Here is a 57,671-nt window from a genome sequence, read left to right on the forward strand (position 1 = left end):
GCCGTGCAGCAGTCCCGGTGGGTCTCCCGCGCGGTGCTGATCGGCGACCGGCGTCCCCACCCGGTGGCGCTGCTGACGCTGGACGCGGAGGAGATCGGGGCCTGGGCGGTGCGCGAGGGCGTGGACCTCGGCGGGCGGCCGGCCCGGCACCCGGCGGTGCGGGCGCTGTGCGCGGAGGCGGTGGAGGCGGCGAACGCGCAGGTGTCCCGGCCGGCCCGGATTCGGGCCTTCGGGATTCTCGACGGAGATTTCACAGTGGCGGACGGGACGCTGACGCCGACCCTCAAAGTCCGGCGGTCCGTGATCGCCGAACGCTATGCGATCGAAATCAATGCACTGTACGACAGAAAGTGAAAGAAAGTGGTCAACAAGAAGTCGCTAAGGGAGGGTTAACGATCAGCGACGGGTGGGTGAAAGGCAGGAGCCCTGCCCCTCCGCCGCAGCGGGGGAGCAGGGCTCCTTGGGTACAGCGCGTCGACCGCGATCGGTCGAGCCGTCGCACCGGAAGGATCCGAGGATCAGACCGGGGTGACGTTCTCCGCCTGCGGGCCCTTCGGGCCCTGCGTGACGTCAAAGTTGACCTGCTGGTTCTCCTCGAGGGAGCGGAAGCCAGAGGCGTTGATCGCGGAGTAGTGGACGAAGACGTCGGGGCCCCCGCCGTCCTGGGCGATGAAGCCAAAGCCCTTTTCAGCGTTGAACCACTTCACGGTTCCGGTAGCCATAAAGCCCTCCTTGGGCCCAAAGGGTTGCCCTGCTCCAGAACCTGCGAGAAGTCTGAAAACTACAAAAGCCTGCGGGTCACATGCTCCGCAGGCTCTGTACTGCAAGGGAAACCAAACTGCAACTTGCGGCGAGCCTAGCACGCGAGGGTTCTCGCGCGGAAGGAGTTGAAGATCACGCTGTCGGATGGTTTTCCCGGTGTTCCTGACGGAAAAGATCCCCAGTCGGGCACCCCCGGGGCGCACCCCCGCCCCCGCCGGCCCGGCCGCCCGGGGCTAGCCTCCGGATGTGGACATTTCTGCCTCGGCCGTAGAGACCGACCCCGAAGCCGGCACCCCCCAGCGCAGCCGTCCGCGCGTGGGTCACATCCAGTTCCTGAACTGCCTGCCCCTCTACTGGGGCCTCGCGCGCACCGGCACCCTGCTGGACCTGGACCTGACCAAGGACACTCCGGAGAAGCTCAGCCGGCAGCTGATCGAGGGCGAGTTGGACATCGCCCCGGTCACCCTCGTCGAGTTCCTGCGCAACGCGGACGACCTGGTCGCCCTGCGGGACATCGCCGTGGGCTGCGACGGCCCGGTCATGTCCTGCGTGATCGTCTCGCAGGTCCCCCTGGACCGGCTGGACGGCGCCCGCGTCGCGCTGGGCTCCACCTCCCGCACCTCCGTGCGCCTGGCGCAGCTGCTGCTGGCCGAGCGGTACGGCGTGCAGCCGGACTACTACACCTGCCCGCCGGACCTGGGCCTGATGATGCGCGAGGCGGACGCCGCGGTGCTGATCGGGGACGCCGCCCTGCGGGCCTCCCTGCACGACGCCCCGCGGCTGGGCCTGGAGGTCCACGACCTCGGGCAGATGTGGAAGGACTGGACGGGGCTGCCGTTCGTCTTCGCGGTGTGGGCCGTGCGCCGGGACTACCTGGCCCGCGAGCCGCAGATCGTCGCCAAGGTCCACGAGGCCTTCCTGGCCTCCCGGGACGTCTCCCTGGAGGAGGTGGCGAAGGTGGCCGAGCAGGCGGCGCGCTGGGAGGCCTTCGACGCCGGGCTGCTGGAGCGCTACTTCACGACGCTGGACTTCCGCTTCGGCCCCGACCAGCTCGCGGGCGTCACCGAGTTCGCCCGCCGCACGGGCCCGACGACGGGCTTCCCGGCCGACGTGCGGGTGGAACTGCTGGAGCCCTGACCCCCCGGAGGGGATCAGGGCTCCCGGAACAAGCAGTCAGCCCGGAGGCTACGGGGCGACGGGGCCCACCATGTGCTCACTGATCCACTGCATGCTGCCGTCGTTCATGCCCTGGATGTAGGTCTTGGCGTTGTGCTTGCCGCCCTCGATCTTCTGCAGGCGCGTGTGGATCGGGCCCTTGTTGCCGTAGGTCGCGATGAACCTGTCCACGTGCGGGATGACGCTGGCCTCCTTCGTCCCGTACTGGAACGCGAGGTAGACGTCGGTCCCGGGCTTGTTCGCGGCGATCAGGTTCTTCGCGAGGACCTCGGGGTTGTTCTCGGCCTTCTCCTTCTCGTGGCCCTTCCACAGCGGGGAGTCCGGGACGATGTCCGGGCCGGAGGCGATCACGGCCTTGAACTTGTCCGGGTGCTTCAGGACGGCCTTCAGGCCGGAGAAGGCGCCGGAGGAGGAGCCCATGAACGCCCAGCCGTCGCGCGACTTCACCGTGCGGAAGTTGGCCTTGATCAGGTCCGGGACGTCCTCGGTCAGCCAGGTGCCCATCTTCGGCTGGCCCGGGATGTCACTGCCGTCCCAGTAGAGGCCGCCGTCGTCCGGCTTCGGGTTGAGGACCGGCATGGCCAGGATGAACGGCTTGCCCTTGCCCTCGTTGTACCACTTGGTGACCGACGACTCGAGGTGCAGGCCCCCGTCGTCCATCCAGTAGTTGTTCGGGAAGCCGGGGCCGCCGGGGAGCGCGACGAGGACCGGGAAGCCGTGGTCCTTGAACTTCGGGTCGTTGTACGCCTTGGGCGCCCAGACCCACACCTTGCCCTTGAAGCCGGACTTCTTGCCGTCCAGGGTCGTCACGGCGACCTGGGTGCCGTCGGAGAGGGTGCTGGTGTTCTTGAACTCGGCCTTGGGGCCCGTCGGCATCAGGACCTTGGAGTCCGCCTTCTGCGGGCCGTTCGCGCCGCCGGCCTGGCCGCCGCCGGGCTGGTCCTGGCCGAAGCTGACCGGCTTGCCCTTGTCCGAGAACGGGCCGAACTTGAAGTAGTTCATGATGCCGGCGGCTATCAGGCCGACCACGGCTATGGACGCCACGATGATCGTCCATCGTTTGGCGCGGGATGCGCGCTGGTGGCCCTGGGACTGGTAGGCCCCGTGTGGTGAGTACGTCATCGCGTCGCTCCGGACGTTGCTGCTGCCCCGAAGGACATGACGGTTTGTTCCGTCCTGGTGGATGGGGAAACCGCCCTGGGGGGTTCCTGGGACACCCCGTGAATTGAGTCATAGGCCGAAAAACCGGGGCCCCAGGCCCCCGCCGGGGGAGGCGAAAGGCCCGATGGAACCCTTGCTGCCGGAAGATCCGCAGGTCATCGGTGCGTACCGGCTGCTGGGCCGGCTCGGGGCGGGCGGCATGGGCCGGGTCTACCTGGGCCGCAGCGCCGGCGGCCGGACCGTCGCGGTCAAGGCCGTTCATCCCCATTTTGCCCTGGATGAGCAGTTTCGCGCGCGTTTCCGGCGCGAGGTCGAGGCCGCGCGCAGCGTGGGCGGGGCGTGGACGGCTCCCGTGCTGGACGCGGACCCGGACGCCGCGGTGCCCTGGGTGGCGACCGGCTACGTGGCCGGCCCCTCCCTCACCGAGGCCGTCCTGGCCGGTGGTCCCCAGCCCGGGCGGACCGTGCGGGCCCTCGGGGCGGGGCTCGCGGAGGCCCTGGCCGCCGTCCACGCGCTCGGCCTCGTCCACCGCGACGTCAAGCCGTCCAACGTGCTGCTCACCCTCGACGGGCCCCGGCTGATCGACTTCGGCATCGCCCGGGCCACGGACGGCACGGCGTCGCTGACCGCCACGGGCGTCTCGGTCGGCTCGCCCGGCTACATGGCCCCGGAACAGATCCTCGGCCACGGGGTGACGGGGGCGGCCGACGTCTTCTCCCTGGGAGCGGTGCTCGCCTACGCGGCGACGGGCGAACCGCCCTTCGCCGGGGACGGCGCGGCGGTGCTGCTCTACAAGGTCGTCCACGAGGCGCCGGTCCTCGGCCCGGGCCTCACCGGGGACCTGCGCTCCCTGGTCGGTGAATGCCTGGCCAAGGATCCGGCGGCCCGTCCGGCCCCCGAGGAGGTCGCCCGCCGGCTGGCCCCGGAGGGCGCCGGCGCCCTGGTGGGCGCGGGCTGGCTGCCCGGGCCCGTGGTGGAGCGCGTGAGCCGGCGGGCGGTGGAGCTGCTGGACCTGGAAGGGGGAGCGCCCACGGCCCTGGACGCGGGCCCGCTCCGGACGGACGCCACCCCGTCCCCCGCCGGCGCCGCCCCGCCTCCCGTGGACGCCGTGCCGCTCCCGTGGGGCGCGGGGCAGCCTCCGCTGGGCGCGCCGCCCGCGACGGAGGGCGCGGAGCCCGCCCGGAGAGCCGGTGACCGGCGGCGCAGAACGAGGGCCGTGCTCGTCGCGGTCGGCGCCCTCCTGGTCGCGGCGGCCGTCGCCGCGATGCTCGGCCTCGGCCTCCTGCGGGGCGGGAACGGCGACGACGGCGGGTCCGGCACCACCACCGGCGCCGGGGGCGGCCGGGCGAAGTCCGTGCCCGAGCAGTTCCTCGGCACCTGGACCGGGCAGGTCGTCCAGAGCGACGGCACCCCCAACGGCACCATGACCGCCGTCATCGCCGACGGCGCCCCCGGCGCCTACGTCGTCCGCACCACCTACTCCGCGCTCAACGTCCTGGAGTGCCGCAGCAAGGGCAAGCTGCTCACCGCCGTCCCCACCCGGCTCACCCTGGAGGAGGCCACCGACGGCACGCCGTCGCTCGGGTGCACGGGCGAGACCGCACGGATCACGTTCTCCCTGGCCGCCGACGGCAAGCTCATGTACACGTCCGAGGACACCAAGGGCGGCAGCCCCCACGCAACCCTCACCCGCCGGGACGGATGAGGGCTGGCGTAGGCTGACGGTCGTGTCAAACCCCCTCCGAAGGGACGCCCCGGTGAGCGAGAAGGCCGACCTCACGACCATTGATGTCACAGCCGTCCTCGACCGCGCCGCCGCCGGTGGCCGCATCACTCCCGAGGAGGCGCTGGAGCTCTACCGCTCCGCACCGCTGCACGCGCTCGGCGCGGCGGCCGACGCGGCGCGCCGCAAGCGCTACGCGGGCACCGAGCACATCGCGACGTACATCATCGAGCGCAACATCAACTACACGAACTCGTGCGTCACCGCGTGCAAGTTCTGCGCCTTCTACGCCCCGCCGAAGAGCGACAAGGTCTGGACGCGCCCCCTCGACGACATCCTGCGCCGCTGCGCGGAGACCGTGGAGCTCGGTGGCACGCAGATCATGTTCCAGGGCGGCCACCACCCGGACTACGGCGTGGAGTACTACGAGGAGCACTTCTCCGCCATCAAGAAGGAGTTCCCGCAGCTGGTGATCCACTCCCTCGGCGCGTCCGAGGTGGAGCACATGGCGCGGATCTCCGGGGTGAGCGCGGAGGAGGCCATCCGCCGCATCCACGCCGCCGGCCTGGACTCCTTCGCGGGTGCCGGCGCCGAACTCCTGCCCGCCCGGCCCCGCAAGGCCATCGCGCCGCTGAAGGAGTCCGGCGAGCGCTGGCTGGAGATCATGGAGCTCGCCCACACCCTGGGCGTCGAGTCGACCTCCACCATGCTGATGGGCACCGGCGAGACCAACGCCGAGCGGATCGAGCACATCCGGATGATCCGTGACGTGCAGGACCGCACGGGCGGCTTCCGCGCCTTCATCCCGTACACCTACCAGCCGCAGAACAACGTGCTGAAGGGCCGTACGCAGGCGACCGTCTTCGAGTACCTGCGGATGATCGCCATCGCGCGGCTGTTCCTCGACAACGTCGCCCACATCCAGGGCTCCTGGCTGACCGTCGGCAAGGAGGCGGGCCAGCTCGCGCTGCACTACGGCGCGGACGACCTGGGCTCGGTGATGCTGGAGGAGAACGTCGTCTCCTCGGCCGGTGCCAAGCACCGCTCCAACCGCATGGAGCTCATCGACCTCATCCGCAAGGCGGGCCGCGTCCCGGCGCAGCGCGCCACCACGTACGAGCACCTGCTCGTGCACGACGACCCGGCGAACGACCCGGTCGACGACCGCGTCGTCTCGCACCTGTCGTCGACGGCGATCGAGGGCGGCACGGCCCACCCCGAGCTGAAGCTCATCGACGCGAGCTGACGCCCGAGCCGTGCTGAGGATGCCGTGCTGACGATCCACACCGCCGGCCTGCTGCTGACCGCCGCCCCCGGCGCCGTTCCGGTGCCCGGCGGCGCCGTCGCGGTGGACGGCGGCAGGATCGCGGCGGCCGGCCCGTACGAGGAGGTGGCCGCGGCCTGCCCGGGGGCGCGCGTGCGGCGCTGGCCGGGCGTGCTGACGCCCGGTCTGCGCCAGTGGCACGCGGCGTGGCTGCTGGGGAACGCCTATTTCCCGGATCCGCGCGAGTACGACGAGCTGGGGGACCGCCCGCTCACAGGCGAGCGGCTCGCGGCGCTGGAGATGACCGAGACCCGCCGGGCGGGCAGCGTCCGGCGGGGGCTGCAGCAGATGCTGCGGCACGGCACCACGGCGGTGGCCGCGATGGGCCGCTTCGAGGACCCGGTGGTGGCGACCGCGGTCGCCCGGTCGGGGATGAGGGTCGTATCGGCGCGCCTCGCGCCGGGGATCCTGACCGGCGGTCCGGACCTCGATCCCCTGAGGGAGGGCCGGGACCTGCCGGGTTCCGTCGAGGCGCCGCTGGCCGCCGGTGGTCCGGCCGACCTCGCCGCCTTCGACGTGCCGGACGAGGCGGCGCTCCTGGCGGCGGGCGCGGGGTCGTGCGTGGCGACGGTGCTGGGCGGCCGGCTGGTGTACCGGAGGCGCTGAGCGGAGGCGCTGAGCGGAGGCCGTGCGCCCCCCGCCGCCGCCCGCCGGGCCCGCGCACCGGCGTCAACGAGCCGTATGGAGGGCGTCCGCGCACGTCAGGGGCCCGTCAAGGCGGAAGGCCGAGGTCCGTTCCGCGGGGCAGGATGGGCAGTGCGGGGACGGCCGCTACGGACGTCCCGCGGTGCCACTGTGGAGGGCCCTGGCAACGGTTCGTCAGGCCGGGCCGCAAGGGCGCGCAACGCCGGGCGGGGGGTCCGGCGGTCCCGGGGAGCGGGGGCTCCCGGGACGAGCGCAGTCGGCACCGCAGGGCGGCCGGTCCTTCCCGGGCGCGCCGTCCCCGTCCAACCCTCTGCGTCCCCTCCCGCCCCGGGGGTGAACAATGGGGACGTGACCCGAGCATCCCTGGACAAGCAGCCGCACGAAGTCGCCGCGATGTTCGACGACGTGGCGGCCAAATACGACCTCACCAACGACGTGCTCTCGCTCGGCCAGGCCCGTCTGTGGCGCAAGGCCGTCGCCCGGGCCGTCGACGCCCGCCCGGGGGAGAAGGTCCTGGACCTCGCGGCCGGGACGGGCACCTCCTCGCTGCCGTTCACCATGGCCGGCGCCTACGTCGTGCCGTGCGACTTCTCGGTCGGCATGCTGCGCGAGGGCAAGAAGCGCAACCCCTGGATGCCGCTGACCGCGGGCGACGCCACCCGGCTGCCCTTCGCGGACGGGGTGTTCGACGCCGTCACGATCTCCTTCGGGCTGCGCAACGTGCAGGACACCGGCGCCGCGCTGCGCGAGATGCTGCGCGTGACCCGGCCCGGCGGCCGCGTGGTGATCTGCGAGTTCTCCACGCCCACGTGGGCGCCCTTCCGCACGGTCTACAGCGAGTACCTGATGCGGGCCCTGCCGCCGGTCGCGCGGGCCGTCAGCAGCAGCCCCGACGCGTACGTCTACCTCGCCGAGTCGATCCGCGCCTGGCCCAGCCAGCCGGAGCTCGCCGCGCTGCTGCAGGAGGCGGGCTGGTCGAAGGTCGCCTGGCGCAACCTCACGGGCGGCGTCGTCGCCCTGCACCGGGGCACCAAGCTCCCGGAGTGACGCGTCCGGAGCGGGCCGGGTCCGGGGCGCGGGCTGACGGATTGTCATGGGCAGGGCGTCCCGAGTCGATACGATCAAGCTACCCCCGCCCTCCGAACGACCCGCCCGAGCTCCGGAGCGCTCCATGACCTTGCCCTGCTGTCCCGCCTGCGGTTCCACGCTCCCCGCGGAAGCGCGCTTCTGCATGAAGTGCGGGCGGGAACGACCGCAGGAGCCGGAACCGGCCGCGGTGGGTGACGGCGGGGCGGAGGCCCCGCCGATACCGGGGCCGCCGGGTGCGGCGGCGGTACCGGCCCCGCCGGCCGCGCCGGCGGTACCGGACAAGCCCGGCGCGGCGCCGGTACCGGCCCCATTGGCTGCGGCGCCGGGTGTGGACGCGGCGCCGGGTGCGGCCCCGGCTCCGGCGGTCCCGGCTCCCGCGGCACCGGCCCCTGCGGCGCCGGTCCCCGGGGCCCCGACTCCCGTGGCCTCCGCTCCCGCGGATGCTGCTCCCGGGGCCTCCGCTTCAGAGGCCCCGGCTCCTGGGGCTTCGGCTCCCGTGGCCTCCGCCCCTGCGGTGCCTCCTCCCGCGACCCCGTTCCCTGGGTCCCCGGTCCCCGCGGCCTCCGCCCCCGTGGCCTCCGCTCCTGCGGCCCCGGCCCCCGGGTCCCCTGGTCCCGGGGCCTCCGCTCCTGCGGCGCCTGCTCCCGGGTCCCCGGTCCCCGCGGCCTCCGCCCCCGTGGCCTCCGCTCCTGCGGCGCCTGCTCCCGGGGCCCCGGCCCCCGCGGCCTCCGCCCCCGCGACCCCCGCCCTCGCCCCCGTGCCCCCCGTTCTTCCGCCGCCCCCCGCGCCCTGGACCGTGCCCGCCGCCGGTCCCGCCGCGCCTGCCGCTGCACCTGTGTACGCCGCCGGACCGGCGCCGGCACCGGTACCGGCGTCCGCGCCCGGGACGCCCCCCGGTGCCGCGCCCGGCCGTACCGCCCCGTCCTTGCCGCCCGCGCCGGAGGCGAACCCGCTCACCGTCATCGGCCCCACGCCCGAGTTCTTCGTGCTCCCCAAGGCCCGCCGCAAGCTCAACCTCGGCTGGGTGGCGGCGGCCGTGGCGGTCGTGGTGATCGGCGGGGCCGTGGGTGGCGGGATCCTGCTGACGCAGGGCAAGGACCACGGCAAGCGGGACGCCGCCCGCATCGAGGACACCGAGTCCGTGGAGCCGGCGCCGCCCACGACGGCGCCGGGCACCCCGCCGTCGCCGTCCGCCTCGCCCTCCGCGTCGCCCTCCGCCTCCGCCTCCGCGTCGGCGTCCCCGTCCGCCTCCGAGTCCGCCTCGGCCTCGCCGTCGCCGTCCGCGTCGTCGTCGGCGCCCGCGGCGGGCGGCCCTGCGCCCGCGGGGTACGAGAACGTGTCGGCCCCGGAGGGGTTCTCCCTCGCGGTGCCCCAGGGCTGGCGCCGTGAGGACAACGGGAGCGGCCAGATCGACTACGCGGGCCGCACCGGCAGCGAGTACCTGCGCATCGGCATCGTGCACGGCACCAAGCAGTCCGCCTACGACCACTTCCAGGACCTGGAGAAGGGCGTGGCCCAGCTGAACGGCTACAAGCGGGTCAAGATGGCGCGCAACACCTTCCAGGGCCGCCCGGGCGCCCTGTGGGAGTGGACCTGGGTGGAGAAGTCCTCGGGCCGCACCATGCACGGCTACAACCAGGCGTACGTGGACGGTTCGGGCACGGAGTACGCCATCATGTTCCGCGGCCGGGACGGCGGCGGGGACGCGTACCGCAAGCCCTTCGACACGGCGCTCGGCTCCTGGCGGGCCGGGTAGCGGGGCGCGCTCCGGCGCCCCCTGAACGGCCGGGTGGCCCCCGCCCGGCCGCCGCCGGGCGGCTCATAGACTCGGGTGACCAGTCCTCAGCCGAACGGGAGAGCCGACCGTGACCGATACCGAACACTCCGCGGATGTGATCGTCGTCGGGGCCGGCCCGGCCGGGTCGACCACCGCGTACTACCTCGCCAAGGCCGGACTGGACGTCCTCCTGCTGGAGAAGACGGCGTTCCCGCGCGAGAAGGTGTGCGGCGACGGGCTGACCCCCCGTGCCACCAAGCAGCTCGTGGCGATGGGCATCGACATCTCCGAAGAGGCGGGCTGGCTGCGCAACAAGGGCCTGCGCATCATCGGCGGCGGCGTCCGGCTGCAGCTCGACTGGCCGGATCTCGCCTCCTTCCCGGACTACGGACTGGTCCGCAAGCGCGACGACTTCGACGAGCAGCTGGCCCGCAACGCGGTGAAGGCCGGCGCGCGGATGTACGAGCGCTGCAACGTCGGCGCGCCCGTCATCGACGACCGCACGGGCCGGATCGTGGGCGTCGAGGCGAAGCTCGGCGAGGAGAAGACCCCGGTCACCTTCCGCGCCCCGCTCGTCGTCGCGGCCGACGGCAACTCCTCCCGGCTGTCGCTGGGCATGGGCCTGCACCGCCGCGAGGACCGCCCCATGGGCGTGGCCGTGCGCACCTACTTCACCTCCCCGCGCCACGACGACGACTACCTGGAGTCCTGGCTGGAGCTGTGGGACCGGCGCGGCCCGAAGGACCGGCTGCTGCCCGGCTACGGCTGGATCTTCGGCATGGGCGACGGCACGAGCAACGTCGGCCTCGGCGTGCTCAACACCTCCGACTCCTTCAAGGAGCTGGACTGGCGCGAGGTCCTCAAGGCCTGGTGCGCCTCGATGCCCGAGGACTGGGGCTACACCCCGGAGAACATGACGGGCCCCATCCGCGGGGCCGCCCTGCCCATGGCCTTCAATCGCCAGCCGCACTACACGCGCGGCCTGCTGCTGGTCGGCGACGCGGGCGGGCTGGTGAACCCGTTCAACGGCGAGGGCATCGCGTACGCCATGGAGTCCGGGCAGATCGCCGCGGACGTCATCGTCCAGGCCCACGCGCGCGCTTCGTACGCCCAGCGCGAGCTGGCCCTGCAGCGCTACCCGAAGGTCCTCAAGGACACCTACGGCGGCTACTACACGCTCGGCCGGGCCTTCGTGAAGCTCATCGGCAACCCGAAGGTGATGAAGATCGGCGCCCAGCACGGCCTGACGCACCCGCTGCTGATGAAGTTCACGCTGAAGATGCTGGCGAACCTGACGGACCCGCAGGGCGGGGACGCGATGGACCGCATCATCAACGGACTGAGCCGGGTCGCGCCGAAGGCGTGACGCACGGGCGCCGCACGGGCTTCCACCCTTCGGGTGGCTTCCGGGCGCCCCGGGCCGCCCGCTCCGGTCCGCTGATCACACCACCCCGTTGAGCAGCGCCTGTCCCAGCGGGGTGAGCGTGTGGTGCACGGAGGGGCCCGTGCGGGTGGTGCTGAGCAGGCCCGCCTCCCGCAGCACGGTCGCGTGCTCGCTCGCCGAGGCCGGGGAGATACCGGTGCGGCGGGCGAGCTGTGCGGTGCTGCCGCCCTCGGCCGCCGCGTCCAGCACGCGGGCGCGGGTGCGCCCGAGCAGTGCGGTGAGCCGCCCGAGTTCGCCCGGCGCGGCGGGGCGGGAGAGGACCGCCTGGTAGGCGGACAGTTCGAGGGCGACGGGGTAGCACAGGTCGATCGGCGCTTCGTCGTCCGCGCTGTGGGCGCGCGCCGTGGGGTGCGGCCAGAAGAACGAGGGCGTGAGCGTCAGGCCGCGCCCCGCCAGGTGCACGTCGTGGAATTCCCGGTGGAAGCCCTCGTTGTGCATGCAGGGCACGTGCAGCACGGGCGACTCCCAGCGCACGGTGGGGTGCAGGGTGGAGAGCAGGTGCTCGACGCCCTGTTCCGCGGCGGTGCGGATGCGGCGCGTGCGGTCGGCCTGCACGCAGGCGGTGACCTGCGACCAGTACGGCGCGAGGGCCGTCTCCCAGTACGAGCGGAAGGCCTGGTCGACGGTGCGGGCGGCCGGGCGGTCGGCGGTGTGCAGGTCGCCGAACCACTGCGGCACGGGGCGGTGGTCCAGCGCGCACTCCAGCTCGGCCGTCCAGACCTTCCGCGGCAGGGACCACACGGACTCCAGGCTCTCCGCAAGCGAGCCGGCCCCGTCCTCGGCGTGCAGGAACGCCTCGGGGAGGTACTCGCCCATGTTGGCCGGGGCGAGCTCCAGCAGGGGCCGCATGAGGGGGCTCAGGCCGCGCTGGGTGCGGTGCCGCCAGCCGTCCAGGGCGATCCCGCCCATCCACCGGTTCTGCAGCACGGGCAGGCTCAGCGCCGCCTCCGCCAGCGGATCGGGGCCGGGCACGAGGCGCACCCTGCCGAGATCTTCGGGGCCGAAGTGGATGCGTAGCACGGTGACCGAAGGTAGCGCCCCGGCGGTATCGGCCAACTGTCCAGATCTGGACAACTTTACGGGGGGCCCGGATTCGGTGTCCGCCGAAGGGCTTTGTCCCCGCGGTGACGGTGATTGCAGACTTCACATACCGGGACGGGCGCTTCTCATGCGGCTCGGAGCGTCCGCCCCGGTACCGGGGGAGGCACGGACGTCCTGGGGGCGACGGGGGTCGCAGGGTGTCCGTGCGGGCAGGCCGCGCCGCGGGCCGTGCGGGGGACACGGCCGCCGGCGGGCATGCCGAAGGGCCGCCGTCCCGAGCGGTGGGACGGCGGCCCTTCGCAGGTGTGCGAGCCGCTGGGCGGTCCGGCGTCAGAGGACGCGGACGGCACCCGTGGGCGGGGAGTAGCTCATGTCGCGCTCGACGATGCCCGTGCTCGGGTTCTGCGCGCCGATGAACTTGCCGCCGCCGATGTAGACGGCCACGTGGTACGCGCTGCCCGCGGAGCCCCAGTAGAGGATGTCGCCGACCTGCAGGTTCGAGGTCGACACCTGGGTGCCGGCCGTCGACTGGTCCTGCGAGACGCGCGGCAGGTCGATGCCGATCTGGCTGTAGGCGGCCATGACCAGGCCGGAGCAGTCGTAGGAGGACGGGCCGGTGGAGCCCATCACGTACGCCTTGCCGACCTGGGCCCGGAGGAAGGAGACCAGGGAGGCGGTGCTGCCGGTGGCGGTGCCGCTGCTCTTGGAGGGGGACGAGGCGGGGGCGTCGGCGTCCTCGGAGGTCTGGGCGGCGGACTTGCTGCTCAGGCTCTGGCGCTCGTTGGCGCGGGAGGCGCGGGCCTCTTCCTTCTCGCGCTTCTCCTTGGCCGCGGCGGCCTTGCGCTCGGCCTCCGCCTTGCGCTCGGCCTCGTCGGCGGCCTTCTTGGCGGCGGCCTCGACCTTGCTGGTGGCCTCGTCCTGCTGCGCGCGCTCCTGGTAGTCGAAGGCGGTCTGCTGGGTGGCCGCCGCGCTCTGCGCGATGGACGTGGCCAGGGCCGCGTTGACCGCGGGCATCTCGACGGTCGCCTCGACGGGCTTCTCGGCGGCGGTGGCGGAACCGGCGCCGGCCACGGCCAGGGTGCTGAGGACGCCACCGGCAACACCAGTGCGGACGACCCACGACTGGGTGGCCGTACGACGGGGCTTCCGGTGGCTGGTTATGTGCGCGTTGGGGGACATGGGACAACGGACTATCAGTCCGCGCAGGTTGAGTTCAATAAAGGTGACGTGCGTCACAATTGACGTGGACGCGCCCAGAATTCGGGCATTTGATCACGGGAACATCACGGCGCCCCGCGCCCTGCCGACCCCTATCAGCCGCCTCAGCATGGGGTTTTGGCCATCGGTCATGATCGGCGATGGTCATATCACCATCACGGCTCACGTGTCGAGGCTACCCGGCAAAACCGGCCCTAGACCCGTCCGGCGCGTGGCGCAGCTCACGTCCCGCCCGCCCCGTACGAGCTCTCGTGAACGGAGGCACCAGTCGTCGCCCGGCGCGGCCTCCGAGGCGATGCCGGGTCAGCGGACAGCGCTCCTATATCAGTTGAAGGCACCCGGTGCCAATTTGCGTGCGCGCGGCATCGCTTGATAATGCGACACCCTTCCGACCAGCTCTGGAGCATCCGATTGTCACCTCTGGTGATCACTCGGCCGCTTCGTGTATGAAGATCGCCGCTCATCCGACTTGATGATCGTTCGTCAGGTGGTGGAGATCACAAACGCGGGTGTGTACCCCGTGTCGCAGATCACAGACCGGCGGGCATAGGATGCAATCGACCCGGGCTTGTGAACTGCCTCACATATCGGTGATCTTCGCGGTGATCTCCGGTGGTCGTCACCGTGGGCGGTGCGCCCGACCGGGTCCGGTAAGCCGGCAGTCAGCGTCGACTGGAAGGAGCGAGGAGCGGTGAACGCCTACGCGCCCATCCTCGTACTGGGAGCCCTCGGGGCAGGCTTCGCGATCTTCTCCGTGGTCATGGCCTCGCTCATCGGGCCCAAGAGGTACAACCGCGCCAAGCTCGAGGCCTACGAGTGCGGTATCGAGCCCACCCCGCAGCCCGCGGGCGGCGGGCGCTTCCCGATCAAGTACTACCTGACGGCGATGCTCTTCATCGTCTTCGACATCGAGATCGTCTTCCTCTACCCCTGGGCCGTCACCTTCGACGCCCTGGGTCTGTTCGGGCTCGTGGAGATGCTGCTCTTCGTGCTCACCGTCTTCGTCGCCTACGCCTACGTCTGGCGCCGCGGCGGCCTGGAATGGGACTAGGGGGCACCACATGGGACTCGAGGAGAAGCTGCCCAGCGGCTTCGCGCTGACCACCGTCGAGCAGGCCGCCGGCTGGGTCCGCAAGTCGTCCGTCTTCCCGGCGACCTTCGGCCTGGCCTGCTGCGCCATCGAGATGATGACCACCGGCGCCGGCCGTTACGACCTGGCCCGCTTCGGCATGGAGGTCTTCCGCGGCTCGCCCCGCCAGGCCGATCTGATGATCGTCGCCGGCCGGGTCAGCCAGAAGATGGCCCCCGTCCTGCGCCAGGTCTACGACCAGATGCCCAACCCCAAGTGGGTGATCTCCATGGGCGTCTGCGCCTCCAGCGGTGGCATGTTCAACAACTACGCGATCGTCCAGGGCGTCGACCACATCGTGCCGGTCGACATCTATCTCCCCGGCTGCCCGCCGCGGCCCGAGATGCTCATGGACGCGATCTTGAAGCTGCACCGGAAGATCCAGGGCGAGAAGCTCGGGGTGCACCGCGAGGAGGCCGCCCGCGAGGCGGAGGAGGCGGCCCTCAAAGCCCTGCCGTTGATCGAGATGAAGGGGCTGCTGCGGTGAGCGAGCAGGAACGGGTCCCCCCCGAGCAGGTCCCCGCCCAGCGGGAGGAGACCGGCGAGGCCGTCCGCGTCCAGCGCGGCATGTTCGGCGCCCGCAACGGCGGCGACACCAGCGGCTACGGCGGCCTGGTGCGGACCGTACGGCTGCCCGGCGAGGCCACCCGCCCTTACGGGGGGTACTTCGACGAGGTGGCGGACGAGTTCGAGGGCGCCCTGGAGGAACAGGGCCTCCTTCCGGAGAACGTGATCGAGAAGACCGTCGTCGACCGCGGCGAGCTCACGTTCCACATCGCCCGCGAGCACCTGCCCCGCGCCGCCCGCACCCTCCGCGACGACCCCGCGCTCCGCTTCGAGCTGTGCACGGGCGTGAGCGGAGTGCACTTCCCCGGCGACAAGGGCCGCGAGCTGCACGCCGTCTACCACCTGCGCTCGATCACCCACAACCGGCTGATCCGGCTGGAGGTGAGCGCCCCCGACGCCGACCCGCACATCCCGTCGGTCGTCGACGTCTACCCCACCAACGACTGGCACGAGCGCGAGACCTACGACTTCTTCGGCATCGTCTTCGACGGCCACCCCGCGCTCACGCGGATCATGATGCCGGACGACTGGCAGGGCTTCCCGCAGCGCAAGGACTACCCCCTCGGCGGCGTTCCCGTCGAGTACAAGGGCGCCCGCATCCCGGCTCCGGACGAGCGGAGGTCGTACAGCTGATGAGCGCATCACAAGCAAGCCCGCGCGAGACGACGGAAGGCACCGTCTACACGGTCACCGGCGGCGACTGGGACGAACTCGCGGCCACCGCCCAGCAGGCCGACGACGAGCGCATCATCGTCAACATGGGTCCGCAGCACCCCTCCACCCACGGAGTGCTCCGGCTGATCCTGGAGATCGACGGCGAGACCGTCACCGAGGCCCGCTGCGGCATCGGCTATCTGCACACCGGCATCGAGAAGAACCTCGAATACCGGACCTGGACCCAGGGCACCACCTTCGTCACGCGCATGGATTACCTGACGCCGTTCTTCAACGAGACGGCGTACTGCCTCGGCGTGGAGAAGCTCCTGGGCATCGAGGAGCAGATCCCCGACCGCGCGTCGGTCATCCGCGTGCTCCTGATGGAGCTGAACCGAATCTCCTCCCACCTGGTGTGCATCGCCACCGGCGGCATGGAGCTCGGCGCCACCACGATCATGATCTACGGCTTCCGGGACCGCGAGCTCGTCCTCGACATCTACGAGCTGATCACCGGCCTGCGCATGAACCACGCCTACGTCCGCCCCGGCGGCCTCGCGCAGGACCTGCCGCCCGGCGCCGTGGACCAGGTGCGCGAGTTCGTGAAGAAGATGCGCAAGAACCTGCCGGAGTACGACAAGCTCGCCACCGGCAACCCCATCTTCAAGGGCCGCCTGCAGGACGTCGGCCACCTCGACCTCGCCGGCTGCATGGCCCTCGGCGCGACCGGCCCCATCCTGCGCGCCACCGGCCTCCCGCACGACCTGCGCAAGTCCCAGCCCTACTGCGGCTACGACACCTACGACTTCGAGGTGCCGACCGCCGACACCTGCGACTCCTACGGGCGCTTCCTGATCCGCCTGGAGGAGATGCACCAGTCCCTGCGGATCATCGAGCAGTGCCTGGACCGGCTGGCCCCCGGCCCGGTCATGGTCGCGGACAAGAAGATCGCCTGGCCCGCCCAGCTGGCCCTGGGCCCCGACGGCCTCGGCAACTCCCTCGACCACATCAAGAAGATCATGGGCACCTCCATGGAGGCCCTGATCCACCACTTCAAACTGGTGACGGAGGGCTTCCGGGTCCCGCCCGGCCAGGTCTACGCCGCGGTCGAGTCGCCCAAGGGCGAGCTGGGCGTCCACGTCGTCAGCGACGGCGGCACCCGCCCCTACCGCGTCCACTTCCGCGACCCGTCCTTCACCAACCTGCAGTCCATGGCGGCGATGTGCGAGGGCGGCCAGGTGGCCGACGTGATCGTCGCGGTGGCCTCTATTGATCCCGTGATGGGAGGCGTCGACCGGTGACTCATGACGTACAGCTCGGGATGCCTCGGCTTCCCGCGCCCGACTATCCCGCCGACGTACGGGAGCGGCTCGCGGCCGACGCGCAGGAGGTGATCGCCCGCTACCCCGACAGCCGCAGCGCGCTGCTGCCGCTGTTGCACCTCGTGCAGGCCGAGGAGGGCCACGTCACCCGGACCGGCCTGCGGTTCTGCGCCGAGGTGCTCGGCCTGACCACCGCCGAGGTCACGGCGGTCGCCACCTTCTACACCATGTACCGGCGCGAGCCCGGCGGCGAGTACCAGGTGGGCGTGTGCACCAACACCCTGTGCGCCGTCATGGGCGGCGACGCCATCTTCGAGGGCCTGCGCCGCCACCTCGGCATCGGCAACGGCGACACCACCCCCGACGGCAAGATCACCCTTGAGCACGTCGAGTGCAACGCCGCCTGCGACTTCGCGCCCGTCGTGATGGTCAACTGGGAGTTCTTCGACAACCAGACGGTCGAGAGCGCCAAGGCCCTCGTGGACGACCTGCGCGCCGGCCGCGGCGCCGATCCGACCCGCGGCGCCCCGCTGTGCACCTTCCGGGAGACCTCCCGGATCCTCGCCGGCTTCCCCGACCCCCGCCCGGGCGCGGTCGAGGCGAGCGGCGGGGCGGGCCCGGCCTCCCTGGCGGGGCTCCGGCTGGCCAAGGGCGACAGCGCCGGCCCGGCCCGGGTGGGCCCGCCCCGCGGCGCCCCGCCCTCCCCCGGGCACCGGCAGCAGCCCGGCGAGCACCTCAGCTCCCATGACGCCCCGCAGAAGACATCCGCCTCGGACCCCGACCACCCCGCCGGACCCGTCACCGAGGAGGGGGAGGGATGACCATGGCACCAGCGATGGGGGAGACGAGCCCGGAAAAGCTGCTCGCTCCCGTGCTGAGCGCCTTCTGGGACGAGCCACGCTCCTGGACCCTGGAGACCTACCTGCGCCACGAGGGCTACCAGGGCGCGCGCAAGGCGCTCGCGATGGCCCCCGACGACGTCATCGGCTACGTCAAGGACTCGGGCCTGCGCGGCCGCGGCGGCGCGGGCTTCCCGACCGGGATGAAGTGGCAGTTCATCCCGCAGGGCGACGGCAAGCCGCACTACCTCGTGGTCAACGCGGACGAGTCCGAGCCCGGGGCCTGCAAGGACATCCCGCTGCTCTTCGCCGCCCCGCACACCCTCGTCGAGGGCATCGTGATCGCCTGCCACGCGATCCGCTCCGAGCGGGCCTTCATCTATCTGCGCGGAGAGGTCGTGCCGGTGCTGCGCCGGCTGCACGAGGCCGTGCGCGAGGCCTACGCCGCGGGCTACCTCGGCAAGAACGTCCTCGGCTCCGGGATGGACCTGGAGCTGACCGTGCACGCGGGTGCGGGCGCGTACATCTGCGGCGAGGAGACCGCCCTCCTCGACTCCCTGGAGGGGCGCCGCGGCCAGCCCCGGCTCCGGCCGCCCTTCCCCGCCGTCGCGGGCCTCTACGCCTGCCCCACCGTGGTGAACAACGTCGAGTCCATCGCGTCGGTTCCCGCGATCCTCAACAAGGGCAAGGAGTGGTTCCGCTCGATGGGCACCGACAAGTGCCCCGGATTCACGCTCTATTCGCTCTCGGGCCACGTCGCGAACCCCGGCCAGTACGAGGGGCCCATGGGCATCACGCTGCGGCAGCTGCTCGACATGAGCGGCGGCATGCGGCCGGGCCACCGGCTGAAGTTCTGGACGCCGGGCGGCTCCTCCAGCCCCATGTTCACCGCCGAACACCTCGACGTGCCGCTGGACTTCGACAGCGTGGGCGCCGCCGGCTCCCTGCTGGGCACCAAGTCGCTGCAGTGCTTCGACGAGACGACGTGCGTGGTGCGCGCGGTCACCCGCTGGACGGAGTTCTACGCGCACGAGTCGTGCGGCAAGTGCACCCCCTGCCGCGAGGGCACGTACTGGCTGGTCCAGCTGCTGCGCGACATCGAGGCCGGCAAGGGCCGCAAGTCCGACCTCGACAAGCTCGCCGACATCTCCGACAACATCAACGGCAAGTCCTTCTGCGCCCTCGGCGACGGCGCCGCGGCGCCCATCCTCTCCTCGCTGCAGCACTTCCGCGCGGAGTACGAGCAGCACATCACGGGCCGGGGCTGCCCCTTCGACCCGTCGAAGTCGACCCTGTGGGCCGACGGCCCGCAGAACTCCCACCTGGAGGTGAACGCGTGACGGTCACGACGTCTGCCCCCTCCGGAGGAGGGGGCGCGGAGCCGCCGCCGGAGGACCTCGTCTCCCTCACGATCGACGGCGCGGCGATCTCCGTCCCCAAGGGGACGCTGGTCATCCGTGCCGCGGAGCTGCTGGGCATCGAGATCCCCCGCTTCTGCGACCACCCGCTGCTCGACCCCGCCGGCGCCTGCCGGCAGTGCATCGTGGAGGTCGAGGGCCAGCGCAAGCCGATGGCCTCCTGCACCATCACGTGCACGGACGGCATGGTCGTCAGGACGCAGCTGACCTCGCCCGTCGCCGAGAAGGCGCAGCGCGGCGTGATGGAGCTGCTGCTGATCAACCACCCGCTGGACTGCCCCGTCTGCGACAAGGGCGGCGAGTGCCCCCTGCAGAACCAGGCGATGACGGCGGGGCAGGCCGACACCCGCTTCGAGGGCCGCAAGCGCACCTTCGAGAAGCCGGTGCCGATCTCCCCGCAGGTGCTGCTGGACCGCGAGCGGTGCGTGCTGTGCGCGCGCTGCACCCGTTTCTCCCAGCAGATCGCGGGCGACCCGATGATCGAGCTGCTGGAGCGCGGGGCGCTGCAGCAGGTCGGCACGGGCGAGGGCGCGCCCTTCGAGTCGTACTTCTCCGGCAACACCATCCAGATCTGCCCGGTGGGCGCGCTGACCTCGGCGGCGTACCGCTTCCGCTCGCGCCCCTTCGACCTGGTGTCGTCGCCGTCGGTGTGCGAGCACTGCGCGGGCGGCTGCGCGCTGCGGACGGACCACCGGCGCGGCAAGGTGATGCGCCGCCTCGCCGCCGACGACCCCGAGGTCAACGAGGAGTGGGTGTGCGACAAGGGCCGCTTCGCGTTCCGCTACGCGCAGCGCCCGGAGCGCTTCGTCCACCCGCTCGTGCGCAGCGCCGAGGGGGTGCTGGAGCCGGCGAGCTGGCCGGAGGCCCTGGAGGCCGCGGGGCGCGGGCTGGCGGCCGCGCGCGGCAGAGCGGGCATCCTGACGGGCGGCCGGCTGACGGTCGAGGACGCGTACGCGTACGCCAAGTTCGCACGGGTGGCGCTCGACACGCACGACGTGGACTTCCGGGCCCGGGTGCACAGCGGTGAGGAGGCGGACTTCCTCGCAGCCCGCGTCGCGGGCCGCGGCCGGGATCTCGACGGCAGCGGGCTGACGTACGCGGCGCTGGAGAAGGCCCCGGCGGTGCTGCTGGTGGGCTTCGAGGCGGAGGAGGAGGCGCCCGGCGTCTTCCTGCGGCTGCGCAAGGCCTGGCGCAAGCACGGGCAGCGCGTCTTCGCGCTCGCCACGCACGCCAGCCGCGGCCTGGAGAAGGCCGGCGGCACGCTGCTGCCCGCCGCGCCCGGCACCGAGACCGAGTGGCTGCGCGCGCTGGCCGACGCGGCGGGCCTGGACGCCCCGGGGCAGGCCGCGGCCGACGCCCTGCGCGCCGACGGGGCCGTGATCGTCGTCGGCGAGCGGCTCGCGGGCGTGCCCGGCGCGCTGTCGGCCGCCGTCGCGGCGGCCGCGACGACCGGGGCGCAGCTGGTGTGGATCCCGCGCCGGGCGGGGGAGCGGGGCGCGATCGAGGCGGGGGCCCTGCCGGGGCTGCTGCCCGGCGGCCGCCCGGCCACCGACCCGCGCGCGCGCGAGGAGACCGCGGCCGCCTGGGGCGTGTCCGACCTGCCGCGCAGCCCCGGCCGGGACACCGGCCAGATCGTGGAGGCGGCGGCCAGGGGCGAGCTGGGCGCCCTGCTGGTGGGCGGCGTCGAGGTCGCGGACCTGCCCGATCCGGCACGCGCGCGTGAAGCGCTCGACGCCGTCGGCTTCCTGGTCAGCCTGGAGCAGCGGCCCAGCGAGGTGTCGGACCGGGCGGACGTCGTCCTGCCGGTGGCGGCCGTGGCGGAGAAGGCGGGCACGTTCCTCAACTGGGAGGGCCGGGCCCGCCCGTTCGAGGTGGCGATCAAGCCCGATCAGTTGCCGCGCCGCCACGTGCCGGCGGACGCCCGCGTGCTGCACATGCTGGCGGACGCCATGGGCATCGGGCTCGGCCTGCCGGACGTCGACGCCGTCCGCGCGGAGCTGCGCCGCCTCGGCCCCTGGGACGGGGCGCACGCCGCGGACCCGGTCGAGGCCGCCCGGCCGCTGCCGCAGCCGGCCGCGGGCGAGGCGGTGCTCGCGGGCCACCGGATGCTCCTGGACCAGGGGCGCCTGCAGGACGGTGACGACGCCCTCGCCGGCACGCGGCACGCGGCGTTCGCCCGGCTGTCGGCGGCGACCGCCGCGGAGGTGGGCGTGCGCGACGGCGAGCTGCTCGCGGTGACGGGCCAGGCCGGGACGGTGCGGCTGCCGCTGCACGTGACGGCCATGCCGGACCGCGTGGTGTGGCTGCCGCTGGACTCGGCCGGCGGTGGCGTCGCCGGGGACACCGGCGCGTGCCCCGGCGAGCTCGTACGGATCGGGGCGGATTCCGGTGAGGGCACCGGGACCGGGACACCGGAGGCGCGGTAGTGAACGCTGTGGAAGCTGTGCAGGCTCACCGGTTGACCGGGCTGGCCGCCGAGGACCTGTCGGTGTTCGGCCGGGACCCGTGGTGGCTGATCGTCGTCAAGGCGGTCTTCTGCTTCGCCTTCGTCATGCTGACCGTGCTGTTCTCGATCGTCTGGGAGCGCAAGGTCGTCGCGTGGATGCAGCTGCGCATCGGCCCCAACCGGCACGGCCCGTGGGGGATGCTGCAGTCCCTCGCGGACGGCATCAAGCTGATGCTGAAAGAGGACGTGATCGTCAAGCGGGCGGACAAGGCGGTCTATCTGCTCGCCCCGGTCGTGGCGGCGGTGCCCGCGTTCATGGCGATCGCCGTGATCCCCTTCGGCCCGGCCGGCAACGAGATCTCAATCTTCGGGCACCGCACCACGATGCAGCTGACGGACCTGCCGATCGGCGTGCTCTACATCCTCGCCACGGCCTCGGTGGGCATCTACGGCATCGTGCTCGCGGGCTGGTCGTCCGGCTCGACGTACCCGCTGCTCGGCGGCCTGCGCTCGTGCGCGCAGATGATCTCCTACGAGATCGCGATGGGCGTCTCCTTCGCGGCCGTCTTCCTCTACTCCGGGTCGATGTCGACCTCGGCGATCGTGGAGGCCCAGCACGACCGCTGGTACGTGCTGCTCCTGCCGGTGTCCTTCCTGGTCTACATCGTGGCGATGGTGGGGGAGACCAACCGGGCGCCGTTCGACCTGCCGGAGTCCGAGGGCGACCTGGTCGGCGGCTTCAACACCGAGTACTCCTCCATCAAGTTCGCGATGTTCATGCTGGCCGAGTACGTCAACATGGTCACCGTCTCGGCGGTGGCGGTGACGCTGTTCCTGGGCGGCTGGCGGGCCCCGTACCCGGTCTCGGCGTTCTGGGAGGGCGCGAACCACGGGTGGTGGCCGATGCTGTGGTTCGTGATCAAGCTGCAGCTGCTGCTGTTCTTCTTCATCTGGCTGCGCGGGACGCTGCCGCGGCTGCGCTACGACCAGTTCATGAAGCTGGGGTGGAAGGTCCTCATCCCGGTCTCGATGGTGTGGCTGATGCTCGTCGCCTCGGTGCGGGCCCTGCGGAACGAGAACTACGACTTCCAGCAGATCGTGCTGTACGTCGGCGGCGCCGTCGTCGCGGTCCTGCTGCTCTCCTTCGTGGCGGACATCTTCCGCAAGGGCGAGCGCGGCCAGGGCGACGGGGAGGCCGCGCCGGAGCGGGAGTTCGACCCGACGGGCGGCGGGTTCCCCGTGCCGCCGCTGCCCGGGCAGACCCTCCCGCCGGTGCCGCGCCGCAGGCCGCGCCGTGACGGAGAGCTCATTGTCAGTGGCGGGCCCGATACTGTGCGTGACGGAAAGGAGGGCTGACGGCGGTGGCTACCGAACCCGCGCGGGGCGATGATCCCCGCGACACCCCCCGCAATCCCGTGGCCGGCTTCGGCGTGACCTTCAAGGCCATGTTCAAGAAGCGGCTGACCGAGCAGTACCCGGAGTACAAGAAGCCCACGGCCCCCCGCTTCCACGGCCGCCACCAGCTCAACCGGCACCCGGACGGCCTGGAGAAGTGCATCGGCTGCGAGCTGTGCGCCTGGGCCTGCCCCGCCGACGCCATCTACGTGGAGGGCGCGGACAACAAGGACGAGGAGCGCTATTCGCCCGGCGAGCGCTACGGACGCGTCTACCAGATCAACTACCTCCGCTGCATCCTGTGCGGCCTGTGCGTCGAGGCGTGCCCGACCCGCGCCCTCACCATGACCAACGAGTACGAACTGGCCGACAACAGCCGCGAGTCGCTCATCTACACGAAGGAGGAGCTGCTCGCGGGCCTGGAGGAGGGCATGGTCGACAGCCCGCACGCCATCTTCCCCGGCATGACCGAACAGGACTACTACCGCGGCCTGGTGACGGAGGCCGCGCCCGGCACGGTCCGCCAGGTCGCGGTCACCAAAGGCGAGAAGCCCGACGAGGAAGGGGCCGACGCATGACCGCCTCTTCTCCGGTCGTCTCCTCCCTGGCCGCATCGGCCGCCTCCACCACCTCGACGGGTGAGGCGGTCCAGTTCTGGATCCTGGCGGTCGTCGCCGTCCTCGGGGCGCTGGGCGCCGTCCTCATGAAGAAGGCCGTGCACAGCGCCCTCTCGCTCGCCGGCACCATGATCGTCCTGGCGGTGTTCTACCTCGCCAACGGCGCCTACTTCCTGGGCGTCGTCCAGATCGTCGTCTACACCGGCGCGATCATGATGCTGTTCCTCTTCGTCGTCATGCTCGTGGGCGTCACCGCAGCCGACTCCCTCAAGGAGACCATCAAGGGCCAGCGGTGGCTCGCCGCGCTGTGCGTGCTCGGCTTCGGCATCCTCCTCATGGCCGGCATCGCCAACGCCTCCCTGAAGGAGTTCAGCGGCATCGGCCGGGCCAACGCCGGAGGCAATGTGGAGGGCCTCGCCGCCCTCCTCTTCACCAAGTACGTCTTCGCGTTCGAGATCACCGGCGCCCTGCTGATCACCGCGGCCGTCGGCGCGATGGTGCTCACCCACCGCGAGCGCACCGAGCGCGCCGCCACCCAGCGCGAGCTCGCCGAGCGGCGCGTCCGCGAGGGCAAGCAGATCACCCCGCTGCCCGCCCCCGGCGTCTACGCCCGGCACAACGCCGTCGACATCCCGGGCCTCCTCCCCGACGGCACCACGTCCGACCTCACCGTCAGCCCCACCCTGCGGGCCCGCGGCCAGGTCCGTGACGTCTCCGGCGAGGCCCTGGAGGACCTGGCGGCCCTGGAACAGCGCTCGGGCGACTGGCAGGAGCGCGGCCGCAGCGAGGACTCAGGCGCGAAGGGGGCGAGCAAGTGAACCCGGTCAACTACCTCTATCTGGCGGCCCTCCTGTTCACCATCGGGGCGGCCGGCGTGCTCATCCGGCGGAACGCGATCGTCATCTTCATGTGCGTCGAGCTGATGCTGAACGCCTGCAACCTGGCGTTCGTCACCTTCTCCCGGCTGCACGGCAATCTCGACGGCCAGATCATCGCCTTCTTCACGATGGTCGTGGCCGCGGCCGAGGTCGTGGTGGGCCTCGCCATCATCGTGACGATCTTCCGCTCCCGGCACTCGGCCTCGGTGGACGACGCCGGCCTGCTGAAGCTGTAAGGGGACGCTGACGTGGAGAACCTCATCGGATTGCTCGTCGTGGCACCGCTGCTGGGCGCGGCCGTGCTGCTGTGCGGCGGGCGCAGGCTCGACCGCGGCGGGCCCTGGATCGGCACGCTGTTCGCGGCGGTGTCCCTCGCGATCGGCGTGGTGCTCTTCGCCGCGCTGCTCGGCCGCGACGCCGACGACCGCACGCTGGACGCCACGGCCTTCAGCTGGGTGCCCGTCGGCGGCTTCCGCGCGGACGTCGGCTTCCACCTCGACCAGCTGTCGATGACCTTCGTCCTGCTGATCACGGGCGTGGGCACGCTCATCCACCTCTACTCGGTGGGCTACATGGCGCACGACGAGCGGCGGCGGCGCTTCTTCGGCTATCTCAACCTCTTCCTGGCCGCGATGCTCCTGCTCGTCGTCGCGGACAACTACCTCCTGCTGTACGTGGGCTGGGAGGGCGTCGGCCTCGCCTCGTACCTGCTGATCGGCTTCTGGCAGCACAAGCCGAGCGCGGCCACCGCCGCCAAGAAGGCCTTCCTCGTCAACCGCGTCGGCGACATGGGCCTGTCCGTCGCGATCATGCTGATGTTCACCACGTTCGGCACCTTCGCGTTCGGCCCCGTCCTGGAGCGGGCCACGGAGGCCGGCGAGGGCAAGCTGACGGCCGTCGGGCTGATGCTGCTGCTCGCCGCCTGCGGCAAGTCCGCCCAGGTGCCGCTGCAGTCCTGGCTCGGGGACGCGATGGAGGGCCCGACGCCGGTCTCGGCCCTCATCCACGCGGCCACGATGGTGACCGCCGGCGTCTATCTGATCACCCGCTCCGGCGCGATCTTCAACGCGGCGCCGGACGCACAGACCGCGGTGGTCACGGTCGGCGCGGTCACGCTCCTCTTCGGTGCGATCGTCGGTTGCGCGAAGGACGACATCAAGAAGGCCCTGGCCGGCTCCACCATGTCCCAGATCGGGTACATGATCCTGGCCGCCGGGCTGGGTCCGGTCGGCTACGTCTTCGCGATCATGCACCTGGTGACGCACGGCTTCTTCAAGGCCGGGCTCTTCCTCGGCGCCGGCTCCGTCATGCACGGCATGAACGACGAGGTCGACATGCGCCGCTACGGCGGCCTGCGGAAGTACATGCCGGTCACGTTCGTCACCTTCGGCCTCGGCTACCTCGCCATCATCGGCTTCCCCGGGCTCTCCGGCTTCTTCTCCAAGGACAAGATCATCGAGGCCGCCTTCGCCAAGGGCGGCACCGAGGGCTGGATCCTGGGCGGCGCGGCCCTGCTGGGCGCGGCCATCACCGCGTACTACATGACGAGGGTGATGCTGCTGACCTTCTTCGGCGAGAAGCGCTGGCAGCCGGACGAGCGCGGCGAGCTCCCGCACCCGCACGAGTCGCCGCGGACGATGACCATCCCGATGATCGTGCTCGCCTTCGGATCGGTCTTCGCCGGCGGCCTGTTCAGCATCGACGACACCTTCCTGAAGTGGCTGGAGCCGGTCACCGGGCACGCCGAGGGACACTCGCCCGTCAGCGCCCTGACCGTCACCGCGGCCACCATGGTCGTGCTCGTGATCGGCGTCGCGCTCGCCTGGGCGCAGTACGGGCGCAGGCCCGTCCCCGTCACGGCCCCCCGCGGCAGCCTGCTCACCCGGGCCGCCCGGCGCGACCTCCTGCAGGACGACTTCAACCACGTGGTGCTGGTCCGCGGAGGCGAGCACCTCACCCGCAGCCTGGTCTACGTCGACCACACCCTGGTCGACGGCGTCGTCAACGGCACCGCCGCCTCCGTGGGCGGCCTGTCGGGCCGGATGCGCAAGCTGCAGAACGGCTACGCCCGTTCGTACGCGGTCTCGATGTTCGGCGGTGCGGCGGTGCTCATCGCCGCCACCCTGCTGATGAGGGCGGTTTAGCCATGTCCTTTCCCCTGCTGACGCTCACGGCCGCGGTCCCCGCGGTCGGCGCGGTCGCCACCGCGGCCGTGCCGGCCGGGCGCCGCACCGCCGCCAAGTGGCTCGCGCTCGCCTTCTCGCTCGCGACGCTCGTCCTGGCGGCCGTGCAGCTCGTGCGCTTCGACCCCGACGCGAAGGGGCCCTTCCAGCTCACCGAGTCCCACGCCTGGATCAAGGACTTCGGGGTCCGCTACGAACTGGGCGTGGACGGCATCGCGGTCGTCCTGATCGCCCTGGCCGCGCTGCTGATCCCGTTCATCATGCTGGCCGGCTGGCACGACGCCGACCCCCAGGAGAGCGGATCTTCCCGCTGGCGCCCCACCCAGGGCTTCTTCGCGCTGATCCTCATGGTCGAGGCGATGGTGGTGATCTCCTTCGAGGCCACCGACGTCTTCCTCTTCTACATCTTCTTCGAAGCCATGCTCATCCCGATGTACTTCCTCATCGGCGGCTTCGGGGACCGCGCGGGCGAGCGCACCGAGGGGGACGCCGCCGCCCAGCGCTCGTACGCCGCGGTGAAGTTCCTCCTCTACAACCTCGTCGGCGGGCTGATCATGCTGGCCGCCGTCATCGGGCTGTACGCGGTCACCGCCGACCAGCTCGGCACCGGCACGTTCTCCCTCCAGGAGATCGTCCAGGCGCGCGCCGCCGGCAAGCTGGACATCGCGACCACCACCGAACGGGCCCTGTTCCTCGGCTTCTTCTTCGCCTTCGCCGTGAAGGCGCCGCTGTGGCCGCTGCACACCTGGCTGCCCAACGCCATGGGCGAGGCCACCGCCCCCGTCGCCGTGCTGATCACCGCCGTGGTCGACAAGGTCGGCACCTTCGCGATGCTCCGCTTCTGCCTCCAGCTCTTCCCGGAGGCCTCGAAGTGGGCCACGCCCGTCATCGTCGTCCTGTCGCTGATCAGCATCCTCTACGGGGCGCTGCTCGCGGTCGGGCAGCGCGACATCAAGCGGCTGGTCGCCTACGCGTCGATCTCCCACTTCGGCTTCATCGTGCTCGGCATCTTCGCGATGACCAGCCAGGGCCAGAGCGGCGCGACGCTCTACATGGTCAACCACGGCATCTCCACGGCCGCGCTGATGCTCGTCGCCGGCTTCCTGATCTCCCGCCGCGGCTCGCGGCTCATCGCGGACTACGGCGGCGTGCAGAAGGTCGCCCCGGTCCTCGCCGGCACCTTCCTCGTCGGCGGTCTCGCGACGCTGTCGCTGCCGGGCCTCGCGCCGTTCGTCTCCGAATTCCTCGTCCTCGTCGGTACGTTCAGCCGCTATCCGGCCGCCGGTGTGGTGGCCACCCTCGGCATCGTGCTCGCCGCCCTCTACGTCCTCGTGCTCTACCAGCGCACCATGACCGGGCCGGTGAAGGAGGAGGTGCGGGGCATGCCCGACCTCAGGGCGCGCGAGCTGGCCGTCGTCACCCCGCTGATCGCCCTGCTGCTCTTCCTCGGCGTCTACCCCAAGCCGGTGACCGAGATCCTCGACCCGGCCGTCCGGCACACGATGTCGCAGGTGCACGAGGCCGACCCCCAGCCCGACGTGAACGATGTGGAGGCCGCGAAGTGAGCCACGCAGCATCCGTCCACAGCCTGTGGACGATGTCGGCCGCCGCGCCGCAGAAGATCCCGGCGCCGCACATCGAGTACGCCCAGCTGTCACCGACGCTGATCGTGCTCGGCGCCGCGGTGCTCGGCATCCTCGTGGAGGCCTTCCTCCCGCGGCGCGCCCGCTACCACGCGCAACTGCTGCTGTCCTGCGTCGCCCTGGCCGCGGCCTTCGCCGCCGTCGTCGCCCTGGCCGCCGGAGGCTACGCCACCGGCAAGGCGCACGCCGCCGCCATGGGCGCCGTCGCCGTCGACGGCCCGGCGCTGTTCCTGCAGGGGACCATTCTCCTCGTCTCCCTGGTGGCCGTGTTCACCTTCGCCGAGCGGCGCCTGGACCCGGCGGCGCACGGCAGGCCCGTCGACTCCTTCGCCGCCCAGGGCGCGGCCGTGCCCGGCGGCAAGGCCGAGCAGGACGCGGTGAGGGCCGGCTTCACCACCACCGAGGTCTTCCCCCTCGTGCTCTTCGCGGTGGGCGGCATGCTCGTCTTCCCCTCCGCGGACGACCTGCTGACGCTCTTCGTCGCGCTGGAGGTCTTCTCCCTCCCGCTGTACATCCTGTGCGCGCTGGCCCGCCGCAAGCGGCTGCTGTCGCAGGAGTCGGCCGTGAAGTACTTCCTGCTCGGCGCCTTCTCCTCGGCCTTCCTGCTGTTCGGCGTGGCCCTGCTCTACGGCTACGCCGGCACGGTCACCTACTCCGGCATCGCCGACGTCGTGAACGGCTCCGTCCGGACGCTCGACCCGGCCCTCGCCGGCACCACCGGCAACGACGCCCTGCTGCTGATCGGCGCCGCTCTCGTGCTGATGGGGCTGCTGTTCAAGGTCGGCGCGGTGCCCTTCCACATGTGGACGCCGGACGTCTACCAGGGCGCCCCCACGCCCGTCACGGGCTTCATGGCCGCGGCCACCAAGGTCGCCGGCTTCGGCGCCCTCCTGCGGCTGCTGTACGTGGTCCTGCCGGGGCTGCGCTGGGACTGGCGGCCGGTGATGTGGGGCGTCGCGATCATCACGATGCTGGTCGGCGCGATCGTGGCCGTCACGCAGACCGACGTCAAGCGGCTGCTGGCCTACTCCTCCATCGCGCACGCGGGCTTCATCCTCGCGGGCGTCATCGCGACGACCCCCGACGGCGTGTCGTCCGTGCTGTTCTACCTGGGCGCGTACTCCTTCGTCACCCTCGGCGCCTTCGCGGTCGTGACGCTCGTGCGCGACGCGGGCGGGGAGGCCACGCACCTGTCCAAGTGGGCGGGCCTGGGCCGCCGTTCGCCGCTGACGGCCGCCACCTTCGCGGTCTTCCTGCTGGCGTTCGCCGGCATTCCGCTGACGAGCGGCTTCGCGGGCAAGTTCGCCGTGTTCAAGGCGGCGGCGCAGGGCGGGGCGGGGGCGCTGGTCATCGTCGGTGTGGTGTCCTCGGCGATCGCCGCGTTCTTCTACGTCCGGGTGATCGTGCTGATGTTCTTCAGCGAGCCGAAGGCGGACGGGCCGACGGTGGCGGTGCCGAGCCCGCTGACGTCGTCGGCCATCGCGATCGGTGTTGCGGTCACGCTCGTTCTCGGCGTGGCGCCGCAGTACTTCCTCGATCTGGCCGGCCAGGCAGGGGTGTTCGTGCGGTAGGCACCGCCGGGCTCCGCCGTCGCGGCTGAGCGCCGTTGCGGCGGGAGAGAAGGACGAGGCTTCGCCCCGGTCCCCCAAGGGGCCGGGGCGAAGCCATGTGTCAGCTCGCCGGCTTCGCGGGCAGGCCGCCCGGGAGGCCGGCCGGCTTGCCGTCGCCGCCCACGGCCTTGCTCATCTTGTCCTGCTTGCCGGAGGCCCAGGTCACGGTGAAGGACTTGCCGTCGAAGTCCTTGATGGTGCCCGTGCTGTAGTCCGTGCTGCCGTCCTGGCAGTGCTTGATGTTGATCGTCGCCGGCTGGGAGTTGTCGACGAGCGTGCCCGAGCAGGCGGTCTTCCCGCTGAGCATCACCTTGTCCTGGGCGAAGGACAGGATGACGAGGCTCTTGTCGGTGAGCTTGCCGCCGTTGGCCCAGCCGCCCGCGAGCTCGGCCGCCGTCACGCGCTTGGCGTCGGCGGCGGGCGCCGACGGCTGCTCCGCCGGGGCCTGGGAGGACGGCGTGGTGCCCCCGGCCTTCTTGTCGTCCTTGCCGCCGTCGCTCCCGCTGCTGCAACCGGTCATCAGCACAGCGGCGCAGAGCGCCGCCCCCGTGATCTGTACTGCCTTGCGCACGTGTCTCCTCCGAGTGGTTCTGGACACGACAAATTAGCAGTCCTGGTCCGGCCGTCCGGAAGTCCGCACTCCGCGGCGGGGGTTCGGCGGGATCACCCGCCTCCGCCCCCGCTGCTGCCGTCCGCGCTGTCACTCATCACGTTCTTGTGCACGGCCCGCGCTGCCCAGTCCGTACGGATGAGCCGGCGCATGGCCTGCCGCTCGGTCCGCCGTCCCCGGCCGGGGCAGAGCGCCCCCGATATGCCGATGGCGGACGCCAGCGCGGCGAGCGCGCGGGCGCGCGGATCGGCGAATCCGCCGCGCCGGGCCAGCTCGAAGCGCTCCCGCGCCGCCGTCGTCAGGTCCAGCGGGCCCATGGAAGAGCGCTGGTACGGGATGAGTCCGAGGAAGCGGCGGGTCTCCACGCGCAGCGCACCCCTCTCCACCAGCCGGGCCAGACAGGCCTCTTCGAGACGCCCCGATGCGCTCCGCACCCAGCGGGCCGTCCGCGGCCCGCCGCGCTTCGCGTCCTTGCCGGGCTGCGCCAGGCTCGCCATCGCCGCGGCCAGCAGCGGGTCGTCGGGCGGCAGCGGGTTCGTCACCCTCACCCGGCCGCTCTCCTCCACGACCCGCCCGGCCAGCCGCAGTTCGGCCAGCGCCGCCCCGGCCACGCCGTACGCCGAGGAGTGGCCGGAGCGCATCAGCTTGCGCCCGCTGACCGGGTCGAAGCAGAGCAGCAGCAGTTCCTCGGGGAGCGTCGGAGGCGGGGCGCCGGCGGTCACGGCGTGGCGTCGCCGTGGGCGGGGACGTCGCGGGCCGGGAGGATGCGGCCGGTGACCTCGCCCAGGCCGATCCGGGCGCCGTCCGGGCCGGGTGCCCAGGCCGTGAGGGTGACCTCGTCGCCGTCCTCCAGCCACGGGCCCTTGCCGGCGGTGAGTTCGAGGAGGCAGCCGAGCTGGTCGGGCTCGGGGCCGCTGACCGTGCCGGAGGCGAACAGGTCGCCGGTGCGCAGCGTCGCGCCGTTGACCGTCATGTGCGCGAGCTGCTGGGCGGCGGTCCAGTACATGGCGGAGAACGGCGGCCGGGAGACCGTCGTGCCGTTGACCGTCACCTCGATGCGCAGGTCGATGCCGCCGGGCTCGGCCGTGGAGTCGTCGAGGTAGGGCAGGAGCGGGTGGGTGCGCTCCGGCGGCGCCGTGCGGGCCTCGTCGAAGGCGTCGAGCGGGGTGATCCAGGCCGAGACGGAGGTGGCGAAGGACTTGCCGAGGAACGGGCCGAGGGGGACGTACTCCCAGGCCTGCAGGTCGCGCGCGGACCAGTCGTTGACGAGGCAGACGCCGAAGACGTGCTCGCGGAAGTCCGCGAGGCCCACGGGCGCACCGGCCGGGGTGCCGACGACGAAGCCGACCTCGGCCTCGATGTCGAGGCGCCGCGAGGGACCGAAGGACGGGGCCGCCTCCGAGGGCGCCTTGCGCTGGCCCTGGGGGCGCACGACGTCGGTGCCGCTGACGACGACGGTGCCGGCGCGCCCGTGGTAACCGATGGGCAGGTGCTTCCAGTTCGGCGTGAGGGGCTCGCCGTCGGGGCGGAAGATGCGTCCGACGTTGGTGGCGTGGTGCTCGCTGGAGTAGAAGTCGACGTAGTCGGCGACCTGGAAGGGCAGGTGCAGCGTCACGTCGGCGAGCGGGTGGAAGGGCCCGTCGGCCAGCCAGGTGCGGACCTCGGCGCGCACGGCCTGCCAGACGGCCCGGCCGGCGGCCAGGAGGGGGTCGAGCGTGGGCTGCTCCAGCAGGGCGGTGTGCGCGGAGCCGTGGGCGGCCGCGGCGGCCGCCGCGTCGAGGACGGAGGTTCCGTAGCGGACGCCGATGCGGGGCCGGTCCGGGGCGTCGGCGGTCGTGAAGACGCCGTACGGGAGGGTGTCCGCTCCGAAGGGGTCGCCTTCGGCAAGCTCGCGGGGGCTGTGCTGGGGCATGGGACGCTGCCTCGCTCTCTCCTGGACGCTCCGGGAAGCCGGTGGGCCCCGCCGGGGCCCGCGGCCCCACATTACGTGCTGGTGGCCGGCAGGCAAGGGGTGTCAGGAGGGGGTCTCGCGGAGGGCTCCGCCCGTGCGCCCGGGGCGGGTCCGGAGGGCTGCCAGGAGCGCTGCGCGGAGGGGCGTCCGGACGGCCCTTCGGGCGGCCCTCCGGACGGTCCTTCGGACACCTTCCGAACGGCTGCCCGCAGATCGTCCGAACCATTGTCCGAGCTCCGGCTAAAGAGCGCTCAATATCCGGTAATTCCTTGCTGGAAGCGGCGATTCCGAAGTAGCGTCCTTAATCGGGCCAGGCACAGTGGGGGGCCGCTGCGGCTGAGGGGCCGAGGGGGATGCTGGTGGCGAGCAGGAGCACGCCCATCGCGGCGGACCGGTCCGTTCCAGGGCTGATCGTGAAGATCGGTGACTATCCCCTGCACCACGGCGGGGTGGGCGCGATCCGCAGCCTCGGCAGACTCGGCATCCCCATGTACGCCATCACGGAGGACCGCTGGACGCCCGCCGCCGTCTCGCGCTATCTGCGCGGCGGCTTCGTCTGGCGCACCACGGGCACCGAGCGGCCCGGGGAGCTGGTCGAGGGCCTGCTGCGGATCGGCCGCGAGATCGGCCGCCCCGCGGTCCTGGTGCCCACCGACGAAGAGGCCGCGGTGCTCATCGCCGAGCACGCCGGGGAGCTCTCCGGCAGCTTCCTCTTCCCGCCCGTGGAGCCGGAGCTGCCGCGCAGGCTGGCGAGCAAGCAGGGGCTGCACGAGCTGTGCGTGGAGCACGGGGTGCCGTCCCCGGAGGCCCTGTTCCCGGCGTCGTTCGAGGAGATCGAGGAGTTCGCGGAGCGCGCCCGCTTCCCCCTCGTCGCCAAGAACAGGGAGGCGTTCGAGCGCCGCCGCAAGCCCGCCGTGCACGGCACCACCCGCATCCGCGGGCCGCGCGAGCTGCTGCAGCTGGCGCGCGGCTGGGGCCCGTCCCCGGGCGTGATCCTCCAGGAGTACCTGCCCCGCGAGCAGGCCGAGGACTGGATCGTGCACGCCTACTTCGACGCCGAGTGCACCCCGCTCGCGATGTTCACGGGCGTGAAGGTGCGCTCGTGGCCGCCGCACGCGGGCATGACCGCCAACGCCTACGTCGTGGACAATCCCGAACTGGCCGACATGACGGCCCAGTTCATCAAGCAGATCGGCTTCTGCGGGATCGTCGACCTGGACTGGCGGTTCGACCGCCGCGACGGCCGGTACAAGCTGCTGGACTTCAACCCCCGCATGGGCGCGCAGTTCCGGCTCTTCGAGAGCGAGGCCGGCATCGACGTCGTCCGGGCCCAGCACCTGGACCTGACCGGGCGCAGGGTGCCGGAGGGCGAGCAGCCCGCCGGACGCCGGTTCATCGTGGAGAACATCGACCTGCCGGCCCTCGCCGCCTACCGCCGCAGCGGCTACAGCACCCCGCACGCGCCGCCGCGCCCCACCGGTACGGAGCTGGCGTGGCTCGCGCGCGACGACATGAAGCCCTTCTTCACCATGCTCGCCCGGTTCGTACGACCGGGCGTGCGGCACCTGTGGCAGATGTGGCGCTCCAGGCGTGCCGCCGCGTCCACCGCCGGATGACCACTGCCGAATGATCACCGCCGAATGACCACTGCCCAAGGACCACCGCCCAACAGCCGCTGACGAATCACCGTCACCGAGTGTCCGCCGTCATCAACGAGTACCGGTCATGCATAGCGAGTAACGCCCTGGGAGGGGACTCGTGACACTTCCCGTAGCAGTCATCGGGGCCGGCCCGTACGGACTGTCGACCGCCGCCCACCTGCGGGCCCGTGGGATAGCGACCCGCGTCTTCGGCTCGCCGATGGTGAGCTGGCGCGAGCACATGCCCGCCGGGATGATCCTGAAATCCACCCCCTCGGCCTCCAGCATCGACGCGCCGCAGCCCGGCCACACCCTGCTCGACTTCTGCCGGGAGACCGGCGAGCGGCGCTTCGAGTCGGACTGGGACACCATCCCTGTCGAGACGTTCTCGCGCTACGGCCTGTGGTTCCAGGAGCGCCTGGTGCCCGAGCTGGAGCAGGTGCGCGTGGTGTCCGTCGACCGGCGGGCCGCGGACTTCGAGCTGAAGCTGGACTCCGGGGAGCAGTTCGCCGCCCGCGCGGTGGTGATCGCCACGGGCCTGAGCGGCCTGGAGCAGCTGCCGCCCGAGCTGGCCGCGGCCGTCCCCGACGGCCCGTCCGTCTCGGGGCCGATCTCGCACAGCTCCCAGCACCGGGACCTGTCGCGGTTCGCGGGGCGCGAGGTGGTCGTCATCGGCGCCGGGCAGTCGGCGCTGGAGACGGCGGTGCTGCTGGCGGACGCCGGGGCGGCGTCGGTGCGGGTGGTCGCCCGCCGGAAGGGTGCCGTCCGCTTCGGTGCGGCGCCGGACGGCCAGCCGCGGCTGAAGCCCGACACCCCCTTCGGCCGGGCCTGGTCGCTCTACGCCTTCTCGTACCACGCCGATGGTTTCCGCCATCTTCCGGCGCCCGCCCGCCGGTTCCTGGTGCAGCGGGTGCTCGGGCCGCTCGGCGCCTGGTGGCTGCGCGAGCGCTTCATCGGCCGGGTCCACGTCTCGGAGGGCAAGCGGATCACCTCGGCCCGCGTCGAGGAGGGCCGCCCCGTCCTCGGCCTCGCCGCCCCGGACGGCTCGGGCGCGGGGGAGCTCGCCGCCGACCACGTCATCGCGGCGACGGGCTACCGGGTCGACCTCGCGGCCATGGACTTCCTCGGCCACGGCCTGCGCACCAGGCTCGCCGTCGGCGCGGGCGGCCCCCGGCTCGGCCCCGGCTACCGGGCCTCGGTACCGGGGCTGTTCTTCACGGGCCTGCCGGCCGCGGCCAGCTACGGCCCGGTCATGCGGTTCGTCTGCGGTACGGAGTACGCCTCGCCGCGGCTGGCGCGTGCGGTGGGGGTGCTGCCGTAACCCGGGGTGCCGCCGCGCCCCGGGGCGTATGCCGTAACCCGGAGTACGGCCGTAACCCTTAGTACTGCCGTAGCCCGTAGGGGTAGGGCAGCAGGCGGGCACCGCCTCCCGGCCCCGGGCGGGTCGCGGGGCGGTGCGCCCGCCTCCGGCCTGCCCCGGGGCGGGCGTGCCGGGGCAGGCCGGCCGCTCCGCGGGGCCCACCGCGGGCCGGTACGGCACCGCCGGACGCCCGGCCGGTGGTTGCTCGCGCGGCGGCGGGAAGAGAACAGCCGGCTGTCGGCGGGATGAAACTCCGCCGCCCGGGTCCTCCCGGTGGCAGCCGGGGGAGAGGGCAACCGCCGTGGGCGTGACCGGCGGTGCCGTGCCGGCCCGCGGCGAGGCCCGCAGCGCGGCGGGCCGGTGCCACCGGTGGCCGAAACCCACGAGTTCAGGCCCGCCCGGCAGGGTTGCCCGCGGGGTGACCAAGGGCCGCGCGGGGCAGATGTCAGGTCGCACCCACGTCGCACACCAGCACGCGCGTCGGGCCGCGGAGGACGCCGGACACCGGCCGGGGAGAGGGTCCGTGAAGGGCCCGGGACAGCGCAACCCGGACGGGCGGCCACGGTGATCCACAGCCGACCGGATACGCTGACTTTCGGTGGAGACAGCGACACATCGACAAACCCCGTGTTCGCAGGCAGACAGGAGTACCCCTCGTGACCGTCGTCGGGCCTTTCGGGCTGAGCGTGCGGGACCAGGCTCTTGAAGCCGATGTCCAGGCGGGACTGGCCGCTGTCGAGGAGGGACTCCTCGAGGCCACCAAGAGCGACGTGCCCTTCATCACCGAGGCCGCACAGCACCTCGTGCGCGCCGGGGGCAAGCGTTTCCGGCCACTGCTGGTGATGCTCGCCGCCCAGTTCGGCGACCCCTACGCCCCGGGCGTCGTGCCCTCCGCCGTCGTCGTCGAGCTCACGCACCTGGCCACCCTCTACCACGACGACGTCATGGACGAGGCCGAGAAGCGCCGCGGCGTGGACAGCGCCAACGTCCGCTGGGGCAACTCCCTGGCCGTCCTCACCGGCGACTTCCTCTTCGCCCGCGCCTCGCAGATCCTCGCCGACCTCGGCCCCGAGGCCGTCCGCATCCAGGCCGAGGCGTTCGAGCGGCTGGTCACCGGTCAGATCCTGGAGACCGCGGGCCCCCGCGACGGCCGCGACCCCATCGAGCACTACCTCGACGTCCTCGCCGGCAAGACCGGCTCGCTGGTCGCCGTCTCCGGGCGGTACGGCGCGATGATGTCCGGCGCCGACGAGCGCACGATCGACGTCCTCACCCACTACGGCGAGCGCCTCGGCATGGCCTTCCAGCTCGCCGACGACGTCCTCGACATCGCCAGCGACTCGCACGAGTCCGGCAAGACCCCCGGCACCGACCTGCGCGAGGGCATCGCCACCCTCCCCGTCCTCCACCTGCGCGCCCGGGCCGCCGCCACCGGCTCGCCCGCCGACCTCGAACTGTGCGAGATGCTCGACGGCGACCTCGCCGACGACGCCCTCCACGCCGAGGTGCTGCGCCGCCTGCGCGCCCACCCCGCCCTGGAGCAGGCCCGCCGCGACACCGTGCGCTACGCCGAGGAGGCGCGGTCCGTGCTGGCCCCGCTGCCCGACTGCTTCGCCAAGGCCGCCCTGGAGAACCTCTGCGACGCCGTGGTGCACCGCGCCGGCTGACGAAGGTCAGGCGCCTCCTCCCCCTCGCGGGTGGCCGTCCCGTAGGGGATGTCCTACCCGAGGGGTACGCGGACTTGATCCCGTCGTCTGATGACCCGGCAGGCCGCCTCTGGTGGAATCGAAGTGTCTCGAGGCGAGGGAAGAGACCGGGGAAAATGCCCCGGATTCCCCGCTCCGCCACCGAGCGGCCGGGCTCACAATGAGCTCAGGGGGTGGCGAGTGCACGACACGTCGAGACCGCCGCCGACGACGGAGGTAGAGGACATGGCACGCAACGAACCGACCCACGGCACCGACGGGGCGGCCGGCGCCGGGGAAAGCGCCGGGCGGGCACCGGGCCGCCGCAAGGCCGTCCGCTACGCCGTCCCGGTCGCGGTGGCCGGCGTCGCCGCGGCATCGATCGGGATCGGCACGGCGCTCGCGAACAGCGGCGACCCCGACCTGCCGAAGATCAGCGCGCAGGACCTCATAGCCAAGGTGGCGAAGTCGGACGCGCAGCAGCTGTCCGGCACCGTCAAGATCACGACCGACCTCGGCCTGCCCTCGATGCCCGAGGGCCTCTCGTTCGGCGACGGCGGGGGCGGCAAGGCCGCGGGCCACGGCCCGGCCGGCAAGGGCGAGGGGGCGGACGCCTCGCCGCAGGCCAAGCTCACCGAGCTCGCCTCCGGCACGCACACCCTGCGCGTCGCCGCCGACGGCCCCGACAAGCAGCGGCTGTCGATCGTGGAGCGCGCCGCGGAGTACAGCCTGATCCGCAACGGCGACCAGGTCTGGGCGTACGACAGCAAGAGCAACACCGTCCACCGCTCGACCGCCCCCAAGGACGCGAAGGGCGGCAAGGAGGCCCCCGAGGAGCTGCGCGGGGCCTCGCCGCAGGACCTCGCCAAGAAGACGCTCGCCGCCGTGGACGACTCCACGTCGGTGTCGGTGGACGGTACGGCCAAGGTCGCCGGCCGGGACGCCTACCAGCTGGTCATCAAGCCCAAGCAGGCCGAGTCGACGGTCGGCGCGGTGCGCATCGCGGTGGACGCGAAGAACGGCGTGCCGCTGAAGTTCACGCTCGCCCCGAAGGGCGGCGGCAAGGCCGTCGTCGAGGCGGCCTTCACCAAGGTCGACTTCTCCAGGCCGGCCGCGGACACCTTCGCCTTCACCCCGCCGAAGGGCGCCAAGGTCACCGAGGACAAGGACGCCAAGGGCGGCAAGGCCGGTGCGGACGACCGGAAGAAGGGCCTGGACGAGTCCGGCCTGTCCGGCATGAACGTGATCGGCAAGAGCTGGACGTCGATCGCCGAGTTCAAGGCGCCCGGGGGCGTGGGGCCGGGCGCGGGCGCCAAGGGTGCCAAGGGCGGCAAGGACGCCGGTCCGGCCGGTGCCCTGCTGGACGGCCTCGGCAGCAAGGTCTCGGGCTCCTTCGGCTCGGGCCACGTCTTCAGCACCCGCCTGGTCAACGCCCTGGTCACGGACGACGGAAAGGTCTACGTGGGCGCCGTCACCAAGGACGCGCTGGTCAAGGCCGCGTCGAAGTAGCACGCCCGGCGAAGCAGTACGCAGGGCGAAGCAGTACGTACAGCGGATCACAGGCAGGGAGGCCCCATGGAGGAGCTGTCCGCCGCCGGGGAACCGGCGATAGCCACCCACGCGCTCACCAAGCGCTACCGGGGCGGGCAGCTCGCCGTCGACCGGCTCGACCTCGTCGTGCCGCGCGGCAGCGTCTTCGGCTTCCTGGGCCCCAACGGCTCCGGCAAGACGACGACCATCCGGATGCTCATGGGGCTGATCGAGCCGACCTCCGGCGTCGCCCGCGTCCTCGGCGAGGAGATGCCGGGGGCCGGGCGGCGCGTGCTGCCCCGGGTGGGCGCGCTGATCGAGGGGCCCGCCCTCTACGGCTTCCTCAGCGGCCGCGACAACCTCGTGCGGTTCGACGCCGCCGACCCCACGGCCGACCCGCGCACCCGCAAGGCCCGGGTGGACGCCGCCCTGGACCGGGTCGGGCTGGTCGCCGCGGCGGGCAAGAAGGCCCGCGCGTACTCCCTGGGCATGAAGCAGCGCCTGGGCCTGGCCGCGGCCCTCCTGCAGCCGCGCGAGCTGCTGGTCCTGGACGAGCCGACCAACGGCCTCGACCCGCAGGGCATGCGCGAGATCCGCGCCCTGGTGCGCGGCCTCGCCTCCGAGGGCACCACGGTCTTCCTCTCCTCGCACCTGCTCGACGAGATCGAGCAGGTGTGCACCCACGCCGCCGTGATGGCCCAGGGCCGCCTGCTGACCCAGGGCACGGTCGCCGCACTGGCCTCCTCGGCGCGCGGCAGGCTGGCCGTCACCACCCCCGACACGGCGGAGGCCGTCCGCGTGCTCAAGGAACAGGGCGTGAACGACCTCACCGTCGACGACGACCGCGTCACCGGCGAACTGCCCGCCGTGGCCCGGGAGCTCGCGGACCTCAACGCCGCGCTCGTCCGCGCGGGCGTCCGCGTGCGCTCCTTCGGCACCGAACGCGCCTCCCTGGAGGACGCCTTCGTCGCACTCACCGGAGAGGGATTCGATGTCGCAGGCTGAGGCCGTACCGGCAGCTCCGGCCGCCGCTGCGAGGCGCGCTCCCAGCCCGCTGTGGGCGCTGTCGCTCTTCCGCAGCGAGGTGGCGACGGTGTTCCGGCGGTGGCGCACGCTCGCGCTGCTGGGCGTGCTCGCGGCCGTGCCCGTGCTGGTGGGCATCGCCGTGAAGATCGAGACGCAGGACGGCGGATCGGCCGGCCAGGGGGGAGCGGGCCCGGCGTTCATCAGCCAGGTCACCAACAACGGCCTCTTCCTGGTCTTCACCTCGCTGGCCGCGACGCTGCCCTTCTTCCTGCCGATGGCCATCGGTGTGATCGCGGGCGATTCCGTCGCGGGCGAGGCGAGCTCGGGCACGCTGCGCTACCTGCTGGTCGCGCCCGCGGGCCGCACCCGGCTGCTGCTCGTCAAGTACGCGGCGACGCTGACGTTCTGCTGCGCGGCGACGCTGACCGTCGCGGCCTCCGCACTCGCCGTCGGGGCGCTGCTCTTCCCGCTGGGGGACGTGACCCTGATCAGTGGGGTGACGGTGTCCTTCGGGGAGGGGCTGCTGCGGGCGCTGGCGGTCGCGGGGGCGGTGGCGCTGTCGCTCGTGGGCATCGCGGCGCTCGGGCTGTTCGTCTCCACGCTCACCGGCAGTGGGATCGCGGCGATGGCCACCACCGTGGGCCTGCTGATCACGGCGCAGATCCTGGACCAGTTCCCGCAGCTGCACGCGATCCAGCCGTACCTCTTCCCGCACTACTGGCTGAGCTTCGCGGACCTGCTGCGCGCCCCCGTCTACTGGGACCAGCTGCTGGACAACCTCGGGCTGCAGGCGCTGTACGCGGCCGTGTTCGGCTCGGCGGCGTGGGCGCGGTTCACGACGAAGGACATCACGGCCTGAGAGGGCCTGTGGAGGGGCCCGCACAGGGGCTGGCGCAGGGGCCTGTGCAGGGGCCTGCACAGGCCGTGCGGGGCCCGGGCCGCCCGTGGTGAGGGGTGCGGGCCCGGGAGGTCTGTGACGGCCTCCCGGGCCCGCGTGCGGGGTTGTGCCCTCAGTGGTCTGCGCCGGGGCGGCAGGGCCGGATCAGCCGGATCAGAAGGTGAGCTTCCAGCCGTCGACGCGCCCGGTGTCCTGCGCGGCGATGTCCTGGACGCGGAGCTTCCACGTCCCGTTCGCCGTCTCCCCGGAGGCGTCGACGGTGTACGTGGCGACGACGTCGTCCGCGGAGTCGTTGCCGCTGGAGTCCTTCAGCCGGTACGCCTTCCCGCTCGGCCCGACGAGGTCGACGACCAGGTCGCCGCGCCAGGTGTGCTTGATGTCGACGGAAGCCTTGAGGGCGGACGGCGCGTTGCCCGTGAGGCCGGAGACCGTCAGGGGCGACTCGACGGCCGCTCCTCCGTCGGGGATGGCGAGCTGCGACTTGCTCTCGAAGATCTTCCCCCCGGGCGGGTTGGTGGTGCCGCCGCTCAGCGTCCACACCGCGCTCGCGATGGCGTCGGTGTTGGTGTCGAGCGCCTTGTCGCTGATGTTCGCCGAGGTGTCGCAGGACGAGTGGTAGCAGCGGTCGAAGGGCTGGCCGGCGGTGCCGCCCCACTTCTGGGCCTGCGCGGCGGTCTTGCGGTAGTCGGCGCCGCTGAAGAGGCCGCCGACGGGGATGCCGACCCGCTGGAAGGGGGCGTGGTCGGAGCGGCCGTCGCCCTCGGTGTCGATCTCGGTGGCGATGTTCTTCGCGGCGAACCAGTTCTCGAAGAGGGCCTTGAGGTTCTGATCGTAGCCGTAGACGAAGTAGCCGGGGTTCGGCGAGCCGATCATGTCGAAGTTGAGGTACGCGTCGATCTTCCCGCGCTCGGCGGCCGGGAGCTGGTTGACGTAGTGGTTCGAACCGCGCATGCCGAGCTCCTCCGCGCCCCACCAGCCGAACCGCAGGTGCTTGGCGGGCTTGTAGCCCTCGCGGGCCACGGCGAGCGCGGTTTCGAGGACGCCGGCCGAGCCGGAGGCGTTGTCGTTGATGCCCGGCCCGGAGGAGACGGAGTCCAGGTGGGCGCCGGCGAAGACGACGTGGTCCGCGTCGCCGCCGGGCCAGTCGGCGATCAGGTTGTAGCCGGTGGCGCCGCCGGTGGTGAACTGCTGCACGGTGGTGGTGAAGCCGGCCGCGTCCAGCTTGGACTTCACGTAGTCGATCGACGCCTTGTAGCCGGGACGGCCGTGGGCGCGGTTGCCGCCGTTGGCGGTGGCTATGGACTGCAGTTGGGCGAGATGCGCCTTGACGTTGGCGACGGGTATGTCGGGTCCGGCGGCGGCGACCGGACGGGCCGTGGCGGCGGTGGGAACCGCCAGGGCCGGGCCGGAGGCCGCGCCGAGCAGGGTGGCCGCGAGGGCCGCACCGGTGGCCAGGAGGGCGCCGGTGCGGGATCTTCGGGGTCGTGAGGGCTGCAGGGTGGGACCGCTGAGTTCAAGCATGGGGGGCTCCCAACTCATTTTGACGTGGGCATGATGTTGAGGGCGCCCCGAAAGAGCGTCAAGGGCGGATTTCGGACAGGGGACACCGGTTTCCGGATATCGGGCGGGTCCCCAGGGGTCCTTACTGGCCCTGAGCTGTGACTTCTGGTGCCTGTGGGGTAGTTGTGACTTCTGTGTTAACGATGGCGGCGGTGCCCGTCGTGCCTGCCGCGCTCGCTCCACTTGTCGCCCCCGCCACGGCGGCCCGTGCCGCCCGCAGCTCGGCCCGCGCCCTGCGCGCCGTCCGCAGCGCGTCCCACGTCAGCACGGCCAGCGCCAGCCACACGAGCCCGAAGCCCACCCAGCGCTCGGCCGGCATCCCCTCGTGGAACACCAGCAGGCCCAGGGCGAACTGGAACGTCGGCGCCAGGTACTGCACCATCCCCACCACCGACAGCGGCAGCCGCACCGCCGCCGCGCCGAACAGGATGAGCGGCACCGCGGTGATCGCCCCCGAGCACATCAGCAGCGCGGTGTGCCCCGCGCCCTCGCTCACGAACGTGCTGTGGCCCGTCGCCCCAAGGAACACCAGGAATCCCAGCGCCGGAAGGAACTGCACGGCCGTCTCCGCCGCCAGCGACTCCAGCCCGTCCAGGCCCACCTGCTTCTTGACCAGGCTGTACGTACCGAACGTCGCCGCGATCGAGAGGGCGATCCACGGCGGCTTGCCGTAGGCCACCGCCAGCACGAGGACCGCGGCCACGCCGACACCGACCGCCGCCCACTGCGCGGCCCGCAGCCGCTCCCGCAGGACCACCACGCCGAAGGCGATGCTGACGAGGGGGTTGATGAAGTACCCCAGTGACGTCTCCACGACGTGCCCGGAATTGACGCCCCAGATGTAGATCCCCCAGTTCACGGAGATCGTCGCCGCGCACAGCGCGATCATGCCCAGCCGGCGGGGCTGCCGCAGCAGCGGGCGTATCCACGCCCAGCGCCGCGTCACGACGAGCACGACCACCACGGCGGCCAGCGACCACACCATGCGGTGCGCCAGGATCTCGACGGGGCCGGCCGCGTCCAGGAGCGGCCAGTAGAGGGGGAAGAGCCCCCAGATGCCGTAGGCGGCGACGCTGCAGATGAGGCCGGTGCGGGATTCGCTGCGGGGGTCACTGCGGGGGTCACTGCGGGGTTCACTGCGTGATGGCGGTGCGGGTGGTGATGCGGGTGATGCGGGCATGGTCCCCTCCAAGGCATGGTGCGACCTTGCGAAGGTAACCGAGGCGGGCTCGGCACCGCCGGGTGCGCCGGTGGGGGTTGCACGCCGTCGCGGCGGGAGGGATTCCCCTGACCCACCCCTTCCCGAAACCGGGGCGCTGCCCCGGACCCCGGGGGCGGGCACGGGAATCCGGAGCGGGCGCCCTGGCCCTGGGGGTCCGGGGCCCGCCCCAGGAAACGGTGAAAGGGCGGTACCGGGGCCCCTCCTCCCGCCGCGACGGCGAGCAGCCCACCGCTTCGTACCCGGCGGTGCCGGGCCTGCCTCAAGGCGTGCGTGACCGCATCCGCGCCATCGCCGCGGTCACATCGAACGGCACCACCGTCACCGCCACATTCGGCAGGTGCTGCAACGTCTTCGCCAGCTCGTCCCCGGAGTCCGTGTGCAGCAGCGCGGCGAGCGGGCGTGCGTACGTCCGGCGGGGGACGAGGAGCGTCAGGGCGGTCGTCCCGTCGGCCGTGTCACGTGCGGCGAGCGCGGCGACGGCGTGCCGCAGCCGCCGGTCCGGGCAGTCGACGAGTTCCAGCGGCACGTCCGTCCCGGGCAGTTCCTCCCACCGCGCGGCCAGCCGCCGCGCCCGCGCCTCGTCGATGACGAAGTGCACGGCCCGCACTTCGTCCGGCCGCAGCTCGTGCGCGTACCGCAGCGCCTTGACGGCGGCGAGGTCGAGCACGTCGACGAGGACGTACACGAGGTGCCGCCGCCAGCGCGGCTCGGCGGCTCCGCTGAGGGGCGGCATGGTCTCCAGGGCGGCGGCTTCCTCGCGGTACTCGCGGTTGATGCGGATGAGCGCCCACACGCCGATCGGGAAGACCACGACGACCAGCCACGCGCCCTCGGTGAACTTCGTGATCGCGAAGATCACGACGACCAGGGCCGACACCACGGCCGCCACGAGGTTCACCCCCGTCCTCCAGCCGCGTTCCCGCCGCCGCCAGTAGTGGGCCGTCATCCCGGCCGCGGCCATCGTGAAGCCCGTGAAGACGCCGATCGCGTACAGGGCGACCAGCTTGTCGACGTTGGCGCCGGTGACCAGCAGCAGCGCGAGGGCGACGACGGTCAGGGAGATGATCCCGCTGGAGAACGCCAGCCGGTGCCCGCGCCGCGTCAGCTTCCGGGGCAGGAAGCGGTCCTCGGCGACGAAGCTGGCGAGGAAGGGGAAGCCGGTGAAGGGCGTGTTGGCGCCGGTGTAGAGGATGAGCGCGGTCGCCAGCTGCACGAACACCAGCCCGGCCGTGCCCGCCCAGCCGTCGCCGAAGACGAGGTGGGCCTCCTGGGCGATGACGGTCGGGTTGCCGTCCACGTAGGGGACGGCGTGCGTGTAGTGGGCGAGGGTGGAGACGCCCAGCACCATGACGCCGAGGACGCAGCTCATGACGGTCAGCGTCCGCCGCGCGTTGACGCCCTGGGGCGGGCGGAAGGCGGAGACGCCGTTGGAGATGGCCTCCAGCCCCGTCAGCGAGGAACCGCCGTTGGCGAAGGCGCGCAGCACCATGAAGAGGGAGGCGCCGTAGAGCCAGCCGCTGCCCTCCCGGCCGAGCGGCACGACGCCCGGGGCGTGCAGGTCGGTGTGCGGGAGCCCGCCGTCCAGTGCCCGTAGGAGGCCGACGACCAGCAGGAGCGCGATGGCGAGCATGAAGAGGTACGCGGGCGCCGCGAACGCCCGTCCCGCCTCGCGGATCCCCCGCAGATTCCCGTACATCAGCAGCACCACCATGGCCGCGGTGATGGGCAGCTTGAGGTGGTCGATGCCCGTGTACCCCTCGCCCGTGAGGTGGGCCAGGGAGATCAGCGCGTCGGTGCCGGCCGCGGTCTGGACGGCGACCGTGACGATGTAGTCGACGAGGAGCGCGACGGCGGCGATCTGGGCGACGCGCGGCCCGAAGTTCTCCCGCGCGACGACGTACGACCCGCCCGCGCGCGTGTACACGGACACCACGTCGCGGTACGAGAGCGTCAGGAGCAGCAGGACGAGCAGGATCGCGCCGGTCACCGGCATCAGCAGGGTGAACGCGGCGACACCGGCGACGGGCACGAGGATGCGCAGCATCTCCTCGCTGCCGTACGCGGTGGAGGAGATGCAGTCGGAGGCCAGCACCCCGAGCGCCATGGGGTTGCTGAGCTTCTCCTGGGAGAGCTGTTCGGTGACCAGGGGCGGCCCGAGCAGCCGGCACTTCACGCGGTAGGCGAGCCGGTCGCGGATGGGGGGAGAGAGCGTGGCATCGGGGTCGGCCATGCCCCCCATGAGAGCGGGCGAGCGGCGGAGGGGGCGTCAGACGCCCCCGGACGGGCCGGAAATCAGCCCGTCCGAGCGCCTCGGCTCACCTGTCCGGCGATCTGCCCGGTGGCCCGTCCGACGGCCTATCCGACGACCGTCCAGGTGTCGTTCCCGGCCAGCAGGGCCGTCAGGTCGCCCTTGCCCTTCTGTTCGATCGCCGCTTCGAGCTGATCGGCCATCTGGGTGTCGTAGACCGGCCGCTCGACGCTGCGGAAGACACCGATCGGCGTCTGGTGGAGGGTGTCGGGGTCGGCGAGGCGGGAGAGGGCGAAGGCCGTCGTCGGGGACGCGGAGTGGGCGTCGTGGACGAGGACGTCGGCCTCGTTCTCCGGAGTGACCTGAACGACCTGCAGGTCGCCGGTGGCCGCGTTGCGCACGACCCCCTTGTCGTTCTCCGCGCCGAAGCGGATGGGTCGGCCGTGCTCCAGGCGGATGACGGCTTCCTTGGCCTGGTCGCGGTCCTTCAGCGGCTCGAAGGCGCCGTCGTTGAAGATGTTGCAGTTCTGGTAGATCTCGACCAGGGCGGTGCCGGGGTGTTCGGCGGCCTGCTGCAGGACCTCGGTGAGGTGCTTGCGGTCGGAGTCCACGGTCCGCGCCACGAACGAGGCTTCCGCGCCGAGGGCGAGGGAGACCGGGTTGAAGGGCGCGTCCAGCGACCCCATCGGTGTGGACTTGGTGATCTTGCCGGTCTCGGAGGTGGGGGAGTACTGGCCCTTGGTCAGTCCGTAGATCCGGTTGTTGAACAGCAGGATCTTGAGGTTGACGTTGCGGCGGAGGGCGTGGATGAGGTGGTTGCCGCCGATGGAGAGGGCGTCGCCGTCGCCGGTGACGACCCAGACGGAGAGGTCGCGGCGGCTGGTGGCGAGGCCGGTGGCGATGGCCGGGGCGCGCCCGTGGATGGAGTGCATCCCGTAGGTGTTCATGTAGTACGGGAAGCGGGAGGAGCAGCCGATGCCGGAGACGAAGACGATGTTCTCTTTGGCGAGGCCGAGTTGGGGCATGAAGCCCTGGACGGCGGCGAGGATCGCGTAGTCGCCGCAGCCGGGACACCAGCGCACTTCCTGATCGGACTTGAAGTCCTTCATGGACTGCTGGGCTTCGGCCTTGGGCACCAGCTTCAGTGCCTCAGTCATCGATGGCCTCCTTGAGCACGGTGGCGAGCTGCTCGGCCTTGAACGGCATGCCGCTGACCTGGGTGCAGGAGCGGACGTCGACCAGGAAGCGGGCCCGCAGGAGCGTGGCGAGCTGGCCGAGGTTCATCTCCGGCACGACGACGGTGTCGTAGGTCGTGAGCACGTCCCCGAGATTGGCCGGGAAGGGGTTGAGATGGCGCAGGTGCGCCTGCGCGACGTGGCCGCCTTCCGCGCGGACGCGGCGGACGGCTGCGGTGATCGGTCCGTAGGTCGACCCCCAGCCCAGGACCAGCGTGCGGGCCTGCCCGGAGGGGTCGTCGACGGTGAGGTCCGGCACCGCGACACCGTCGGTCTTGGCCTGGCGGGTGCGGACCATGAAGTCGTGGTTGGCGGGGTCGTAGGAGATGTTGCCCGTGCCGTCCTGCTTCTCGATCCCGCCGATCCGGTGCTCCAGCCCCGGCGTGCCCGGCACCGCCCACGGGCGGGCCAGGGTCTGCGGGTCACGCTTGTAGGGCCAGAACACCTCCGTGCCGTCGGCCAGCGCGTGGTTCGGACCGGTGGCGAACTGCACCCGCAGGTCGGGCAGTTCATCGGGCTCGGGGATGCGCCAGGGCTCGGAGCCGTTGGCGAGGTAGCCGTCGGAGAGCAGGAAGACGGGGGTGCGGTAGGTCAGGGCGATCCGGGCCGCGTCCAGTGCCGCGTCGAAGCAGTCCGCGGGGGTTTTCGGGGCGACGATGGGCACCGGGGCTTCGCCGTTGCGCCCGTACATCGCCTGCAGCAGATCCGCCTGCTCGGTCTTCGTGGGCAGGCCGGTGGAGGGCCCGCCGCGCTGGATGTCCACGATCAGCAGCGGCAGCTCCAGCGAGACCGCCAGCCCGATCGTCTCCGACTTCAGCGCCACGCCCGGCCCCGACGTCGTCGTCACCGCCAGCGCGCCACCGAACGCCGCACCCAGCGCGGCGCCGATACCGGCGATCTCGTCCTCCGCCTGGAACGTCCGCACGCCGAAGTTCTTGTGCCGCGACAGCTCGTGCAGGATGTCCGAGGCCGGGGTGATCGGGTACGAGCCGAGGTAGAGCGGCAGGTCGGCCTGGCGGGCGGCGGCGATCAGCCCGTAGGACAGGGCCAGGTTCCCCGAGATGTTCCGGTACGTGCCCGCGGGGAACGCGGCCGTCGCCGGAGCCACCTCGTACGAGACGGCGAAGTCCTCGGTGGTTTCGCCGAAGTTCCAGCCGGCGCGGAAGGCGGCCACGTTCGCCTCGGCGATCTGCGGCTTCTTCGCGAACTTCTTCCGCAGGAACGCCTCGGTGCCCTCGGTCGGCCGGTGGTACATCCACGACAGCAGACCCAGCGCGAACATGTTCTTGCTGCGCTCGGCCTCCTTCCGGGACAGCCCGAAGTCCTTCAGCGCTTCGATCGTCAGCGTCGTCAGCGGCACGGGGTGGACGTTGTAGGCGTCCAGGGTGCCGTCGTCCAGCGGGCTGGTGTCGTAGCCGACCTTGGCCATGGCCCGCTTGGCGAATTCGTCGGTGTTGACGATGATCTCCCCGCCCCGCGGCACGTCCGCCAGGTTCGCCTTCAGTGCGGCGGGGTTCATCGCCACCAGCACATCGGGGGCATCCCCCGGCGTGAGGATGTCGTGGTCGGCGAAGTGCAGCTGGAACGAGGACACGCCCGGCAGGGTCCCGGCGGGGGCGCGGATTTCGGCCGGGAAGTTCGGCAGGGTGGAGAGGTCGTTGCCGAACGAGGCGGTCTCGGAGGTGAAACGGTCACCCGTCAGCTGCATGCCGTCCCCGGAGTCACCCGCGAAACGGATGATCACCCTGTCCAGCCGGCGCACCTCCTTGGCGGAGGCGGCCCCTTCGGCGGGGTCGCGCTGCGCGGTGAGGGGCGGCGACGCCTGTCCCGCGCTCGGCGGGGCGGCGGCCCCGCCCGGCTGCTCGGCTGGTTCGGCCTGTTCGGCCGGGCTGCTGACCTGGCTGGTCACTGCTTCGGACCTCCCTCTGGCGGCGGCGCGCACACGGTGGTGCCCGACCGGCGTTCCCACGGGCCATCGTACGTGGGTAAGGGCTGCCTACCTGGGATGGATCACAAGAGGAAGCGGGGCATACAGCTTCCGCTTGTCCGGGTATGGGGCGGTTTATCCGCCCTCTGGGCGACGCCCGCCCCGCACCCGTCCCGTGCCCGCCCTCTAGGTCTTTCGTGCTAGGTCCTCGCGCGGCCGCCCCCTCCCACCAGGGCGGCTGCCCATCGCTGACGAGGCGTCAGATGATCAGGAGCGGAGGTAGGTCAGCACGGCCAGCACGCGCCGGTGATCCCCATCACTAGGGGAAAGCCCAAGCTTCAGGAAGATGTTGCTGACGTGCTTCTCGACCGCTCCGTCGCTCACCACCAACTGCTTGGCGATGGCCGAATTCGTACGCCCCTCCGCCATCAGGCCGAGCACCTCCCGCTCGCGCGGAGTGAGCCCCGCGAGCACGTCCTGCTTCCGGCTGCGGCCCAGCAGCTGGGCGACGACCTCGGGGTCCAGCGCGGTGCCGCCGCGCGCCACCCGCACCACCGCGTCCACGAACTCGCGGACCTCGGCCACCCGGTCCTTGAGCAGGTAGCCCACGCCCGTGCTGCTGCCCGCCAGCAGCTCCGTCGCGTACTGCTCCTCCACGTACTGCGACAGGACCAGCACGCCCAGGCCCGGGTGCTCCTTGCGCAGCTGCACCGCGGCGCGCACGCCTTCGTCCGTATGGGTGGGCGGCATCCGTACGTCCGCCACGACCACGTCCGGCAGGGCGCCCTCGTCCGCGAGCTCCCTGATGGCCTTGATCAGCGCCTCGCCGTCGCCGACGCCGGCCACGACGTCGTGGCCCCGGTCGGTCAGCAGCCGGGTCAGGCCCTCCCGGAGGAGCACCGAATCCTCGGCGATGACGACTCGCACCCTGTCCTCCACGACCTGTGGTCCCCCCGCGCCGGCAGCATGTGACGCGCTAAGCATGTCACGCAGGGAGCCGGCCCCGCCGCCGGACGACGGGGCCGGCCGGGGGGCCCGGACGGCGAGCCCGGGCGACGAGTCCGGACGCCGAGTCTGGGCGGCGGTCCGTACGACGGGGCCGGGCGGACCCGGCGGCTCAGCCGCGCCAGGGCAGCTCCGCGGTGACCGTCGTCGGCCCGCCCTCGGGCGAGTCGACCACCAGCAGGCCATCGACCGAGTCCAGCCGCTCCGCGAGCCCGGCCAGCCCGGTGCCCCCGGCTGTGGACGCCCCGCCGCGGCCGTCGTCCCACACCTGGAGCATCAGGCGGCCCCCCGAGTGCCACATGTCCACGCGGGCGCTGCGGGCGCCGCTGTGCTTGCTGATGTTCTGCAGCAGCTCGGAGACCGTGAAGTACGCGATGCCCTCGATGGCCGCCGCGGGCCGCGCCGGCAGGTCCACCTCGGCCTGCACCGGCACCGTGCAGCGGGCCGCCAGCGCGGACAGGGCCGGGCCGAGGCCCCGGTCGGTGAGGATCGCCGGGTGGATGCCGCGGGCCAGGTCGCGCAGCTCCTGCAGGGCGAGCTTCACCTCGCCGTGCGCGTCGTCGACCATCCGGGCGGCCGCCTCCGGGTCCTCCTCCAGCTTCTCCTTGGCCAGGCCCAGGTCCATGGCGAGGGCGACGAGGCGGGCCTGGGCGCCGTCGTGCAGGTCGCGCTCGATGCGGCGCAGGTCGGCGGCGGCGGTGTCGACGACCACGCCGCGGTCCTCCTCCAGCTCCCACATCCGCTCGGCGAGCCGCGACGGGCCGAGCAGGCCGCTCACCAGCAGCCGGTCGACGGAGGCGAGGCCGCGGATCACCCAGGGGGTGGCCAGGACCACGAGCAGGCCGGCGGCGCAGGTCACGCCGATCTCGAAGGGGTTGTCGACGAAGAGGCCCGCGCCGTGCTCGGAGTCGCCGCCGAACTGCATGCCCGGCTGGCCCCACCACTCGGGGTACATCCACCAGTACGCCGGATAGAGGAACAGCAGCCAGCCGACCGACCACATCACGACCGAGACGGTGAACGCCCCGATCGCCCACGGCAGGTGCAGCACCGCGTAGAGCACGTGCCGCCAGGACACGCCGCTCTTGAGGAGCGCCCCGACCCAGGCCATGAGGCCCGGCGGGCCGTTCCGCGGCCGCACCGGCTCGGGCTCGCTGATCTCCAGCTTCAGCAGGACCCGGGCGCGGGCCCGCTCGGCGGCGCCCAGCGCCCGTACGCCGACGAGCGCGGCGGCCAGCACCGGCACGCCCACGAAGGTGATCAGCAGGGCCATGCCCGCCGTCGTCATCGTCACCGCGAACGAGAAGGTGAGGACCGCCATCGGCAGGCTGAGCAGGAGGTAGAGGAACTCGCGCCAGGTGCGGCCCTCCAGGGGCGCGCGCAGTACGGCGGGCACCCGGTGGTGGGCCCGGCGGGCCTCCGCCCGGCCGTAGTCCCCGTAGTCCATGGCCATGTCGTCGTCCGATCTCCTGGGTCGCGGTGGTTGCTCCGTACCTCAAGGCTCGCGGAGGCCGGGTGCCCCGGACCATGGAGCGGGTAGGTGTTCCGGGGGTGGGGCTGTCCCTACCCCCGGCCTGCGGGAAGAGGGCTGCCGGCCCGGAGAGCGAAGAGGGCGCCCGGTCCGGAGCACGAAGAGGGCGTCCGGCCGGGAGAACCCGGAGAAGCCGGCTCTCAGCCCGCCGTGCGTTCGCGCCAGGGCAGCTCCGCCGTGACGACGGTCGGGCCGCCGGCCGGCGAGTCCACCTCGAACAGGCCGTCGACCGAGCCCAGCCGCTCCGCGAGCCCGGCCAGCCCGCTGCCCGAGTCCGTCGAGGCGCCGCCGCGGCCGTCGTCGCGCACCTGGATCAGCAGCCGCCGGTCCTTGCGCCACAGCTCGACCTCGGCGGTCCGCGCCCGGCTGTGCTTGCTGATGTTCTGCAGGAGCTCGGAGACCGTGAAGTACGCGATGCCCTCGATGGCCGGTGCGGGCCGCTCGGCCAGGTCGACGGAGACGGACACCGGCACGGTGCAGCGCGCCGCCACCGACGACAGGGCCGCGTCCAGACCACGGTCCGTGAGGACGGCCGGGTGGATGCCGCGGGCCAGGTCGCGCAGCTCCTGCAGGGCGAGCTTCACCTCGCCGTGCGCCTCGTCGACCATCCGCGCCGCCGCCTCCGGGTCCTCCAGCACCTTCTCCTTGGCCAGGCCCAGCCCCATCGCCAGCGCGACGAGACGGGCCTGGGCGCCGTCGTGCAGGTCGCGCTCGATGCGGCGCAGGTCGGCGGCGGCGGTGTCCACGACCACGCCGCGGTCCTGCTCCAGCTCGGCGATGCGCCGCTCCAGCTCGCTGGAGGGGCTGAGCAGGCCGCGCACCATGGCGCGGTCCAGGTTCGTCATGCCGCGCGCGGCGAGGCCGAGGACCGGCCAGCCGACGAAGAGCAGGCACAGCGTGAGGACGAAGGTGAGGATGCCCCAGGGCAGCCGGATGAAGCCGTAGAGGGTGGTGCGCCAGGCGACCGGGTCCTTCAGCGTCGTCCACAGCCAGGGGAAGAAGCCCCGGCCCCGCTGCTGCCGGGAGAGCCGGCTCGGCTCCTCGATCCGCAGCCCCAGCAGCGCCCGCGCCCGTCCGCGTTCCAGTCCGCCGAGCGCCCGCGCGCCCATCAGGCCCACCGCGAGCAGGGGCAGGCCGATCACCGTGAGGGACGTCAGGACGCCCGCGTAGAGCCACAGGGACACGTAGACGAAGCCGACGAGCGCCTCCGGCAGGTTGAGCAGGAGGTGCGCGACCTCCTTCCACGTCCGGGCGTCGAAGGCGAAGCGGGCGGGGGGAAGCCGGTCACCGCAGTCGGCCTCGTCCTTGGAAGCAGAGCTTCCGGTGATATGTGATGTTTGTGGTGTATGAGATGTGTGCGAAGTATGCGATGTGCTCGACGTACTGTTCGACGTACTGTCCGACGGGCTTCTCGCGGCACTGCTGGCGGTCATAAGCCCAAGCCTGCACGGCCTCCACGGGCCTCCGCCATGGGGGCCGTGGGTGGGGAAGGGTGGGGATAACCCCACCAGGGCCTAGACTCCCGTGCGTACAGAACGTCGAACACGCAGGACAGGGAGCGAGGGGCGGACGTGCCGGAGGCGACCGTGCGCAGTAGTGCCGATGCCCATGCCGCTGTCCCACTGGCCGCGGACTACTTCCAGAGCTATTCCGTGGTGGGGCTGCTCGCGGTCGTCGGGGTGCTCTTCGTCGCCGTGGCCTTCGGGGCCGGGCGGCTGCTGCGGCCCGTCGTGCCGACGCCCGAGAAGCTGCTGACGTACGAGTGCGGCGTCGACCCCGTCGGCGAGGGCTGGGCCCACACCCAGATCCGCTACTACGTCTACGCCTTCCTGTACGTGATCTTCGCGGTGGACTCGATCTTCCTGTTCCCCTGGGCGACGGTGTTCGCCGCGCCGGGCTTCGGCGGAGCCACGCTCGTGGAGATGTTCGTCTTCCTCGGCTTCCTCGCCGTGGGCTTGTTGTACGCATGGAAGAAGGGCGTCCTGGAGTGGACGTGACACCGGTGGACCTTCCCGAGCCCCGTCGGCTCGGCCCGCTGGCCAGGCTGGCCCCGGAGCCGATGAAGGTCGTCCTGAACTGGGGACGCCGCTACAGCCTGTGGGTCTTCAACTTCGGGCTCGCCTGCTGCGCGATCGAGTTCATCGCCGCGTCCATGGCGCGGCACGACTTCATCCGGCTCGGCGTGATCCCCTTCGCGCCCGGCCCGCGCCAGGCCGACCTGATGATCGTCTCCGGCACGGTGACGGACAAGATGGCGCCCGCCGTCAAGCGGCTCTACGAGCAGATGCCCGAGCCCAAGTACGTGATCTCCTTCGGTGCCTGCTCGAACTGCGGCGGCCCCTACTGGGACTCGTACTCGGTCACCAAGGGCGTCGACCAGATCATCCCCGTCGACGTCTACGTGCCCGGCTGCCCGCCGCGGCCGGAAGCGCTGCTGCAGGGGATCCTGAAGCTGCAGGAGAAGATCGCGCGGGAGTCGCTCGGCGAGCGGTACGGCTCCGCCGGCGGTGCGGGGGCGTCCGCCGCCGCGCTGCGCAGCGGGCTGGTGACGCCGCCGCCGGCACCGGGGGCCGCGCCGGAGGAGACGGACCGATGACCGAGCCGACGCCCGAGTCCGTGCCGGAGTCCGTGCCGGAGGCCGCTCCCGAGCCCGTTGCCGACCTCGCCGTCGGCTGGCTGCCGGCCGGAGTGATCGCGCTCTTCGGCGAGGGCGCGGCGGCCGAGGAGACGTACGAGCTGCTCACGGTCGACGTCCCGGCCGAGCGGTGGATCACCGCCCTCGAAACGGCCCGGGACCGGCTGGGCTGCACCTTCTTCGACTGGCTGAGCGCCGTGGACGAGCCCGGTACGGGCTTCCGCGTCTGCGCGCACCTGGCCGCGCTGCCGGGTGCCCTGCCGGGCGGGGGCGAGGGCATGCGCCGCCTGCTCCTGCGCACCACCGTGCCGCACGAGGCGCCTGCGCTGGCCACGGCCGTCGGCGTCTACGCGGGCGCGGCCTGGCACGAACGCGAGACCCACGAGATGTTCGGCATCGACTTCCCGGGCCACCCGCACCTCGCCCCGCTCCTCCTCCCGGAGACCTTCGAGGGCCACCCCCTGCGCAAGGACTTCGTCCTGGCGGCGCGGGTGGTCAAGGCCTGGCCCGGCGCCAAGGAGCCGGGGGAGGGGGCGGAAGGCGGCCCCAAGCGGCGCCAGATGCTCCCCCCGGGCGTCCCCGACCCCAACGAGTGGGGCCCCCTCAAGGGCCAGCTCCCCCCTGCCCCCGCCCGCCCGGCCCGCACCCCCCGCGCCGCCGGCGACCGCCCGGTCCGCCGTACCCGCACCACGGCAGAGGGCTCGGCAAGCCGGCCGGAGGCCGGGGCTGCCCCGCGCCGCGCCCGCACCGCGGCGGAGGGCTCCGCAAGCCAGCCGGAGGCCGGGGCTGCCCCGCGCCGTACCCGCACCGCGGCAGACGGCTCGGCGAGCCAGACGGAGGCCCCGGCCCCGCGTCGCGCCCGCACCGCGGCCGACGGCTCCGCAAGCCAGCAGGGCGCAGAGCCCGCCCCGCGCCGTACCCGCAGCGCGGCCGACGGCTCGGCGAGCCAGGCGGAGGCCGGGCGCCCCGCCGACACGGGGGAGAAGCCGCGCCCCCGCTCCTCCGACGCCCCCTGGCACCACGCCCGCCCGGCCTTCGAAGAAACCCCGAAGCCCAAGCCGGACGAGCCCCCGACAGCACCGACCTCACCCCCCGACGAGCCCCCTTCCGGCACCCCCGAGCAGGCCCCGCCCGGCGAGGCCGAGCCGCGCACCTCTTCCCGCCGCGACGGCGCCGAGCCCGAGCGTCGGGATCCGGCGGTGCCGAGCAGCCCCGCTGACGAGGAGGCCCCCGGCGCAGCCGGAGAGGCCCCGGGCACTCCCGAACCCGGCGGCGAGCCGCGTACTCCCTCCCGCCGCGACGGCGCTCAGCCGGAGCACCGGGACCCGGCGGTGCCGAGCTCACCTGCCGATGGGACGCCCCCCGGCGCAACCGAGCAAGCCCCGTCCGGCGAAGCCGAGCCGCGCACCTCTTCCCGCCGCGACGGCGCTCAGCCCGAGCGTCGGGATCCGGCGGTGCCGAGCGGCCCCGCTGACGAGGAAGCACCCGGCGCAGCCGAGCCCCCCGAGCCCGGCGCAGCCGGACGCGCCGGAGACGGTGAGCCCGAGAACGACACGAACCCCGCCGGAGGCGACCCCGCATGAGCGACACACTCGACGTCGTCCTGCGCCTCCTCGCCGTCTTCGTCGCCTTCCTCGTGCTGCCCCTGGTCGTCGGCCAGACCGAGCACAAGGTGATGGCGCACATGCAGGGCCGCCTCGGCCCGATGTACGCCGGTGGTTTCCACGGCTGGGCCCAGCTCGTCGCGGACGGCGTGAAGTTCGCGCAGAAAGAAGACATCGTCCCCGCGGGCGCGGACCGGCGGATCTTCCAGCTGGCGCCGGCCGTCGCCCTCCTCCCGTACCTCCTGGTGCTGGTGGCGATCCCGGTCGGACCGGGCAACGCCGTGGGCCAGGCGGTCGACGCGGGCATCTTCTTCGTCCTGGCCGTGATGGGCGTGGGCGTCCTCGGTTCGCTGATGGCGGGCTGGGCGTCCGCCAACAAGTTCTCGCTGCTGGGCGGCCTGCGCACCGCGGGCCAGCTGATGGCGTACGAACTGCCGATGCTGCTGACCGCGGCGAGCGTGGCCATGGCGGCGGGCACGGTCTCGCTGTCCGGGATCGTGGACGCGTTCCAGTGGTGGTGGGTGCCGTGGCAGATCGTCGGCGCGGTCGTCTTCTTCGTGGCGGGCCTGGCCGAGCTGCAGCGTCCGCCGTTCGACATGCCGGTGGCCGACTCCGAGATCATCTTCGGTGCGTACACCGAGTACACGGGCCTGCGCTTCGCACTGTTCCTGCTGTCCGAGTACGCGGGCATCGTCGTCCTGTGCGGCCTGACCACGGTCCTGTTCCTCGGCGGCTGGCACGGCCCGTTCGGCGCCGACGGCATGGGCTGGGTGTGGACGCTGCTCAAGACGGCCGTCCTGGCCTTCGTCGTGATCTGGCTGCGGGTGACCTATCCGCGCCTGCGCGAGGACCAGCTGCAGAAGCTGGCCTGGACCGTCCTCATCCCCCTCGCCCTGGCGCAGATCGCGCTGACGGGCGTCGTCAAGGTGGTGACCCAGTAATGGGCCTTCCCGGTTCCGGCCTCGCCAAGGGCCTGGCCGTCACGCTCCGCACGATGACGCGCCGCGCGCACACCGCGCAGTACCCGGACGTGCAGCCCGAGCTCCCGCCGCGCACCCGCGGCGTGATCGGGCTGTTCGAGGAGAACTGCACGGTCTGCATGCTGTGCGCCCGGGAGTGCCCGGACTGGTGCATCTACATCGACTCCCACAAGGAGACGGTGCCCCCGGCCGCCCCGGGCGGCCGCGAGCGCAGCCGCAACGTCCTCGACCGCTTCGCGATCGACTTCTCGCTGTGCATGTACTGCGGCATCTGCATCGAGGTGTGTCCCTTCGACGCGCTGTTCTGGTCGCCGGAGTTCGAGTACGCCGAGACCGACATCCAGGACCTCGTCCACGAGCGCGACAAGCTCCGCGAGTGGATGTGGACCGTGCCGGAGCCGCCCGCGCTGGACCCGGCGGCCGAGGAGCCGAAGGAGATCGCGGCGGCCCGCAAGACGGCGGAGAAGCTGGCCGCGCAGGCGGAACAGGAAAGGCAGGAGCAGGAGAAGCAGGCGCAGGAGCAGCAGGAGAAGGAGGGAGACGCATGACCGGGCACGGCGCAATGACGCTCGCCGCGAGCACGGGCGCGCACGGCTTCCTCTCCCCGACCGGCGTCGAGATCGTCTTCCTCCTCGTCGGCCTCGTCACCCTCGGAGCGGCCGTCGTCACCGTCACCACCAAGCAGCTGGTGCACGCCGCCCTGTGGCTGGTCGTCGCCCTCGGCGGGCTGGCCGTGGAGTACCTGCTGCTGACGGCGGAGTTCATCGCCTGGGTGCAGGTCCTGATCTACGTCGGTTCGGTGGTCGTCCTCCTCCTCTTCGGCCTGATGCTCACCAAGGCCCCCATCGGCCGCTCCCCGGACGCCGACTCCGGCAACCGCTGGGTCGCCCTCGGGGTCGCCGTGGCAGCGGCCGCCGCCCTCGTGTGGGTGGTCGCCGACGCCTTCCGCACGACCTGGATCGG

General features: G+C 72.3%; 48 protein-coding genes and 2 pseudogenes (2 of these 50 cut by a window edge). 35 read left to right on the top strand and 15 right to left on the bottom strand.

The window, feature by feature from the left end:
- Positions 1-354: the 3' end of an AMP-dependent synthetase/ligase gene (locus ACFPP6_RS21370; RefSeq protein WP_382044739.1), read on the top strand. The gene continues 1,395 nt to the left of window position 1, outside the view; only the last 354 of its 1,749 coding nucleotides appear in the window; its start codon lies beyond the left edge, outside the window; the stop codon is at positions 352-354.
- 164 nt (positions 355-518) lie between these two features.
- Here ACFPP6_RS21370 and ACFPP6_RS21375 read toward each other — a convergent pair whose 3' ends face one another.
- Positions 519-722, bottom strand: coding sequence for a cold-shock protein (locus ACFPP6_RS21375; protein ID WP_003984261.1), 204 nt, complete (start codon positions 720-722; stop codon positions 519-521).
- A gap of 286 nt (positions 723-1,008) precedes the next feature.
- Here ACFPP6_RS21375 and ACFPP6_RS21380 point away from each other — a divergent pair, with 286 nt between their 5' ends.
- On the top strand, positions 1,009-1,899 hold the full coding sequence (locus ACFPP6_RS21380; protein ID WP_382044742.1) for a menaquinone biosynthetic enzyme MqnA/MqnD family protein: 891 nt from the start codon (positions 1,009-1,011) through the stop codon (positions 1,897-1,899).
- 48 nt (positions 1,900-1,947) lie between these two features.
- Here ACFPP6_RS21380 and ACFPP6_RS21385 read toward each other — a convergent pair whose 3' ends face one another.
- The gene (locus ACFPP6_RS21385) at positions 1,948-3,060 is read right to left on the bottom strand and encodes an alpha/beta hydrolase (protein WP_382044745.1); all 1,113 of its coding nucleotides are present in this window, start codon (positions 3,058-3,060) and stop codon (positions 1,948-1,950) included.
- A gap of 163 nt (positions 3,061-3,223) precedes the next feature.
- On the opposite strand from ACFPP6_RS21385, the gene ACFPP6_RS21390 reads away from it, so the two are divergent.
- From ACFPP6_RS21390 to ACFPP6_RS21420, 7 genes and pseudogenes are all read left to right on the top strand, one after another.
- On the top strand, positions 3,224-4,804 hold the full coding sequence (locus ACFPP6_RS21390; RefSeq protein ID WP_382044748.1) for a serine/threonine-protein kinase: 1,581 nt from the start codon (positions 3,224-3,226) through the stop codon (positions 4,802-4,804).
- Between the two features lie 52 nt (positions 4,805-4,856).
- Positions 4,857-6,068, top strand: a complete 1,212-nt coding sequence (gene mqnC, locus ACFPP6_RS21395; protein WP_382044751.1) for a cyclic dehypoxanthinyl futalosine synthase — start codon at positions 4,857-4,859, stop codon at positions 6,066-6,068.
- Between the two features lie 24 nt (positions 6,069-6,092).
- Entirely contained in the window at positions 6,093-6,752 is a 660-nt protein-coding gene (locus ACFPP6_RS21400; RefSeq protein ID WP_382044753.1) for an amidohydrolase family protein, read from the top strand.
- Between the two features lie 387 nt (positions 6,753-7,139).
- Positions 7,140-7,838 carry a demethylmenaquinone methyltransferase gene (locus ACFPP6_RS21405; protein ID WP_382044756.1) on the top strand — a complete coding sequence of 233 codons (699 nt, stop codon included), beginning with the start codon at positions 7,140-7,142 and terminating at the stop codon, positions 7,836-7,838.
- A gap of 124 nt (positions 7,839-7,962) precedes the next feature.
- Positions 7,963-8,034 (top strand): annotated as a pseudogene (locus tag ACFPP6_RS21410) (zinc-ribbon domain-containing protein); the annotation flags it as partial.
- Positions 8,035-8,805: 771 nt separating this feature from the next.
- The gene (locus ACFPP6_RS21415; protein WP_382045173.1) at positions 8,806-9,636 is read left to right on the top strand and encodes a hypothetical protein; all 831 of its coding nucleotides are present in this window, start codon (positions 8,806-8,808) and stop codon (positions 9,634-9,636) included.
- Positions 9,637-9,745: 109 nt separating this feature from the next.
- Positions 9,746-11,023 carry a geranylgeranyl reductase family protein gene (locus ACFPP6_RS21420; protein ID WP_058047629.1) on the top strand — a complete coding sequence of 426 codons (1,278 nt, stop codon included), beginning with the start codon at positions 9,746-9,748 and terminating at the stop codon, positions 11,021-11,023.
- A gap of 75 nt (positions 11,024-11,098) precedes the next feature.
- On the opposite strand, the gene ACFPP6_RS21425 is transcribed toward ACFPP6_RS21420, so the two are convergent.
- Complete coding sequence (locus ACFPP6_RS21425; RefSeq protein ID WP_382044759.1) at positions 11,099-12,121, bottom strand: winged helix-turn-helix domain-containing protein; 1,023 nt, start codon at positions 12,119-12,121, stop codon at positions 11,099-11,101.
- 351 nt (positions 12,122-12,472) lie between these two features.
- The gene (locus ACFPP6_RS21430) at positions 12,473-13,321 is read right to left on the bottom strand and encodes a C40 family peptidase (RefSeq protein ID WP_382044762.1); all 849 of its coding nucleotides are present in this window, start codon (positions 13,319-13,321) and stop codon (positions 12,473-12,475) included.
- A 730-nt stretch (positions 13,322-14,051) separates the two neighbouring features.
- On the opposite strand from ACFPP6_RS21430, the gene ACFPP6_RS21435 reads away from it, so the two are divergent.
- Genes ACFPP6_RS21435 through nuoN form a run of 14 tightly spaced genes read left to right on the top strand, consistent with a single transcriptional unit; the run spans position 14,052 to position 30,022 of the window.
- The gene (locus ACFPP6_RS21435; RefSeq protein WP_058047631.1) at positions 14,052-14,411 is read left to right on the top strand and encodes an NADH-quinone oxidoreductase subunit A; all 360 of its coding nucleotides are present in this window, start codon (positions 14,052-14,054) and stop codon (positions 14,409-14,411) included.
- A 10-nt stretch (positions 14,412-14,421) separates the two neighbouring features.
- Positions 14,422-14,976, top strand: coding sequence for a NuoB/complex I 20 kDa subunit family protein (locus ACFPP6_RS21440; RefSeq protein WP_058047632.1), 555 nt, complete (start codon positions 14,422-14,424; stop codon positions 14,974-14,976).
- Positions 14,973-15,689, top strand: a complete 717-nt coding sequence (locus ACFPP6_RS21445; RefSeq protein ID WP_382044767.1) for an NADH-quinone oxidoreductase subunit C — start codon at positions 14,973-14,975, stop codon at positions 15,687-15,689. Before ACFPP6_RS21440 ends, ACFPP6_RS21445 begins: the two co-directional genes overlap by 4 nt.
- Complete coding sequence (locus ACFPP6_RS21450) at positions 15,689-17,011, top strand: NADH-quinone oxidoreductase subunit D (protein WP_382044770.1); 1,323 nt, start codon at positions 15,689-15,691, stop codon at positions 17,009-17,011. The genes ACFPP6_RS21445 and ACFPP6_RS21450 overlap by 1 nt, the downstream gene beginning before the upstream one ends.
- A 20-nt stretch (positions 17,012-17,031) precedes the next feature.
- Positions 17,032-17,853 (top strand): NADH-quinone oxidoreductase subunit NuoE, encoded by an 822-nt coding sequence (gene nuoE, locus ACFPP6_RS21455; protein WP_382045154.1) that lies wholly within the window; start codon positions 17,032-17,034, stop codon positions 17,851-17,853.
- Positions 17,850-19,211 carry an NADH-quinone oxidoreductase subunit NuoF gene (gene nuoF, locus ACFPP6_RS21460; RefSeq protein WP_382044773.1) on the top strand — a complete coding sequence of 454 codons (1,362 nt, stop codon included), beginning with the start codon at positions 17,850-17,852 and terminating at the stop codon, positions 19,209-19,211. The genes nuoE and nuoF overlap by 4 nt, the downstream gene beginning before the upstream one ends.
- Positions 19,208-21,715 carry an NADH-quinone oxidoreductase subunit G gene (locus ACFPP6_RS21465; protein WP_382044776.1) on the top strand — a complete coding sequence of 836 codons (2,508 nt, stop codon included), beginning with the start codon at positions 19,208-19,210 and terminating at the stop codon, positions 21,713-21,715. Before nuoF ends, ACFPP6_RS21465 begins: the two co-directional genes overlap by 4 nt.
- 32 nt (positions 21,716-21,747) lie before the next feature.
- Positions 21,748-23,091, top strand: coding sequence for an NADH-quinone oxidoreductase subunit NuoH (gene nuoH / locus ACFPP6_RS21470; RefSeq protein WP_382044779.1), 1,344 nt, complete (start codon positions 21,748-21,750; stop codon positions 23,089-23,091).
- A gap of 5 nt (positions 23,092-23,096) precedes the next feature.
- Complete coding sequence (gene nuoI, locus ACFPP6_RS21475; RefSeq protein ID WP_382044782.1) at positions 23,097-23,708, top strand: NADH-quinone oxidoreductase subunit NuoI; 612 nt, start codon at positions 23,097-23,099, stop codon at positions 23,706-23,708.
- Positions 23,705-24,565 carry an NADH-quinone oxidoreductase subunit J gene (locus ACFPP6_RS21480; protein WP_382044785.1) on the top strand — a complete coding sequence of 287 codons (861 nt, stop codon included), beginning with the start codon at positions 23,705-23,707 and terminating at the stop codon, positions 24,563-24,565. Before nuoI ends, ACFPP6_RS21480 begins: the two co-directional genes overlap by 4 nt.
- On the top strand, positions 24,562-24,861 hold the full coding sequence (nuoK, locus tag ACFPP6_RS21485; protein WP_058047640.1) for an NADH-quinone oxidoreductase subunit NuoK: 300 nt from the start codon (positions 24,562-24,564) through the stop codon (positions 24,859-24,861). The genes ACFPP6_RS21480 and nuoK overlap by 4 nt, the downstream gene beginning before the upstream one ends.
- A gap of 12 nt (positions 24,862-24,873) precedes the next feature.
- Positions 24,874-26,769, top strand: coding sequence for an NADH-quinone oxidoreductase subunit L (nuoL, locus tag ACFPP6_RS21490; RefSeq protein ID WP_382044788.1), 1,896 nt, complete (start codon positions 24,874-24,876; stop codon positions 26,767-26,769).
- A 2-nt stretch (positions 26,770-26,771) separates the two neighbouring features.
- A complete protein-coding gene (locus ACFPP6_RS21495) occupies positions 26,772-28,373 on the top strand; it encodes an NADH-quinone oxidoreductase subunit M (RefSeq protein ID WP_382044791.1) in 1,602 nt (533 codons plus the stop codon).
- Positions 28,370-30,022, top strand: a complete 1,653-nt coding sequence (gene nuoN, locus ACFPP6_RS21500; RefSeq protein WP_382044794.1) for an NADH-quinone oxidoreductase subunit NuoN — start codon at positions 28,370-28,372, stop codon at positions 30,020-30,022. The genes ACFPP6_RS21495 and nuoN overlap by 4 nt, the downstream gene beginning before the upstream one ends.
- A 100-nt stretch (positions 30,023-30,122) precedes the next feature.
- Here nuoN and ACFPP6_RS21505 read toward each other — a convergent pair whose 3' ends face one another.
- The 3 genes from ACFPP6_RS21505 to fahA form a co-directional block, all read right to left on the bottom strand.
- Positions 30,123-30,632: a hypothetical protein gene (locus tag ACFPP6_RS21505; protein ID WP_382044797.1), complete on the bottom strand. Its 510-nt coding sequence runs from the start codon at positions 30,630-30,632 to the stop codon at positions 30,123-30,125.
- A gap of 92 nt (positions 30,633-30,724) precedes the next feature.
- Positions 30,725-31,393: a GOLPH3/VPS74 family protein gene (locus tag ACFPP6_RS21510; protein WP_382044800.1), complete on the bottom strand. Its 669-nt coding sequence runs from the start codon at positions 31,391-31,393 to the stop codon at positions 30,725-30,727.
- Positions 31,390-32,583: a fumarylacetoacetase gene (gene fahA, locus ACFPP6_RS21515; RefSeq protein ID WP_382044803.1), complete on the bottom strand. Its 1,194-nt coding sequence runs from the start codon at positions 32,581-32,583 to the stop codon at positions 31,390-31,392. The genes ACFPP6_RS21510 and fahA overlap by 4 nt, the downstream gene beginning before the upstream one ends.
- A gap of 392 nt (positions 32,584-32,975) precedes the next feature.
- Between fahA and ACFPP6_RS21520 the strand changes: the two genes are divergently transcribed.
- The 6 genes from ACFPP6_RS21520 to ACFPP6_RS21545 all read left to right on the top strand — a co-directional run bounded on the left by ACFPP6_RS21520 (position 32,976) and on the right by ACFPP6_RS21545 (position 40,722).
- Positions 32,976-34,238: a carboxylate--amine ligase gene (locus tag ACFPP6_RS21520; protein WP_382044806.1), complete on the top strand. Its 1,263-nt coding sequence runs from the start codon at positions 32,976-32,978 to the stop codon at positions 34,236-34,238.
- A gap of 142 nt (positions 34,239-34,380) precedes the next feature.
- Positions 34,381-35,583 carry an FAD-dependent oxidoreductase gene (locus tag ACFPP6_RS21525; protein ID WP_382044809.1) on the top strand — a complete coding sequence of 401 codons (1,203 nt, stop codon included), beginning with the start codon at positions 34,381-34,383 and terminating at the stop codon, positions 35,581-35,583.
- A gap of 695 nt (positions 35,584-36,278) precedes the next feature.
- Positions 36,279-37,289, top strand: a complete 1,011-nt coding sequence (locus ACFPP6_RS21530; RefSeq protein ID WP_336012637.1) for a polyprenyl synthetase family protein — start codon at positions 36,279-36,281, stop codon at positions 37,287-37,289.
- A gap of 264 nt (positions 37,290-37,553) precedes the next feature.
- Positions 37,554-38,816 carry a LolA family protein gene (locus tag ACFPP6_RS21535; RefSeq protein WP_382044812.1) on the top strand — a complete coding sequence of 421 codons (1,263 nt, stop codon included), beginning with the start codon at positions 37,554-37,556 and terminating at the stop codon, positions 38,814-38,816.
- Positions 38,817-38,882: 66 nt separating this feature from the next.
- The gene (locus ACFPP6_RS21540) at positions 38,883-39,842 is read left to right on the top strand and encodes an ABC transporter ATP-binding protein (RefSeq protein WP_382044815.1); all 960 of its coding nucleotides are present in this window, start codon (positions 38,883-38,885) and stop codon (positions 39,840-39,842) included.
- Complete coding sequence (locus ACFPP6_RS21545) at positions 39,829-40,722, top strand: ABC transporter permease (RefSeq protein WP_382044818.1); 894 nt, start codon at positions 39,829-39,831, stop codon at positions 40,720-40,722. The genes ACFPP6_RS21540 and ACFPP6_RS21545 overlap by 14 nt, the downstream gene beginning before the upstream one ends.
- A 192-nt stretch (positions 40,723-40,914) precedes the next feature.
- Here the strand turns inward: ACFPP6_RS21545 and ACFPP6_RS21550 are convergent, their stop codons facing one another.
- The 8 genes from ACFPP6_RS21550 to ACFPP6_RS21585 all read right to left on the bottom strand — a co-directional run bounded on the left by ACFPP6_RS21550 (position 40,915) and on the right by ACFPP6_RS21585 (position 52,922).
- Positions 40,915-42,282 carry a M28 family metallopeptidase gene (locus ACFPP6_RS21550; RefSeq protein ID WP_382044821.1) on the bottom strand — a complete coding sequence of 456 codons (1,368 nt, stop codon included), beginning with the start codon at positions 42,280-42,282 and terminating at the stop codon, positions 40,915-40,917.
- 121 nt (positions 42,283-42,403) lie between these two features.
- Positions 42,404-43,501: an EamA family transporter RarD gene (rarD, locus tag ACFPP6_RS21555; protein ID WP_382044824.1), complete on the bottom strand. Its 1,098-nt coding sequence runs from the start codon at positions 43,499-43,501 to the stop codon at positions 42,404-42,406.
- Between the two features lie 301 nt (positions 43,502-43,802).
- The gene (locus ACFPP6_RS21560) at positions 43,803-45,773 is read right to left on the bottom strand and encodes an APC family permease (RefSeq protein ID WP_382044827.1); all 1,971 of its coding nucleotides are present in this window, start codon (positions 45,771-45,773) and stop codon (positions 43,803-43,805) included.
- Between the two features lie 125 nt (positions 45,774-45,898).
- On the bottom strand, positions 45,899-46,948 hold the full coding sequence (locus tag ACFPP6_RS21565; protein ID WP_382044830.1) for a 2-oxoacid:ferredoxin oxidoreductase subunit beta: 1,050 nt from the start codon (positions 46,946-46,948) through the stop codon (positions 45,899-45,901).
- Positions 46,941-48,935, bottom strand: coding sequence for a 2-oxoacid:acceptor oxidoreductase subunit alpha (locus ACFPP6_RS21570; protein WP_382044833.1), 1,995 nt, complete (start codon positions 48,933-48,935; stop codon positions 46,941-46,943). The genes ACFPP6_RS21565 and ACFPP6_RS21570 overlap by 8 nt, the downstream gene beginning before the upstream one ends.
- Positions 48,936-49,220: 285 nt before the next feature.
- The gene (locus ACFPP6_RS21575; protein WP_281394828.1) at positions 49,221-49,880 is read right to left on the bottom strand and encodes a response regulator transcription factor; all 660 of its coding nucleotides are present in this window, start codon (positions 49,878-49,880) and stop codon (positions 49,221-49,223) included.
- A gap of 190 nt (positions 49,881-50,070) precedes the next feature.
- A complete protein-coding gene (locus ACFPP6_RS21580) occupies positions 50,071-51,411 on the bottom strand; it encodes a sensor histidine kinase (RefSeq protein WP_382044837.1) in 1,341 nt (446 codons plus the stop codon).
- A 218-nt stretch (positions 51,412-51,629) separates the two neighbouring features.
- A complete protein-coding gene (locus ACFPP6_RS21585; RefSeq protein WP_382044840.1) occupies positions 51,630-52,922 on the bottom strand; it encodes a sensor histidine kinase in 1,293 nt (430 codons plus the stop codon).
- A 153-nt stretch (positions 52,923-53,075) separates the two neighbouring features.
- Here ACFPP6_RS21585 and ACFPP6_RS21590 point away from each other — a divergent pair, with 153 nt between their 5' ends.
- The 6 genes and pseudogenes from ACFPP6_RS21590 to ACFPP6_RS21615 form a co-directional block, all read left to right on the top strand.
- Entirely contained in the window at positions 53,076-53,486 is a 411-nt protein-coding gene (locus tag ACFPP6_RS21590; RefSeq protein WP_382044843.1) for an NADH-quinone oxidoreductase subunit A, read from the top strand.
- Entirely contained in the window at positions 53,456-54,085 is a 630-nt protein-coding gene (locus ACFPP6_RS21595; RefSeq protein WP_382044846.1) for an NADH-quinone oxidoreductase subunit B, read from the top strand. Before ACFPP6_RS21590 ends, ACFPP6_RS21595 begins: the two co-directional genes overlap by 31 nt.
- Positions 54,082-55,284: pseudogene (locus ACFPP6_RS21600) on the top strand (NADH-quinone oxidoreductase subunit C); the annotation flags it as partial. The gene ACFPP6_RS21595 and the pseudogene ACFPP6_RS21600, both read left to right, overlap by 4 nt.
- A gap of 419 nt (positions 55,285-55,703) precedes the next feature.
- The gene (locus ACFPP6_RS21605) at positions 55,704-56,669 is read left to right on the top strand and encodes a complex I subunit 1/NuoH family protein (RefSeq protein ID WP_382044849.1); all 966 of its coding nucleotides are present in this window, start codon (positions 55,704-55,706) and stop codon (positions 56,667-56,669) included.
- Positions 56,669-57,256, top strand: a complete 588-nt coding sequence (locus ACFPP6_RS21610) for a NuoI/complex I 23 kDa subunit family protein (protein WP_382044852.1) — start codon at positions 56,669-56,671, stop codon at positions 57,254-57,256. Before ACFPP6_RS21605 ends, ACFPP6_RS21610 begins: the two co-directional genes overlap by 1 nt.
- Positions 57,253-57,671 carry the 5' portion of an NADH-quinone oxidoreductase subunit J family protein gene (locus ACFPP6_RS21615; RefSeq protein WP_382044855.1) on the top strand. The gene runs 163 nt beyond the window's last position, so 419 of the gene's 582 nt are visible here — the first part of the coding sequence; it begins with the start codon at positions 57,253-57,255; the stop codon falls past the right edge of the window. Before ACFPP6_RS21610 ends, ACFPP6_RS21615 begins: the two co-directional genes overlap by 4 nt.

It is taken from the genome of Streptomyces aureoversilis (assembly GCF_042657885.1).
Lineage (GTDB): Bacteria > Actinomycetota > Actinomycetes > Streptomycetales > Streptomycetaceae > Streptomyces > Streptomyces aureoversilis.

What these genes read in the sequence shown, in the direction of transcription:
- ACFPP6_RS21430 (WP_382044762.1), bottom strand. Translation starts at nt 13,321, where the DNA reads ATGTCCCCCAACGCGCACATAACCAGCCACCGGAAGCCCCGTCGTACG.
- ACFPP6_RS21450 (WP_382044770.1), top strand. Translation starts at nt 15,689, where the DNA reads ATGAGCGCATCACAAGCAAGCCCGCGCGAGACGACGGAAGGCACCGTC.
- ACFPP6_RS21385 (WP_382044745.1), bottom strand. Translation starts at nt 3,060, where the DNA reads ATGACGTACTCACCACACGGGGCCTACCAGTCCCAGGGCCACCAGCGC.
- ACFPP6_RS21440 (WP_058047632.1), top strand. Translation starts at nt 14,422, where the DNA reads ATGGGACTCGAGGAGAAGCTGCCCAGCGGCTTCGCGCTGACCACCGTC.
- ACFPP6_RS21495 (WP_382044791.1), top strand. Translation starts at nt 26,772, where the DNA reads ATGTCCTTTCCCCTGCTGACGCTCACGGCCGCGGTCCCCGCGGTCGGC.
- ACFPP6_RS21545 (WP_382044818.1), top strand. Translation starts at nt 39,829, where the DNA reads ATGTCGCAGGCTGAGGCCGTACCGGCAGCTCCGGCCGCCGCTGCGAGG.
- ACFPP6_RS21540 (WP_382044815.1), top strand. Translation starts at nt 38,883, where the DNA reads ATGGAGGAGCTGTCCGCCGCCGGGGAACCGGCGATAGCCACCCACGCG.
- nuoE (WP_382045154.1), top strand. Translation starts at nt 17,032, where the DNA reads ATGCCTCGGCTTCCCGCGCCCGACTATCCCGCCGACGTACGGGAGCGG.
- rarD (WP_382044824.1), bottom strand. Translation starts at nt 43,501, where the DNA reads ATGCCCGCATCACCCGCATCACCACCCGCACCGCCATCACGCAGTGAA.
- nuoF (WP_382044773.1), top strand. Translation starts at nt 17,850, where the DNA reads ATGACCATGGCACCAGCGATGGGGGAGACGAGCCCGGAAAAGCTGCTC.
- ACFPP6_RS21520 (WP_382044806.1), top strand. Translation starts at nt 32,976, where the DNA reads ATGCTGGTGGCGAGCAGGAGCACGCCCATCGCGGCGGACCGGTCCGTT.
- ACFPP6_RS21480 (WP_382044785.1), top strand. Translation starts at nt 23,705, where the DNA reads ATGACCGCCTCTTCTCCGGTCGTCTCCTCCCTGGCCGCATCGGCCGCC.
- ACFPP6_RS21390 (WP_382044748.1), top strand. Translation starts at nt 3,224, where the DNA reads ATGGAACCCTTGCTGCCGGAAGATCCGCAGGTCATCGGTGCGTACCGG.
- ACFPP6_RS21550 (WP_382044821.1), bottom strand. Translation starts at nt 42,282, where the DNA reads ATGCTTGAACTCAGCGGTCCCACCCTGCAGCCCTCACGACCCCGAAGA.
- ACFPP6_RS21560 (WP_382044827.1), bottom strand. Translation starts at nt 45,773, where the DNA reads ATGGCCGACCCCGATGCCACGCTCTCTCCCCCCATCCGCGACCGGCTC.
- ACFPP6_RS21605 (WP_382044849.1), top strand. Translation starts at nt 55,704, where the DNA reads ATGAGCGACACACTCGACGTCGTCCTGCGCCTCCTCGCCGTCTTCGTC.
- ACFPP6_RS21375 (WP_003984261.1), bottom strand. Translation starts at nt 722, where the DNA reads ATGGCTACCGGAACCGTGAAGTGGTTCAACGCTGAAAAGGGCTTTGGC.
- ACFPP6_RS21595 (WP_382044846.1), top strand. Translation starts at nt 53,456, where the DNA reads ATGGAAGAAGGGCGTCCTGGAGTGGACGTGACACCGGTGGACCTTCCC.
- ACFPP6_RS21535 (WP_382044812.1), top strand. Translation starts at nt 37,554, where the DNA reads ATGGCACGCAACGAACCGACCCACGGCACCGACGGGGCGGCCGGCGCC.
- fahA (WP_382044803.1), bottom strand. Translation starts at nt 32,583, where the DNA reads ATGCCCCAGCACAGCCCCCGCGAGCTTGCCGAAGGCGACCCCTTCGGA.
- ACFPP6_RS21565 (WP_382044830.1), bottom strand. Translation starts at nt 46,948, where the DNA reads ATGACTGAGGCACTGAAGCTGGTGCCCAAGGCCGAAGCCCAGCAGTCC.
- ACFPP6_RS21580 (WP_382044837.1), bottom strand. Translation starts at nt 51,411, where the DNA reads ATGGCCATGGACTACGGGGACTACGGCCGGGCGGAGGCCCGCCGGGCC.
- ACFPP6_RS21610 (WP_382044852.1), top strand. Translation starts at nt 56,669, where the DNA reads ATGGGCCTTCCCGGTTCCGGCCTCGCCAAGGGCCTGGCCGTCACGCTC.
- ACFPP6_RS21585 (WP_382044840.1), bottom strand. Translation starts at nt 52,922, where the DNA reads ATGACCGCCAGCAGTGCCGCGAGAAGCCCGTCGGACAGTACGTCGAAC.